Source organism: uncultured Ruegeria sp., from assembly GCF_947504215.1.
GTDB lineage: Bacteria > Pseudomonadota > Alphaproteobacteria > Rhodobacterales > Rhodobacteraceae > Ruegeria.
Map to the genome: position 1 here is coordinate 111,884 of NZ_CANNGO010000004.1, position 55,639 is coordinate 167,522.

A 55,639-nucleotide genomic window follows, 5' to 3' on the forward strand; every position below is an offset into this window, starting at 1 on the left:
CCGGAAGCTTGAGCAGGGCATCGTCTTCCAAGTCTACACCCGCAGAGCGCAGCATCTCGGCGATGCTGTCAAAAGCGGCGGCCTGATCGTCAGAGAATGTTAGTTTTGGCAAGGACATGGCGCGACCCTACAGGGCCGCGCCGACCATCACCAGATGTGGATTGGTGTTTTCCCGCGCTTAGGCTGACAAGGCAAAACGGTGTTGTTTGGCAGGGCCAAAAGCTGTCTTAAACCATAGGCGTGATAGATCACGTGGAATGCCTGCCCGCTCGGCCACACGCCTGCAATCCTCAGCGGAATATGGCCACAGCCCAACCGAGATTTGTTCACGCCCTGACCCTTGGGTACCAAGGACCTGCGGCGAGGATCCAATGAGGCGATAGATACGAATCATACGCGCATCAAAAACCCCGGCTATATGCGTCAGACCGAACCCTTCCATCATTTCGCCGCCACTGAGCATGATGGCCCCGGCGGTATGCGGGCTGGCTGTGCGGGACAGGCAAAACCGTGTAACTTCCCAGATCAGTGAGCTGCGGATCGGGCTGCCGCCAGTCAGATGACCAAAGATTTCGTTTACCATAACCGGCCCGGTTGTTGGCAACACCCGCATTGAGCCACCATGACTGCCATCCGGTTCTTCCCAGATGACATATAGCGGATTGAGATCATCGTATTGATCCCGCTCTTCTCCTTTTTCATTAACGTTAACGTCCCAGCCCAATCGAGTTTTGAACTGATCTGCGCGATCCTGAAACATCCCCTCTGCCAGAGCCGGAAACTTGTGCAACTCATCGGCATATAGATAACGCAACATGACTTTTTCCCCTCGTCGTCCTTTGCAGGAACGAAGGGGGTACAGACACGTGGTTAACTTACGGTTTCAGGGTCGGGCTTCCTTTAAACGACTATTAATCCTCGGCTGAGTGCAGTTGCGATGGCGTGGGTGGTGTTCTGGGCGCCAAGCTTGGAACGAGCACTTTCGATATAAACCCGCAAGGTATGCTCGGAAATCGAAAGAGAATGCGCCACTTGTGCGCGGCTGTAACCCAGCGCCAGCAAGGTAATCGCATCAATCTCTCGGGGGGATAGTCCGCGTGGTGAATCCGGTTGCCTGTCCATTTCGAACTCTAGCGCCTTACGATTCATGTAGTGCGCAATAAGGATCAATTCGCGCCCATATAGCGAGATAAACTCTTGCCACGTGTCGTCGTCACAGCTGTGATTAACGGTAAAAAGGGCAAACTGTCCGTTGGGACCGCGGATCGGGATGGAATATCCTTGATTGCCAACACCATGGCCTTTCGCGTCCTGAAGGAAGGCCTTTGCAACTTTTCCGGACCAATCAAGGGACTTCCAATCGACGGGATGAAACCTTTGGAAACACCCCAGGATAACCGGATCGATTCTGTGATAGTTTTTGTCCCGGTACCGCTCTTCCCAGGCATCCGAGTATGTGGTGCACCCGTATTGGTCGCCAGCGCCATCCACCCAGTGATAGGTCAGATGTTCGACCTTGAGTATTTCTCGCAGCCCGAATGCAATACTGCTGAGCTCGTCAAGCGTGCTGGTGCTCTCCAAATCCTGCAGGATCTGACCCAAATCGAGTTCTGTTGCCATCCGCGGGCGCCCGTGCCTCATTCTTCATGGACGCGATCTCGGCCGCTGCGACTAGCTTGGTGTCGTCAAGCTGCTCGGCAAGCACGGTCAACCCGTTCGCGACCGCGAAAGCGTTGAGGTCCGACAATACGTCCAATATCCACTCATTTTGCGCCATCAGGGTCTCTCTGAAACAGTTAACGAAGGGTTAACACAACCATAACATGTAAGATGTTTTCCGGCATAGTCACCGGTTTCTACTCCCCAAAAATAGCGAGGGATAAATTTGTAACCCGTTGAAAGTTGGAAGCACGGGTCAGAACGCAAAACGCCCGCGAATCCAAAACGTGATTCGCGGGCGTTTGTGTCTAAAATCAGAGCGATCTAGCCCCGTGCGTCCAGTACCTCTTCAAGCGTACGCAAACCGGTGCGCGGGGCCTGAACCAGAACTGACATATTGCCCGGCTTGTGCTCGTTCCGAAGCATTTTCATATGTGCTTCGGGCAGGTCATTCCACGTGAACACTTCGGACATACAAGGGTCCAGACGACGCTCTACCATCAATTTGTTGGCGGATGCAGCTTGCTTGAGATGCGCAAAGTGCGACCCCTGCAGGCGCTTTTGGTGCATCCACATATAGCGCACATCGAAGGTCAGGTTGTATCCGGTGGTACCGGCGCAGATCACAACCATGCCGCCCTTCTTCACCACAAAGGTAGAGACCGGGAAGGTGCTTTCACCCGGGTGCTCGAAGACCATGTCGACATTGTTACCCTTGCCGGTGATATCCCAGATCGCCTTGCCGAACTTGCGGGCTTCCTTGAACCACTCGGCGTATTCCGGGGTGTTCACTGTGGGCAGCTGACCCCAGCAGTTGAAGTCCTTGCGGTTCAGCACGCCCTTGGCGCCCAGCCCCATGACAAAGTCACGCTTGCTTTCGTCCGAGATCACACCGATCGCATTTGCACCGGCTGTGTTGATCAGCTGGATCGCATAAGAGCCAAGGCCGCCAGAGGCACCCCAGACCAGAACATTCTGACCCGGCTTCAGATCATGAGGCTCGTGGCCGAACAGCATCCGGTAAGCCGTCGCCAGAGTCAGCGTGTAACAAGCGCTTTCCTCCCAAGTCAGGTGCTTAGGCCGTGGCATAAGTTGCTGCGCCTGCACGTTGGTGAACTGGGCGAAAGATCCATCCGGGGTCTCATAGCCCCAGATGCGCTGACTTGGAGAATACATCGGGTCGCCGCCGTTGCATTCTTCGTCATCGCCGTCGTCCTGGTTACAGTGGATAACCACCTCATCACCGACCTTCCAGCGGGTCACTTTTGAACCCACCGCCCAAACGATGCCCGACGCATCCGAACCTGCGATGTGATAAGGTGCTTTATGGCCGTCAAACGGGCTGATCGGTTGACCCAGAGACGCCCAGACACCGTTGTAGTTCACGCCCGCGGCCATCACCAGAACCAGCACCTCGTGGCTGTCCAGTTCCGGCACATCGACCACTTCCTGCACCATTGCTGTGTTCGGCTCGCCGTGGCGCTCTTTACGGATCGCCCATGCATACATCTTCTTGGGCACATATCCCATCGGAGGGATCTCACCCATTTCGTACAGGTCTTTTTCGGGTGCCTCGTACGACGCGATACCGCTTTCGGTGTCCAAAGCCATGCTGGCCTCCTTTTTATCAATATCTTTGCCGCGACGCAGAATCGCGTGCTTCCCCAGATGGAATATTGACCGGTGCGCAATAATGCAACCGCTTTTGCTGTATTTTTGTAATTTTATGACCCCGCACTTGCAGAAAAATTTTCTGCAAGTGCATTGCTCTCTGATTGCTTTTTCTTCTGCGCAGATGCGGCGTAGTAGTCCAAAAGATCGACTCGCTGACCTGAAAGCGAAAGCGTTTCCCCTTGCCTTCTTAGGATTTTCCGTTCGACCAATTGGTTCAACGCACTTTCTATGGCCTCTGAATCCTGTGTCGTCTGATCGCCATTTTGGTTCATCATTGCCTGGATACGGGATTGTACGCTGTCCTCAGGCATGGATCCGTTTTCGCGCAACACCAAACAGGCCGCAGCTGCGGGTACCAACGGAATGGCGCGACCGATGCGCTGCATCAGTTCGCGCGCCAGATCCGTCATCGCGTCATCACGGTGTTGGCTGCGAAACTCTTTCAGCGACAATGGCGCTCCATATCGTACCGAAGCGACCCCGAATCTTTTGTACCGGCCAATCAAACGCTGCCAGACCTGCTTAATGATCCAACGGGTGACAACTCCGATCCGGGCCCGGAACCGACGTTCCGATCCCAGTGCGGCGCGGGTCAGAATGGTATCCTCAAGCACACGGTCATAGTTCAATGCGACCGGAACAAAGACAACGTCCCGCCCGTCTGGCGAAGTTCCATCCAAAATATATTTTAGCAATCCAAGCTTGGGACGACCCAATGCCCCGGTCAGGCTTAACCCGCCTTCGGGGAACATCGCTTGCGTCACCCCAGCCTCGGTCGAGTGACGGACGTAACATGACAGCACTTGACGATAGAGCTCGCTGCCTGACTTTCGCCGGATGAAATACGCACCCATAGCTTGGATAAGTCGGCTTAGCGGCCAAACCCGCGCCCATTCTCCTACTGCATAGGACAAGGCCGAATGCCGTGCAGCAAGGTAAGTCACCAGCACATAGTCCATATTGCTACGGTGGTTCATCACAAAAACTACGGTGGCCTCGGGATCAATGCCGTCGATGGCGGCTTCATCCTGATAGCTGAGGCGAACGTCATAAAACGTATTGCTAATAAGACGAGCCAGACGAATGGCAAAACTGAAATAGGCAAAGGCCGAAAACGACGGAACAATTTCGCGCGCATAGCGGCGCGCCTGTTCAAAGGCTACGGCTTCGGGGATTCCTTCCTCGCGAGCATGTCGCTGCACAGCCTGCCCGACCTGCGGATCATAAATCAGCCGCTGAATCATGTCGTGCCGCCGTGCGAGTTTGAACGGCTGGATGGGCCGTTGCAGCCGCTTGTTCAGACGGGCAACGGCACGCTCTAAACGGCGGCGAAAAAACCATCGAACGGATGGGAACAAGAAATGCGAAGCCAGTGTGACCATGGCAAAAATCACGATCAGCAAAAAAAGCCAAAGCGGAAGTTCGACGGTTTGCGTCATCCGAACACAGTGCCACCAATCGGACCGGCTCACAATCTGAACAATTGCGATATGCCGCAACGCAGCGAATTGACATATCCCGAAAATTGCGCTTTAGAACCCAGTGACGAAATTTTATTGCCCACCGACACACGAGGCTCCTCATGACGCAGATGCAGAAAGATCGACCCTGGCTCATCCGGACCTATGCTGGTCATTCCACCGCCAAAGCATCTAACGCGCTGTATCGGGGAAATCTGGCCAAAGGTCAGACAGGGCTGTCGGTGGCTTTCGATTTGCCTACACAAACCGGCTATGACAGCGACCATACTTTGGCACGTGGCGAGGTGGGCAAAGTGGGCGTTCCGGTTTGTCATCTGGGCGACATGCGGGTTCTGTTCGAGCAAATTCCTCTGGAACAGATGAACACATCGATGACAATCAACGCGACTGCGCCCTGGCTGCTGGCGCTTTACATCGCGGTGGCCGAGGAACAGGGGGCTGATGTTTCCAAACTGCAAGGCACAGTGCAGAACGATCTGATCAAGGAATATCTAAGCCGAGGCACTTATGTCTGCCCGCCGAAACCCTCGCTGAAGATGATCGCGGATGTGGCAGAATACTGTTACGCTAATGTGCCGAAATGGAACCCAATGAATGTGTGTTCCTACCACTTGCAAGAAGCCGGTGCGACACCCGAACAGGAACTGTCCTATGCGCTAGCCACCGCCATCGCCGTGCTGGACGAGCTGCGCCCACGCGTGCCAACCGAGGATTTTCCTGCGGTTTGCGGCCGTATTTCGTTTTTTGTGAATGCCGGCATCCGGTTTGTTACCGAAATGTGCAAAATGCGCGCATTTGTCGATCTTTGGGATGAAATACTGCAACAAAGATATGCCGTTGAAGACCCTAAGTTCCGCCGATTCCGCTATGGCGTGCAGGTGAACTCACTGGGCCTGACCGAACAGCAGCCAGAAAACAATGTCTACCGCATTCTGATCGAGATGCTGGCAGTAACCCTATCCAAAAAGGCGCGCGCCCGGGCGGTTCAGCTTCCAGCTTGGAACGAAGCCTTGGGCCTGCCGCGCCCATGGGATCAGCAATGGTCGATGCGGATGCAGCAGATACTGGCCTACGAGACGGACCTTCTTGAATATGGCGATCTCTTCGACGGAAACCCGGCGGTGGATGCAAAAGTCGAAGAATTGAAAGACGGCGCACGGGCTGAACTGGCCAATCTGGATTCAATGGGCGGGGCCGTTGCCTCGATCGAATACATGAAATCGCGCTTGGTGGATTCAAACGCAGAACGTCTGAACCGGATCGAGCGGAACGAAACAGTGGTTGTCGGCGTGAACAAATGGACCGAAGGTGAACCGTCTCCGCTTCAGACCGAAGATGGTGGTATTATGGTCGTCGACCCTGCCGCCGAGCAAGAGCAGATCAATCGTCTGAATGAATGGCGCGCCGAACGCGACAGCGCGGTGGTTGCGGCTGCACTAGCCGCCCTGCGCGAGGCCGCGCAGACAGGCGCAAATGTGATGGAGCCATCCATCGCTGCGGCCAAGGCCGGTGTAACAACCGGTGAATGGGCCGAAGAAATGCGCAAGGTCTATGGCACTTATCGCGGCCCGACCGGGGTGTCTGGTTCGGTCTCGAACAAGACCGAAGGGCTTGAAGACTTGCGTGCCGCCGTTGATGCAGTCAGCGACAAACTGGGGCGTCGCCTCAAATTTTTGGTCGGCAAGCCAGGTCTCGATGGCCATTCGAATGGTGCCGAGCAGATCGCCTTCCGCGCGCGGGATTGCGGCATGGATATCAGCTACGATGGTATCCGCCTGACACCAGAAGAGATAGTGACCGCCGCTGCAGAAGACGACGCGCATGTCATCGGGTTATCGATTCTATCTGGCAGCCATCTGCCTTTGGTTGAAGACGTACTGGCTCGATTGCGCGAAGCCGGATTGACCCACATTCCGGTTGTAGTGGGTGGAATTATTCCCGACGAGGATGCAGAGAAGTTGAAATCAATGGGCGTGTCAAAGGTTTACACCCCTAAAAACTTCGAATTGAATGCGATTATGGGTGACATTGTTACTCTTGTTGATCCGCAAAACCTCGCGGCCGAATAACAGTCACTTTACCAGATAAATTCTCTGTCTATATCCCCTTACTATTAGGGATAGATTATGTCGTCCTTTGGATTTAGGGTGCGCGACTGCACCCACCACCAAAACACACTCACGGAGAAGAACAATGGGCATGAATCTTGAAAAGATGTCGCGAAAAGATCTTCTGGAATTGCGCGGCAGTGTCGAAAATGCACTTGTTAATGCAGAAAAGCGGGAACGCAAGGAAGCTTTGATGGCGGCCGAAAAAGCTGCAGCAGCATTTGGTTTCTCACTGTCCGAGTTGTCAAGTGATGCACCACGTGGCGCAAAAGGGACCAAAGCCAAGCCCAAGTACCGCAATCCCGCTGCCCCAGAACAGACCTGGACCGGGCGTGGCCGCAAGCCTCAGTGGATTCACGATGCATTGAAAGCAGGCGCCGATATCTCTGATTTGGAAATCTAGCTGGGGCTTGCCTAGGAATGACAATTCATATTGGAGCTGAAAAAGGCGAAATTGCAGAAACCGTTCTTTTGCCCGGCGATCCTTATCGGGCAAAGTGGGCAGCCGAGACGTTTCTGGAAGACGTCAAGCAGGTCAATAACGTGCGCGGAATGCTGGGTTTCACCGGCAACTGGAAAGGGAACGCTGTTACAATTCAGGGCAGCGGTATGGGTATGCCATCCCTTTCGATCTACGTGAACGAGTTGATCCGGGACTTTGATGCAAAAACCCTGATCCGTATTGGATCATGCGGCGGGATGCAGGAAAAAGTGAAAGTGCGGGATGTCATTCTGGCGATGACATCGACCACCCTCAGCACGCCATCCCGTGGCATCATGAAAGAGATGAACTTTGCCCCGTGCGCTGATTGGGGCCTACTACAGGCCGCTGTTGCCGCAGCTAAGGCAAAAGGCACCCCCACCCATGTCGGCGGGATCTATTCGTCTGATGTCTTTTATGACGAACGTCCTGACCTGAATGAACAAATGGTGCGTCACGGCATTCTTGGTGTCGAGATGGAGGCAGCCGAGCTATACATCCTGGCCGCGCGCCACCAGTGCCGGGCCCTGGCTGTGCTGACCGTATCGGATCATTTGTTGACCGGAGAGGCCCTACCATCGGCCGACCGCGAAAGCAGCTTTGGCGATATGGTCGAGATTGCATTGCAGGCGGCATTCCCGGAAGCTGGATAAACGCATCGGGCAGGGTTAGGGCCTGCCCGGTTTCTAGTCGTCGCTTGTCTTTCGCAAACAGCTGCTTGGGCTCTCAGACCCCTCTTGTTGCGCGCCACAAAAAGCGCAGATCCAGACGCCCTCGTTTCGGTGCTGACGCCACCGACAATCGCGGGTCAGCGAGGAAGATCGCGCGCGCCATAGGAAGTAAGCAAACACCCCAGCGGCTAAAAGAAGCAAGAGAATGGGCATGCTACTGATTTGCCCATCCTATTCGTCGTTGGCAAGCCCAACATGAATCGCATCAGGCGGCGTTGGCGTACTCGAACAAGCGTAACTCGGGTTGTTTGTCCGCCAGCATGGGCTCCGGTGTATAGTAAGCCCAGGCCTGTTCAAGCAGTTTCAAGGCCTCGCCAGCGTTGATTTTCGGTTTAGGATTTTCTGTATTCATCGGAGTGATCCTGACTCAATCTCATCACTCCTCCCTTCTTTGAAATTAGGACAGGGCCACTGGCCCTGCACCCCCCTATTTTCGCAAGCTGGGCATGCACTTGCTGCAAGTCAACAAATGCAACTGCGTATCAAACGGCGCGATCGACCATCATCTTTTTTATCTCAGCAATCGCTTTGGCCGGGTTCAGACCCTTCGGGCAGGTCTTGGCACAGTTCATAATGGTATGGCAGCGATACAGTTTGAACGGGTCTTCCAACTCATCCAGGCGCTCGCCCGTTGCCTCATCTCGGCTGTCGATGATCCAGCGATAGGCGTGTAGCAACGCGGCCGGGCCAAGATACCGATCACCGTTCCACCAATAGCTGGGGCAAGAGGTCGAGCAGCTGGCACACATTACGCATTCATACAGGCCATCAAGTTTCTTGCGATCTTCGATGGATTGCTTCCACTCTTTCGCCGGGCGGTTGGTCTTGGTCTCAAGCCACGGCATGATGCTGGCATGCTGAGCGTAGAAATGGGTCAGATCGGGGATCAGGTCTTTCACCACAGGCATATGCGGAAGGGGGTAAATCTTCACGTCGCCCTTGATCTCATCCATGCCATAGATACAAGCGAGAGTATTGATCCCGTCGATATTCATCGCACAGGACCCGCAGATGCCTTCGCGGCAAGACCGGCGAAAGGTCAGGGTCGGATCAATCTCGTTTTTGATCTTGATCAGCGCGTCCAGAACCATGGGACCACATGTGTCCATGTCAACGAAATACGTATCCACGCGCGGGTTCTGCCCATCATCCGGGTTCCAGCGGTAAATCTGAAACTTACGCACATTGCTGGCGCCCTCTGGCTTGGGCCAGGTCTTTCCGGTGGTGATCCGGGAATTCTTGGGCAGGGTCAGTTGAACCATGTCAATTCTCCATTCAGCACAAGGCCGCCATTCAGCCTGTCTGGGCGTGCGCGGACGCCCCTCGATTATAATGTCCCCAATGGACAGTGTTCACGTCAAAATCCCGAGCAAGCAGATCCGCAATGATCTGCGGCTCGTTCGTGTCTATGTCAAAGCGCAGGAATCGGGGGTTGCCATCGAAATGCACTTCAACCTCGGCATGGTGCACGTCATACATATGCGCCCAGCCTTGTTTTACCTCTTCTGCTGTAAGACCATTGGCCTTGCAGCATTTTTCAAGATACGCGCCACCGGAATGGAGCGCGCGCGAAGATACCCAGTCATCCCGGTTGCGCGTATTCAGTATAAAGTACGCGTCGGGGTAGGCCCTATGCAGGTCCCGAAAGAATCGCGCACCATCCAGCATGAATCGCACGTTCACAAAAGCGATGTCGGTAAACGCCCGGGCTTGGCCAAACCCGTCCAACGGCTTACGACCCATGGCGATATTCGTAACCATCCGATGAGCGATGTTGCTGCCATCGCCATCCACCCAATGCAAAGACTGGATCCCGCTGTTTTGAAACAGCTTGTGAAAGGACGTCGTGGCACAACGGTTCAATCCGATCAGGATGATTTTTGGATCGCTTTGCGCGGAATGCAGCACTTCAACAGTCATGGCCGACACCAGGCACAACAGGACTTGCGATGGCTTGTGGCCTTCGTGACGTCCTTAGGTATTTGGCGCGTGTACACCATTGCCTGATTTCCCCGCTCCTTAGAACGTGCGCGCTTTGGGCGCAATTTTGTTAAGGCTGATGCCCCCTGCATCTTCGGTGGTCAGAGGATCAACGATCACCGGACGATAGCTGAGATCGACCTTGTTGCCATCAACACGGGATACGGTGTGGACGCGCCAGTTTTTGTCATCACGCTCGGCGAAATCCTCATGCGCATGTGCACCGCGGGATTCCTTGCGGGCTTCGGCACCAACGATGGTGGCCAGCGCGCTTGGCATCAGGTTGGTCAGTTCCAACGACTCCATAAGGTCGCTGTTCCAGACCAAGGAGCGGTCAGTGACTTTAAGGTCATCCATCTTGGCAGCAATCTCGGTCATCTTCTCGACGCCTTCAGCCATGGTTTTGGCAGTCCGGAAAACAGCGGCATCTGCCTGCATTGTCTTTTGCATCTCAAGGCGCAGATCGGCGGTTGCAACGGAACCACTGGCGTTACGCACCTCGTCAAAGCGATCAAATGCCTTGTCCACAGAACTCTGGTTCAAAACCGGGTTTGCCGAGTCGGCATCCACGACTTTCCCCGCACGGATCGCCGCCGCACGACCAAACACAACAAGGTCAATCAGCGAGTTTGATCCGAGCCGGTTTGCCCCGTGTACAGATGCGCACCCAGCCTCGCCCACGGCCATCAGGCCCGGGACCACGGCGGTTGGATCGTCCGCAGTCGGATTCAGAACCTCACCCCAATAGTTGGTCGGGATACCGCCCATGTTATAGTGCACGGTCGGCAGAACCGGGATCGGCTCTTTGGTGACGTCGACACCAGCAAAGATCTTCGCGCTTTCTGAAATCCCCGGCAGGCGTTCGGCCAAAGCTTCGGCTGGCAGGTGGCTGAGGTTCAGGTGAATGTGATCGCCTTCCTTACCCACACCGCGCCCTTCGCGGATTTCCATCGTCATGGACCGCGAGACATAGTCGCGCGGCGCCAGGTCCTTGTACTGGGGCGCGTAGCGCTCCATGAACCGCTCACCTTCCGAGTTCGTCAGGTATCCACCTTCGCCGCGTGCACCTTCTGTGATCAGGCAGCCCGAGCCGTAGATGCCAGTTGGATGGAACTGCACAAACTCCATGTCTTGTAGGGCCAACCCGGCGCGCGCAACCATACCGCCGCCATCACCCGTGCAGGTATGGGCCGAGGTCGCACTGAAATAGGCCCGGCCGTAACCGCCCGTTGCCAGCACCACCATCTTGGCGTTGAACACATGCATGGTGCCGTCATCCAACTTCCAGCAGACAACACCCTGACATTGCCCATCCTCGGACATGATCAGATCGATGGCGAAGTATTCAATGTAGAACTCAGCGTTGTTCTTGAGGCTTTGACCATACAACGTATGCAGGATCGCATGGCCGGTTCTATCCGCGGCGGCACAGGTGCGTTGCACCGCAGGGCCTTCACCAAATTCGGTCGTGTGGCCACCAAATGGACGCTGGTAGATTTTGCCTTCTTCTGTCCGGCTGAAGGGCACGCCGTAATGCTCCAATTCGTAGACCGCCTTTGGGGCCTCACGCGCCAGATACTCCATCGCATCAGTGTCACCCAGCCAGTCCGAGCCCTTGACGGTATCGTACATGTGCCACTGCCAATGATCCGGACCCATGTTGGACAGCGACGCGGCAATGCCACCTTGAGCAGCAACTGTGTGCGAACGTGTCGGGAAAACTTTGGTCACACACGCGGTGCGCAATCCCTGTTCGGCCATGCCAAGCGTAGCTCGCAAACCGGCGCCGCCTGCGCCAACAACCACAACATCATAGTCGTGGGTTTCATATTCATATGCTTGTGTCATCGTTCTGGATCCTTAAGGCGCAGGTCAAAGGGCGAGCTTGATCAGCGCGAGAAGGCTCGCAGCGATCAACGTGTAGCAAAATGCCTGCGTGGCAACGATTGTCAGCTTTTCCGCGACACCGTGCACGTAGTCCTCAATCGCTTCCTGCGCTTCATGCATCAGTTGGATCAAACCAACGATCAGCGCCAAAGCCACGATAATTACCGGTATAGGCCGGCTGAAATAGGCCAATACCTCTTGATAAGATCCGCCAATGCCTTTGCCCAGCGCGATCAGGAACAACGGAACCAGCACAACCATAATCATTGAGCGTACCATCATGCGCCAATGCCCTTGGGTTCCCGAGCCTCCGGCCCCCATCCCCTGCGCGCGCTTACGGTCTGTCAGATATCGCATCAGTCCGTTCCTTACACCAAAAACACTGTGAGAATGGTCAGAACAGTGGCAAAGACGAACATGCCAATACCCATCTTTTCCGAAGTCTCTACATCCAGACAGTAGCCAAAGTCCCAGATGACGTGACGCAGACGACCCAGTGTATGATACCAAAGCGCCCAGGTTGCGCCCAACAGAAGCAGATCGCCAAACCAACTGCGCAGAAAATTGTCTATCGGCACAAAGGCGGTTTCAGACGTTGCCGCAGCCAAAAGCCACCAGACAACCAATGGTGACAAAACCAAAACCGCAATTCCGGACAGTCGAACCATGATCGAAGACATGGAGGTCAACTGAGGACGATAAATCATTATGTGCGGTGAAAGTGGGCGGTTGCCCCGATTTACATCGGCCATGATGGCTCCTTTTCGGTTGGCTACAGACGGTTTTACCGTTTTTTCCCACTGTGTCACGTGCTGCAGGTGCAAAAGTGCTTAAATTCGGCTCAAAAACGCAGTTTAGCAAGTTATGTGATCACACCAAATAAACTCGTGATCACAAAACCCATTCCACATCTTCAATGTTAGCGTTTTCAAGGGCCAAGCATTGTGATCACGAATCTTCGATGCTTCACTTCAACCCGGCCGTTTGCTCTACGACTTCGCGCAACAGCTTTTTTCGTATTCGTTCCGGGTAGTCTTCAAACCCAGATGCAGAAACCACAAAAGCCCCTTCTCCGACGATCACATTCTCAAAGAAATACGCCGTCAGGTCAGGCTCGCTTTCTTCGATGGCGATTGCATTGACTGTAACGCCCCGATTGCGCAACACGCTGTGCACCTTCGTGGGTTCGACACCCTCATTCGAAACCCCATCCCCCGAAAGGTCGATCAAGTGGCGCTTACACTCCGAGACCGATTCAAAGCTGTCCATTGTCTTTTCGAGCGCTTCGCCAATCGCAGTAGAAAAGTTGCGCCAAACCCTTGGATCCGAGGCAACTTGTGCGGCAAAGCCATCGAGTGCGTGAAAACTGTCGATCTGTGTCCAGGGAACCGTGATCTTTTGGCGCGACGCGCCCGTCCACTGTACGAGCATCAATTGCGCCTGCCCCCTGACCAGCGCTTCGGAGACAATGGGGTCACGCAACCCAGCGGCAAGACCGTCCATCTGAATGCGAAATTCTTTGCTGTCGACCGAGCCCGACACATCAACCGCCAGCGCCAATGCCAGATCACAGGCCCATGCAGGCGGGGCGAGAGACAGGCAGACAGCAAGTGTTCGTAGTGAGACCATAACCGCACGTTAGCACGTATCGTGAAATCTGCAGTCACATGAATGTAATCAAGCCGCAGGCATCTGGTGGCCAGACGTTAGATCGGCATCAATGCCCAATAATCCAGATCCAACAAAACGTCAGGAAGGTACTTTCCGTCCTCGTTGCGCAACGCGAAAGGCGGCCCACCCTTGGTCGCCACCAATCGCAGGCGAACTGCGCCAACGCCCGGAACGCCTGTCTCGGCCTTGTCCAGCACTTCAGACCAGGCCTTGATCGTATCACCTGCAAAACATGGGTTGGCGTGGGCACCGCCATTCAGACCCACGATCATCTGGGCATTTGCCAGCCCGTTGAAAGACAACGTGCGCGCCATCGAGATCACATGGCCACCGTAGATCAGACGCCCGTCGGGGCGGAAGGTCAGATCGAAGTGTACCTTGGCCGTATTTTGCCAAAGGCGGGTGGCCAGCATGTGCTCGGCCTCTTCTATTGTCACCCCATCCACGTGATCAATGGTTTCGCCGATCTCGTAGTCGCCCCACCTGTGCGCCTCACCGGACTGAACAAAACTGTAGTTAGAAAAGTCCAAACCCTGCGGGATCATCAGATCTTCAGCGGCGAGCGCTTTCTTCAGCTCTGGAACAACCGTCTCAGGTGCAGGTGCATTCAGGTTCGATTTGCGCACCATAACCCAGCGGACGTATTCGATAACAACGTCGTCGCGCTGGTTTAATCCGCGCGTGCGCACCCAAACAACGCCGGTTTTACCATTCGAGTTCTGCTTGACGCCGATCACTTCGGATTCTGATCGCAGCGTATCACCGGGATAAACAGGTTGCAGCCAGCGGCCTTCGGCATATCCCAGATTTGCCACCGCATTCAGTGAAACATCAGGCACCGTCTTGCCAAACACCACGTGAAATGCGGCCAGGTCATCAATCGGGCTTTCAGGCAAGCCGCAGTTCCGGGCAAATTCATCCGACGAATAAAGCGCGTGCCGCGCAGGATAAAGCGCGTGGTACAGCGCCCGCTCTCCGGCCGTCACGGTGCGCGGTACAGCATGGCGCAAAACTTGCCCTACGGAGTAATCTTCAAAGAAACGGCCCGGATTGGTCTTTGCCATTATTGCTGCCCCAGTTTCATGTCAGAGGAATAGTCAGCCTGAACATCCTTGGTTACGGCCTGCGCGCAACGCATCACGTTGTTGGCGCTGTCAAACGCGTAAGAGGGAGAGCCGTAAAGCTCCCACCCCTTGCCCAGCGCCTCCGAGACCTTGTGGCAGAAGGCTGATGTGTCTTCCTCGGTCAGGAGGCGATAGAGTTTGGCCAAGATGTCAAATCCTTACGACGGGAAAGGGGAAGGGCCGACCAGCCCGTGGATATAGCCGATCAGTCCGAGCAGCACGATCGAGGCCACAAAGAACATCGCGTCCTTGCCATAAGTACCGGGCTCACCGGGTGTCCAATCAGGTTCAGAGCGGTTGATCACAATCACTTCGGCAACCGCCCAAGCCAACAGACCGCCAAACAGAACGATCGAAGCCAAATCACCGTTCACCAGCAGGTGAGCAAAGGCCCAGAGCTTGAAACCGCCCAACATGGGGTGGCGCATATTGTTCAGCAGACGGCCTTTGGCGCCAGCCGGGCTCATCATATAGATCGCAATCAACACCAATAGATTGTTGATATGGATCATAAACACCGGCGGTGCCCAGACATAGATAAAGTCCGTCATGCGATAGCCGAAGACCATCAGCAAGATCGACACGACCAGCGCCAGAGCAACCATACCCTTCCCGGCATCGCCCATCGCGGCCCGTTGTTGGGGCATCAATCGTTTGAAGAAATGCGCGGCCCACCAAAGCGCCACGCCCAGAATCAGTAGAACAAAGCCCATTGCTGGCTTACCCCGCTTGCAATGATGAAATCGCCTCTGCTTTTGCCAGAGTTTCACGTGCAGTTGCAACGTGCAGGTTCTCTACGATTTTACCGTCGACCACGGCGACGCCTTGTCCTTGGCTTTCGACCTCTTCAAACGCCGCGATCTGCCGACGCGCCAGGTCGATCTCGTCATCGGACGGAGCGAAAGCAGCATTCGTCACATCAACCTGTGCCGGGTGAATCAGTGTCTTGCCGTCAAAACCCATATCGCGGCCTTGCGCACATTCGGCGGCAAGCCCTTCCATATCCTTGAACGCGTTGTACACACCATCGACAATGATCAGACCTTCGGCCTTGGCGGCCAGAACACACAGGCCCAGTGAGGTCATCAGTGGCAAACGATCGGGGCGAAAACGCGTCTGAAGCTCTTTGGCCAGATCGTTGGTGCCCATGACGAACCCGGTGATACAGGGGTGGGCAGCGATCTCTGCCGCGTTCAGCATACCGCGCGGCGTTTCCATCATCGCCCAGATCGGCAGATCGCCGGTGATCGCAGCCAACGCATCAACGTCTGCGGCAGAGTTTACTTTGGGCAGCAGGACCACATCTGCATCCATGTCACGCACTGCTTCGGCATCTGCACGACCCCATCCGGTGTCCAGCCCGTTGATGCGAACAATCTTGACCCGCGCGCCATATCCATCAGCGGCCAATGCGGCCTTAAGCGTTGCGCGCGCGTTGGACTTTTCATCGGCCGCTACAGCATCTTCCAGATCAAAAATGATCGCATCAACCGGCAGGTTGCGCGCCTTATCCAGGGCGCGCTCTTTCGAGCCAGGTATGTAAAGCACCGAACGGTACGGGCGTTGACGCGGATCCATCGACCCCTCCCCAAGAAATAATGTTGCGCGGAATGGGGCATTTTTTTCAGGAAAGTTCAAGACCAAAATTGCCGCATTGCAGCATTACCCGCCAAAGCGACGCAACGTGCGTTGCCTTTACCCAATCTCCGAACCCTCGCGGCAGGCTTGCTGGCATAGGTGGCAGAAGGGGCCTTAGATGAAAACGAAACTGATCAAAATGACCATGGGGCTGGGGATCATGGCGCTGGCAGCTCAGCAGTTGCAGGCTCAGCCGCGCAACTGCGCACCCCGGGAAGACGTGATCAAGCGGCTTGAAGAAATTTACGGAGAAACCCGCAAAGGGATCGGCATTGCCAGACGCGGCGCGGTGATGGAGGTGTTCGCCTCGGATGAGACCGGTAGCTGGACAATCACAGTTACTCTGCCGGGCGGTGCCACTTGCCTTGTAGCATCGGGCCAGTCCTACGAAACCCTCGCTGATGCGTTACCGGCGCAAGGCAAGGACGCCTGAGTTCAGGTCACGGCATCCCAGATCAGCTTGGTGCCTGTCATTGTCAGCAAAACATAAGCGATGCCAAAGAACACGCGTTCGGACATCATGAAATGCGCCCGAACGCCCAGCCATGCGCCGAGTACTGCGAATGGCGCGAGCAGAAGATTTGCCCAGGCCGTTTGCAGCGTGAACAGACCCAGATACGCGTAAGGCACAAACTTGGCGACATTGATGACCCAGAACACCAGAACGGTCGACGCCTGGTATTCGGTTTTCGACAGGCGCTGTGACAGCAAATAGACTGCGGCGGGTGGTCCACCCGCATGGCTGACGAAGCTTGTGAACCCAGCGACCAAACCGGCAAACAGCCCGGCCGAAGATGGCAAGCGTTTTGCGGATACACGTACCCAGCCTCGGGATTGACTGATGTGCCACATCACGAAGCCAACCGAAATCGCTCCTATCAGCAGGCGCAGGACATCGTCGTCAGTTGCGCGGAACAGGCCCGCGCCCAGCGCCACACCTGGTACTGCGCCCAATATCAGCAAACGGGAATCCGGCCAATTCCAGCGCTTCCAATACGGCCCCAACGTTGCAACATCGATGATCATCAGGATCGGAAGCATCAAGGCGAGCGCCTGCCCCGGCTCCAGAATAAGGGCCAGAATCGACGAGGACGCAAACGCCACGCCCGAGCCGAACCCACCCTTCGAAATACCCGCAAAGATCACGGCTGGGATCGCCACGGCAAAAAACATCAAGTTCATCTCGAACATGTGGCAGCCCCAAAACGGTATATTTCGTAAGCCGTTTAGCGCAATCGGTGGGGCAGGTGCAAACGGTATGCGGTGGCATGCCACGTTGCAGAACCCTTGCGCAATGTTGATTTAGCGACTAGCACAACCGCGATTTCAAAACCGACCGGAGATATTCCAAATGGCCAGACCCAAGATCGCGCTGATCGGCGCAGGTCAGATCGGCGGCACGCTCGCCCACCTCGCAGCAATGAAGGAACTTGGTGACGTTGTCCTGTTTGACATCGCCGAGGGTACTCCGGAAGGTAAAGCTCTGGACATCGCCGAATCCGGCCCGTCCGAAGGGTTCGACGCCTCTCTGAAAGGCACCCAGTCTTACGAAGATATCGCAGGCGCGGATGTTTGCATCGTGACTGCCGGTGTCCCGCGCAAACCGGGCATGAGCCGCGACGACCTGCTGGGCATCAACCTGAAGGTCATGAAATCGGTTGGCGAAGGCATCGCGGCCCACGCCCCTGACGCGTTTGTCATCTGCATCACCAACCCACTGGATGCGATGGTCTGGGCCCTGCGCGAGTTTTCCGGCATGCCACATAATAAGGTCTGTGGCATGGCAGGCGTTCTGGATTCGGGCCGCTTCGCGCATTTCCTGTCGGAGGAATTCAATGTCTCCATGCGCGACGTCACCGCGTTTGTTCTGGGTGGTCATGGCGATACCATGGTGCCGTCAGTGCGCTATTCGACGGTTGCCGGCATTCCATTGCCCGATCTGGTCGAGATGGGCTGGACGACACAAGAAAAACTGGACGCCATCGTTCAGCGCACCCGTGACGGTGGCGCTGAAATCGTTGGTCTGCTGAAAACTGGCTCGGCGTTTTATGCTCCGGCCACGTCAGCCATCGAAATGGCCGAAGCCTATCTGAAAGACCAGAAACGCGTTCTGCCTTGCGCGGCCTATTGCGACGGGGAACTGGGCGTCGAAGGCATGTATGTGGGCGTACCCACTGTGATCGGCGCGGGTGGCATCGAACGCATCGTCAACATCACCCTGAACGAAGAAGAGCAGGCCGGTTTCGACAATTCGGTCAACGCCGTAAAAGGCCTGATCGAGGCGTGCAAGGGCATCGACAACTCGTTGGGTTAATCCACCAAGCGTCAGACCATTTGAACCGGCCCGACGTTGGGCCGGTTTTTTTGTTTTCATTCGTTCCGATGTGACCACAAAGCTAAGTCGGGAATGTTGGCGCAAACGTCGCAAATACCTTTTTTGAATATGATTTTTCTGCCAACAGCCAATTGTTCGAATCACACATGCCACCTGGTGTGGTTTGTGATCACACCCCAAAATCCCGTGATCACAAATACCGAAAATCTTCGTGAAAAACCCCTTCACTGTCAAAAAACCCTTTAAACTTATCCCTTAGGCACCCCTATAACGGAATAAATCGCAGTCAGACGGGACAGTTTCGATGAACATTCACGAATATCAGGCCAAAGCCCTCCTCCGCAGCTATGGCGCACCGGTGTCGGACGGCCGCGCCGTGTTGCGCGCCGAAGAAGCCAAAACCGCAGCTGGAGAGCTGGACGGACCACTTTGGGTGGTTAAGGCGCAGATCCACGCAGGTGGCCGCGGCAAGGGGTCGTTCAAAGAGGCTGACGCTGGCGAAAAAGGCGGTGTCCGCTTGACCAAGTCGGTCGAAGAGGCCTCGGAGGAGGCCAAGAAAATGCTGGGCCGCACGCTGGTCACCCATCAGACCGGCCCGGCGGGCAAGCAGGTCAACCGCATCTATATCGAGGCCGGGTCCGGCATCGAGACCGAGATGTATCTGGCCCTGCTGGTGGATCGCCAAACCAGCCGCATCTCATTCGTCTGCTCGACCGAAGGCGGCATGGATATCGAAGAAGTGGCCGCTGCAACGCCCGAGAAAATCCTGTCCTTCTCGGTTGACCCTGCAACCGGCTATCAGCCCTACCACGGCCGCCGCATCGCCTTTTCGCTGGGTCTGAAGGGCGCGCAGGTCAAGCAATGCGTCAAACTGATGAGCCAGCTCTACGCCGCCTTCGTCGAGAAGGACATGGAGATGCTGGAAATCAACCCTCTGATCGTCTCGGACAGCGGTGATCTCAAAGTGCTCGACGCCAAAGTCAGTTTTGACGGCAACGCGATGTACCGCCACCCGGATATTTCAGAACTGCGCGACACCACCGAAGAAGATTCCAAGGAACTGGAAGCCAGCAAATACGACCTGAACTACATCGCGCTGGATGGTGAGATCGGCTGCATGGTCAACGGCGCCGGTTTGGCGATGGCGACGATGGACATCATCAAGCTGTATGGTGCCGAACCTGCCAACTTCCTCGACGTGGGCGGCGGTGCGACCAAAGAGAAAGTGACCGAAGCATTCAAGATCATCACCTCGGACCCGCAGGTCAAAGGCATTCTGGTCAACATCTTCGGCGGCATCATGCGCTGCGACGTCATCGCCGAGGGCGTTGTGGCTGCAGTGAAAGAAGTCGGCCTGCAGGTTCCGCTGGTCGTACGTCTGGAAGGCACGAATGTCGAGAAGGGCAAAGAGATCATCAATACCTCTGGCCTGGACGTGATCGCGGCGGACAACCTGAAAGATGGAGCCGAGAAGATCGTTAAAGCGGTTAAGGGGTAAGTTCGGTGCGCCCGGTAATCCTCTCGCTAGTTACGGCTTGTGCTTTTTGCGCTTGTGCTGCTCAAGGCCAAACCGTTTCTAAAAGTCCTGACGCCGGACCAGGTCAGCGTCTGCTTTCTCCATATGATGCTGGCGTCATATTTGCAGATACCTGTCTGATCCGCGGGCCTAACTTCGAAGATGCAGAGGAGGGTGTCCGGGTTCACAACGTGACGCAAAACTCAGAAACCGGAACGTACTATCACAACGCGGCCAACCTCTCAGTAAAGGTGGCGAACGGTCAATGTTCGTTGGTATTCGCCACCGACAAACAAGTCGATGACACCGTGTTTCAGTTGGCACAAGGAACAGTGTCGATGGTTTATCCAGTTCCAGCTGGAGTAGATGTGACATCGCGTGTCGAAGCCGATGGCCTGAGATACTTCCGCATTGCAATCAAAGCACCGGTAGCAGCGCCATAGAACAAACTGAATACATGATAGGTGATCTCGCTCATCTCAAAAAATCAAAGGAGAACGCCGGGTGGCAAACCTCATCAACGAAAATACCAAAGTGATCTGTCAGGGCTTTACCGGCTCGCAAAACAGATCGCATTGGATGCGGACTGTCTGATCTGTTTGGAAAACTAACCTCATGACCATCCCCATTTTCCTCATAGGCCTTGAACGCGCCACTGGACGGGCGCGCTTGATGGAGCAGGAACTGCAGAAAGCAGGTCTGTCGGCGACGCGGGTCAACGCCGTTGATTGTGATGCGGCGACACGCCAGGATTTTCTGCGCGACTGTCGGGAAGAAGGGCCATGGGGCTACTTCCACACCAAAGATATGGCCTGCACGCTGAGCCATGCCAAAGCGTGGGAAGCCCTGATTGCTTCGGGCGCGGAACAGGCGTTGATCCTTGAGGATGATGTCTTTCTGACGCCAGAACTGGCCGATTGGCTGAATAATCCGTCCTGGTGGCCCCCGGATGCGGATATCGTCCGGTTCGAACGCTGGCGCAGCACAAAGCTCTACGTTGCGCTTGGGCGTAAAGGGTCGTCGCATTTGGGGCGGGACCTGCGTCAGATACGGTCGCGCTATCCCGGTGGGGCCGCCTATGCCTTAACCCGCAAGGCCGCGCAGCACTTTCTTGCGCAAAAGCCTTTTGACATCACGCTTGATGGCCTGTTGTTCAACCCGTCCGCATCAGCAGCGGCACGTCAGGTCAATATCTATCAGGTCATCCCGGCCATGGTCGAACAGGGCAATGAAGCCCCGGGAGAGGTTCAGATGGGCGCGCCGCGCCAACGCCCCACCGGATGGCCGCTGTTCCGACAGAAGGTCCGGCGCGGGATCGCCGAGATCGACGGAGGGGTCCGGACCATCGCCAATCTGGCACTGGGCCGCGCCACTCTCGAAAAAATAGACTACGCGCCGCAGGTTCTGCCGGACGCGCAACCCAATCAAACCAGCACCGCCTAAGGAAAGGGACATCATGGCAGTCCTCATCGACGAAAATACCAAAGTGATCTGTCAGGGCTTTACCGGCTCGCAGGGCACATTCCACTCTGAACAGGCCATCGCCTATGGCACCAAGATGGTCGGCGGTGTGACCCCCGGCAAAGGCGGGATGACCCATCTTGACCTGCCCGTGTTCAACTCGGTCCACGAGGCCAAGCATGTGACCGAGGCCAATGCCTCGGTGATCTATGTGCCGCCGCCGTTTGCGGCTGACTCGATCCTCGAAGCGATCGATGCCGAGATGGAGGTGATCGTCTGCATCACCGAAGGTATCCCGGTTCTGGACATGATGAAGGTGAAGCGCGCGCTGGAAGGCTCAAGCTCGCGCCTGATCGGCCCGAACTGCCCCGGTGTGATCACGCCCGACGCCTGCAAGATCGGCATCATGCCCGGCCACATCCACAAGCGCGGCTCGGTTGGTGTTGTGTCGCGCTCGGGTACCCTGACCTATGAGGCGGTCAAGCAGACCACCGATGTGGGTCTTGGCCAGTCCACCTGCGTGGGCATCGGCGGCGACCCGATCAAGGGCACCGAGCATATCGACGTGCTGGAATGGTTTCTGGCCGATGACGAAACAGAGTCGATCATCATGATCGGTGAGATCGGTGGCTCAGCCGAGGAAGAAGCCGCACAGTTCCTGGCGGATGAGGCCAAAAAGGGCCGCAAAAAGCCGACGGCTGGGTTCATCGCAGGCCGCACAGCCCCTCCGGGCCGCCGCATGGGCCACGCGGGCGCGATTGTCGCCGGCGGCAAAGGCGGAGCCGAGGACAAGATCGAAGCCATGCGCTCGGCCGGTATCGTTGTGGCAGAAAGCCCGGCGCAGCTGGGTGAGGCCGTGCTGGAAGCGATTGGGTAACCCCGCACATATCGTGTGTAGGCCGGGCTTCAGCCCGGCTTGCATGTACGAGCAGATGAGACAGTTAGAGGGTCTTACATTGGCATGAACTTGAAACGGTTGTCAGCTATGTTGTTCGCTTTGCCGATGACGCTCGTTGCGCCGTCCACCGCAAGTGCAGTCGATTTCTGGAAGACAATCGGCTTGTGCTCTGCAGGGTTTCAAGCGGAATCCTTGGAGGTTAACTTTCAAGAATTTGGCTGGCAGGCGCAAAAACCGGACGAGGAGCGCGCACTCCAACATTCTGCCATGTTCAATCTGCAATATAGTTTGGCCTGGGGCAAAAATAGCGACTACGACATCGTCCGAGAGTTGTCGTCCCGCAATTTTCTTGCCAAGCCCGCCGCCCCGTACGATTGGGACTTTTACTTTAGCGATCCTAAAGGCGATGCGGTGCTGACCGTTCGGTTGCTTGACACAGAGCAGTTGTGCTTTTTGACGTCAAGCCGCCCCCCCCTCAATGTTGTGAACGCGCGCCAAGCTGAAAAAGTACGGGATTTTCAGATCGGCAGATTTAGGAAAGATGATACGCAGATAACTCTTTATAATGCCCGAGCAATAGCGAACATGGCGTACGAACGGTTTGAAAAGGCGACTGTCGATCTCCGTTACGTTTTTGTGGCTTCTGTGTCCAATTCTGGAAACGCACAACAATGACTAGCAAGTTAAACCGGTTTCATAGCTTCACTTTGCCCGTCGCTCCGCAAAAACGGATGCACATGAGGTCACCCCATGACCTTCTCTGACGCCATCCGCACCTGTTTCTCCAAGTTCTTCACGTTCTCGGGGAGAGCCTCACGGCCTGAATACTGGTTCTTTTTCCTGTTCATCGTGATCTGGAGCCTCATTGCCGGAATCGTCGATGCGCAGTTCTTCACCCAAGTTGCCGTGACCGAAACCGAAACATCCAAGTCCGTCGCCGCATCGTCTTCACAACCTGTCCAAAGCATCGTCAGCCTGATCGTCTTCTTCCCGCATCTCGCTGTCGCGTGGCGGCGGATGCATGATACCGGGCGCAGTGGCCTCTACGCTTTGCTGCCAATCCTGCTGATCCTCAGCGCCTTTGTGACCCTGTTCTTCGGCATCGGCATCGCCTCCAGTTTCCAGCATGGCGGCAATCTGGACATCCTGTTCACCCGCGCCACTCTGCTGATCGTCATTCCGACACTGATCATCTTGATTGTGTCGCCCCTCCTGGTTCTGTGGTGGCTGGCCCGCCCCAGCCAGCGAGGCACCAACCAATACGGTCCCAACCCATATGAGGTAGCCCAATGACCGAACAACTGCCCAACTCTGCCTTTCATGCCTCAAGCTTTATGCAAGGGCACAATGCCGAATATCTGGAGCAACTTTATGCCCAATATGCGAAAGACCCGGGCGCGGTGGATGCCGCGTGGGCCGATTTCTTTCGCCAGATGGGTGATGCCAAACCGGATGTTGAAAGAGAAGCCGAAGGACCATCCTGGGCGCGGACCGACTGGCCGCCAATGCCTACTGATGACCTCACCAGCGCTCTGACTGGCGAGTGGGTCGAGATCGACGCGAAGGCCGCCGGGGACAAGATCAAAGACAAGGCGGTGTCAAAGGGTGTTGAGGTTAGTGAAGACCAGATCAAACGCGCGGTTCTGGACAGCCTGCGCGCGCTGATGCTGATCCGGGCCTACCGCATCCGGGGCCATCTGGCCGCTGATCTGGATCCGCTGGGCATGCGGGCCGCCAGCACACATCCCGAGCTTGACCCAAAGACCTATGGGTTTGCCGAAGCCGATATGGACCGGCCGATCTTTATCGACAACGTTCTGGGTCTGCAGATGGCCTCGATGCGGCAGATTGTTGAGATCGTGAAACGCACCTATTGCGGCACCTTTGCGCTGCAATACATGCATATCTCGAACCCGGAAGAGGCCGCCTGGCTGAAAGAACGGATCGAGGGCTATGGCAAGGAAATCGCGTTCACCAAGGAAGGCCGTAAGGCGATCCTGAACAAGATGGTCGAGGCGGAAGGGTTCGAGAAGTTCCTGCATGTGAAATACATGGGCACCAAACGGTTTGGTCTGGACGGCGGCGAGGCGCTGATCCCGGCGATGGAACAGATCATCAAGCGCGGCGGTGCGCTTGGGGTTCGGGACATCGTGATCGGCATGCCCCACCGGGGCCGTCTGAACATTCTGGCCAATGTGATGCGCAAACCCTATCGCGCGATCTTCAACGAGTTCCAGGGCGGTAGCTTCAAGCCCGAAGACGTTGATGGCTCGGGCGATGTAAAATACCATCTGGGGGCATCATCGGATCGCGAATTCGATGGCAACTCGGTTCACCTGTCACTGACGGCAAACCCCAGCCACCTGGAAGCTGTAAACCCCGTTGTGCTGGGCAAGGTGCGGGCCAAGCAGGATCAGTTGAACGACACCGACCGAACTGCTGTGATGGGCATTTTGCTGCATGGCGACGCGGCCTTTGCCGGACAGGGTGTTGTGGCCGAAGGGTTCGGTTTATCTGGTCTGAAGGGCCATAAGACAGGTGGCACCATGCATATCGTGGTGAACAACCAGATCGGCTTTACCACTGCACCGCATTTCAGCCGCTCAAGCCCCTACCCGACGGATATTGCCCTGATGGTCGAAGCGCCGATCTTCCACGTCAATGGCGACGACCCCGAGGCGGTGGTCCATGCGGCCAAGGTAGCAACGGAATTCCGGCAAAAGTTCCACAAGGACGTTGTCCTCGACATCTTCTGCTATCGCCGGTTCGGGCATAACGAGGGTGATGAGCCCATGTTCACCAACCCGATCATGTACAAGAAGATCAAAACCCATAAGACCACGTTGTCGATTTATACGGAACGGCTGGTCAAGGACGGGCTGATCCCAGAGGGTGAGATCGAGGATATGAAAGCCGCGTTCCAGGCGCATCTGAACGATGAGTTTGAGGCCGGAAAAGATTACAAGCCCAACAAAGCCGACTGGCTGGACGGGCGCTGGTCTCATCTAGACAAAAACAAAGATGAATATGTGCGTGGTGACACGGCGATTTCACCCGACACTCTGGCCGAAATCGGAAACGCACTGACCCACGCACCGCAAGATGTCGCGCTGCACAAAACGGTCGGTCGCTTGCTGGATCACAAAAAACAGATGTTCGAATCCGGCAAAGGATTTGACTGGGCGACTGGTGAAGCGCTGGCCTTTGGTTCGCTTTTGACCGAGGGGTATCCTGTTCGACTGTCCGGGCAAGACGCGACACGCGGCACGTTCAGCCAGCGCCACTCCGGGTTCATCCATCAGGAAACCGAGGAACGGTACTATCCGCTGAACAACATCCGCGCTGGGCAATCGCAATACGACGTGATCGACTCGATGCTCAGCGAATACGCGGTGCTGGGATTTGAGTACGGCTTTTCACTGGCCGAACCAAACTCTTTGGTCCTTTGGGAGGCGCAGTTTGGTGACTTTGCCAACGGTGCGCAGATTATGTTCGATCAGTTCATCAGCTCTGGCGAAAGCAAATGGTTGCGCATGTCCGGATTGGTGTGCCTGCTGCCTCACGGGTTCGAAGGTCAGGGCCCGGAACACAGCTCGGCGCGACTGGAACGTTTCCTGCAGATGTGTGGACAGGACAACTGGATCGTGGCGAATTGTACAACGCCTGCGAACTACTTCCACATCCTGCGCCGGCAGTTGCACCGGACCTTCCGCAAGCCACTGATCCTTGTGACACCAAAATCGTTGCTGCGCCACAAACTGGCCGTCAGCACGGCCGAAGAGTTCACCACCGGGTCGAGTTTTCACCGAGTGCTGTGGGACGATGCGCAGCACGGAAATTCCGATACCAAACTGGTGAAAGACAACAAGATCAAGCGAGTCGTGATGTGTTCCGGCAAGGTTTACTATGACCTGTTGGAAGAACGCGATTCCCGTGGCATCGACGATGTCTACCTGATGCGGATCGAACAATACTATCCATTCCCGGCGCATTCCCTGATCAATGAGCTTGAACGGTTTAAGGGTGCCGAAATCATCTGGTGTCAGGAAGAACCCAAGAACCAGGGGGCCTGGACCTTTATTGAACCCAACATCGAATGGGTGCTGACCCGTATCGGCGCCGAGAACAAGCGACCGCGTTATGTCGGTCGTGCAACATCGGCCTCGCCCGCAACGGGTCTGGCCAGCCAACACAAAGCCCAACAAGAAGCGCTGGTGAACGAAGCGCTGAGCATTGAAGGAAAATAAGCGATGTCGATTGAAGTTCGTGTTCCCACGCTTGGCGAGTCGGTAACCGAAGCCACGGTTGCGACATGGTTCAAGAAACCCGGTGACACTGTCGCCGTGGACGAAATGCTATGTGAGTTGGAGACTGACAAGGTCACGGTCGAAGTGCCGTCCCCCAGTGCGGGTGTGATGGGTGAAATTGTGGCTGCCGAAGGTGAGACAGTTGGCGTTGATGCGTTGCTGGCAACGATTGCAGCGGGTGACGGTGCCGCAGCCGCACCAGCCGCTACAGCTCCTGCCCCAGCAGCGGCTGCACCTGCCGCCCAGGCAGCAGCCAGCGTCGACGTCATGGTCCCAACTTTGGGTGAATCTGTCACCGAAGCCACAGTGTCGACCTGGTTCAAACAAGTGGGCGATGCCGTTGCGCAAGATGAAATGCTGTGCGAACTGGAAACCGATAAAGTCTCGGTCGAAGTTCCGGCCCCGGCCGCGGGCGTACTGGCAGAAATCGTCGCGCCAGAAGGTGCAACAGTCGATGCTACAGCCAAACTGGCGGTGATCTCGGGCGATGCGGCCGGAGTGTCTGCCGCCCCGGCCGCGGTTGCGGCACCCGCCGCCGGCGGCGCCTCGGGTGGTGGTAAGGACGTGGCCAATGCACCATCGGCTGAAAAAGCCATGGCCGAGGCTGGTTTATCCGCCGATCAAGTCCCAGGCACCGGTCGCGACGGTCGTGTCATGAAAGAGGATGTCGCTAAAGCTGTAGCAACGGCTTCGGCCCCAGCACCGGCGGCGGCTGCGCCCGCACCCGCGGCCCAAGCTCCGCGCGCACCCGTGGCCGCCGAGGACGCCTCACGCGAAGAACGTGTGCGTATGACCCGGCTTCGCCAGACCATCGCGAAACGCCTGAAGGATGCGCAGAACACCGCAGCGATCCTGACCACCTTTAATGAGGTGGACATGACCGAGGTGATGGCCCTGCGCAACGAATACAAAGAGCTGTTTCTGAAGAAACATGGCGTGAAACTGGGCTTCATGTCCTTCTTCACCAAGGCCTGCTGTCACGCGCTGAAAGAAGTGCCCGAGGTCAATGCCGAGATTGATGGCACCGATATAGTCTACAAGAACTTCGTGCATATGGGCGTTGCCGCCGGGACCCCGCAAGGTTTGGTTGTGCCGGTTATTCGCGATGCGGATGCGATGTCTTTTGCTGCCATCGAGAAAGCCATCGCCGAAAAGGGCAAGCGCGCCCGGGATGGCAAGCTGTCCATGGCCGAGATGCAGGGCGGTACCTTCACCATCTCGAACGGTGGTGTCTATGGCTCGCTGATGTCCTCGCCGATCCTGAACCCGCCACAGTCGGGCATTCTGGGCATGCACAAGATTCAGGACCGCCCGATGGCCATCAATGGCGAGATCAAGATCCGTCCGATGATGTATCTGGCCTTGTCTTATGACCACCGGATCGTGGACGGCAAAGGCGCTGTGACCTTCCTGGTTCGTGTGAAAGAGGCGCTGGAAGATCCACGTCGTCTGCTTATGGACCTGTAAAAATGGCGACCCATGTTCTCTGGCAGGCCGACGTCGCGGATTTCAGCGTTTGGCTAAAAGTATTCCGCGAGGACAAGCCGATGCGCGAAGCTGCAGGTATTAATGATCTTCACATCTGGCAGGATCCCGAACAGCGCGACCATGCGGTTGCGCTGTTCGAGATCGCAGATCTGGAAAAGGCCCGAGACTTCTTCGAATCTGAGGAACTGGCAATGCATCACGAACGAGGCGGTGTGGCACATATCCAGATCAAGGTGCTAACGCCGGCCTAACACCCCATTTCTTGCGCCCCCGGTTTGCGGTAGGCGCAAGTTCGTTGTTGGAACATCCCACCCGCGCCTAACAACCAAGGAACTCTACTGGATGACCACCGAACTGACCGTCCTGTCCCTGGCCGCCCTGCTTTGGATCGCTCAATTCGTCGCCTACCTGATTGCGGGTCACGGCAGGGTCGATGTGTTGCATGCGATTGGACCACGTGACACACCCTTTGAAAAACCAGCAGTTATGGGGCGTTTGCACAGGGCGCTGAGCAATCACACCGAAGGGCTAGTTGTTTTTGCTATCGCGGCGTTGGTCGTCACAACCTCGGGGCAATCCAATGGGTTCACCGGGATGTGTAGCTGGATCTACCTTATCGCGCGCATCCTTTATGTCCCCGCCTACGCCTTTGGCTGGACACCCTGGCGCACTGTCATCTGGATGATAGGACTGGTCGCAACGACCGCATTGCTGTTGGCCGCTCTGTTTTGATTCCTCGGCCAGTATAGATTATTCAAAAAGGGAGCGGACCGCGCGACACATGCGCAACCAACCCCGCCTAATACAAGGACGTGACAAATGGCAAACTATGACGTCATCGTAATCGGAGCAGGGCCCGGCGGCTATGTCTGCGCCATCCGCTGTGCCCAGCTGGGGCTGAAAACAGCGGTGGTCGAGGGGCGCGAAACACTGGGCGGCACCTGCCTGAACGTCGGCTGCATCCCGTCCAAGGCGTTGCTACATGCCAGCCATCAGTTGCACGAGGCCGAACATAACTTTGCCAAGATGGGTCTGAAGGGCAAAAGCCCCTCGGTCGATTGGAAGCAGATGCTGGCCTACAAGGACGAGGTCATCGACGGGAACACCAAGGGCATCGAGTTTCTGTTCAAGAAGAACAAGATTGACTGGCTCAAAGGCTGGGGATCAATCCCCGCCGCTGGTCAGGTCAAGGTTGGTGATGATATTCACGAGGCCAAGAACATCATCATCGCGTCGGGGTCCGAGCCATCATCCTTGCCGGGCGTAACCGTCGACGAGAAAGTTGTTGTCACCTCAACCGGTGCGTTGGCGCTGAACAAAATCCCGAAGAAAATGGTCGTTATCGGTGCCGGCGTAATCGGATTGGAACTGGGCTCGGTCTATCAGCGGCTTGGGGCCGAAGTTACCGTTATCGAATTCCTTGACGTGATCACGCCGGGCATGGATCCCGAGGTGCAGAAGACCTTCGCGCGCATTCTAAAGAAGCAGGGCCTGAAATTTGTGATGGGCGCCGCGGTGCAAAAGACCGAAGCCACCAAGACTAAGGCCAAGGTCACTTACAAGAAGCGCAAAGATGACAGCGAACATGTGATCGACGCCGACACTGTTTTGGTTGCCACTGGCCGTAAGCCGTTTTCGGACGGTCTGGGTCTGGACGCTCTGGGTGTTGAGATGACACCACACGGGCAGATCAAGGTTGGCGCAGATTGGCAGACCAATGTGCCGGGCATCTACGCGATTGGTGACGTGATCGAAGGCCCGATGCTGGCCCACAAGGCCGAGGACGAGGGCATGGCCGCAGCCGAGCAAGTTGCGGGCAAGCACGGGCATGTGAATTATGGCGTCATTCCGGGTGTGACCTACACCTGGCCCGAGGTTGCCAACGTCGGTGAGACCGAAGAAACACTTAAGGAACAAGGCCGCGCCTATAAGGTTGGCAAGTTCATGTTTATGGGCAACGGGCGCGCCAAGGCGAACTTTGCGGCAGATGGGTTTGTAAAGATCCTGGCTGACAAGGAAACAGATCGCATTCTGGGCGCGCATATCATCGGCCCGGCCGCTGGCGACCTGATCCATGAGGTCTGTGTGGCCATGGAGTTCGGCGCCTCTGCCGAAGATCTCGCTTTGACGTGTCACGCGCACCCGACCTATTCCGAGGCCGTGCGCGAAGCGGCGCTCGCCTGCGGCGACGGGCCAATCCACAGCTGATAGAAATCCCCGGCGACTACGTCGCCGGGGTTAACCACGCTTCAAGATAGATTTCCAACTTGTCTTCGAAACTCTGCGCCTCGTGTAGTGCACAGAACTTCAGTGACATGGCTTGAATCGCAAAGGCCTGAACGCCTTCTGCAAGCAAATCGGCTGAGACGTCTTTACGTACGTCCGCATATGTCAGCCAATTTTCAACCACGCGAAAGTAACGCTCAAAACAATGTGCAATTGGTCCGATTTCGGCGACCGCCGCAGCGCCCGAATAGCGTATCAGCAGATCAAACACATAGCGTTCAGACGTCATAAAACTGTGAATGGGTTTCAGGACGCGGATAAGCTCGGGCACCGTTTTTGGCGGCAGATTAGCTTCTACCTGATCAAAGATTGAACTCAATCGCTCACCTATCAGAATTTCCATCAGGGCATCTTTGTCGCGGAAATGCGCAAAGAACGTACCCTTGGCGACACCTGCTGCTTTTACAACCTCTTCTACTCGCAAGGCCTCATAGCCCTCGCGGTGAATCACCTCTTCTGACGCCGCAAGCAATCGGGCGCGTGTTCTGAGTGTGCGTTTTTGAACTGCCTTTTGCATAGGGCGTTTTCGCACGATTTTTGACCATGGTCAAATTTTTATTGACCGGGGTCATTTTTTAAACTAGGAAACTGACCGTGGTCATTTTTAGGAGAACTCCCATGCACCCCAAGAAGATCTTCATCCTCGATGGACATCCCGCTGAAAGCAGCCTGTCCCGCACCTTTGCCCAGACTTACGAAGCCGCAGCCCGTGAGAAAGGGCACGAGGTTCGCTTGGTCCATCTCAGTGATCTACAGTTCGATTTTGACTTTGGACAAGGCAACTATGAGGATTTCAAACCGCTTGAGCCGGTATTGGATCAGATCCTACAGGACATCGAATGGAGCGACCATCTGGTGCTGACCACACCGATGTGGTGGGGTGGCCTGCCAGCAAAGCTCAAAGGACTGATTGATCGGATGTTCATCCCGGGTCGGACATTCGACACAAGAAATACTACCAAAATCGGCTTCCCTGCCCCAATGCTAACTGGTCGCACGGCACGTGTCATTCTAACGTCAGACACACCAGGCTGGTTCATGCGCCTGATCTATCGGCAAGCCTTGATCCGTCAGGTGCGTGATCAGATTCTGGGCTTTGTCGGTTTCAAGCCAACGCGCTTCACCTACTTCGCGGGCGCCAGTTGTCCCAAACCGGGCAGCGTTGAGCGCTGGATAGCAAAGGTATCCAGGATCGGGGCCGCCGCGGTTTGACCCCTTGATACAGCGGCCTACCACATCGTTTTGGCGGCGCGCACTCCCCATTCCTGATCATACTGCGCGCCGCCTTCTTCACCGGCTGTCATCTCGGCCAAGATTTCGCCCACGGTCGGAAGTGCAGTCGCTTCGTGACCAGCGGTCCAGGTTCCAGCCCGCATCAATGCGCGCGCGCATTGCGTGTAGATTTCAGCGATTTCGACAACAATCACCGTCGCAGGTCGCTTACCATTTTTCTCGAAACGGACGCGCAGGTTGTCATCCGCAGTCAGCCCCGCCGTTCCGTTCAGCCGAACCACGTTGTTTGACCCCGGAACCAAAAACAACAGCGAAACACGCGGGTCACGCACGATGTTGCGCAGCGAATCCAACCGATTATTGCCCCGCCAATCCGGCATTGCCAGCGTGCCCGGGTCCAGTTCCAGAACAACCGGATTATCATCGCCGCGCGGGCTGCCATCGACACCTTCCGGCCCCACTGTACTGAGGATGCACAGGCGCGATGACATGATCCATTTACGATAAAGTGGCGTCAGTCGACGCGCGACTTTGCGCATTGCTGGCGCGCCGGGCGTCCCATACAACGCCTCCAGCGTTTCAATGTCGTCAATGAGCTTCATCCGGATCAAACCCCACTTCCCGCATCAGTTCGTTAGAGCGTGTTTCAATCACGTCTTCCAACCGCACCAGAAACTCATCCCGTTGCACACCGGATTCAATTGGCTCCAGAAAATCGACAATCGCCAGACCCGGTTTGCGCATGATCCCGGTTCGCGGCCAGAAAACGCCGGCATTTGTCGCGACTGGAACGCAGGGGAATCCAAGACCTTCGTACAAAACGGCAGTTCCGACCTTATACGGTTTATACGAGCCCGGTGCGACCCGCGTGCCCTGAGGGTAAATCACCAACTGCCCCGGTTCGGCAAACTCCTTGGCGACGTCCTTGACCATTTTGGCAACCGCTACACCCTTCTTTCCGCGATTGACCGGGATGCAGCCCAAACGGCGTGCGTACATTCCGATAATTGGCGTCCATAATAGCTCTCGCTTCATGATGAACTTGCCATGCGGGATCGCGGCGAAGATCATGATGATATCCAAAAAAGACTGATGTTTGGCGCCGATGACAACCTCTCCGGACGGAGGAGATCCGCGTACCTCGCAACGAATCCCAACCATCCAACGGGCCAACCACATCGTGCTGCGGGCATAAGTCCTGCAGGCCTGCGAAGCCCCTTTCTTGGAAAACAAAGCATAAGGCGCAAACACAAGGCCCAAGACCAGCATCCAGGCGTAGATGATGATCATAAAGATCAGCGAACGGACCCATTGAATGGCCTCGGACATCAGGAAAGCTCCTTCAATTTACGACGGGCTGCGGTCCACGTGGCAAAAAAGGCGACCGTCGCGCCAAGGACAGGGATGAGAATGGGCAAGGCCCAGCCGCCACCTTGAAAGCCCACACCGGTCAGAAATCCACCCGTATTTGACGCCTCCGGCAGCAAAAGGACCCCAGTCATTCCAAGCAGGGTTCCGACAGCTGAACCAAAAAAAGCGCGGTAGGTAAAACGGCGGACAAAAGCCCCGGCAATGAACCGATCGCGCGCACCCACTTGGCGCAGTACCTCGATGATTTGCGCATTGGCGGCAAGCGACGCGTTAGCGGCCAATGTGATCATGGCTGCGGTGGCACCACCGATCAGCAAGATCGACACCCACCCAAGCCGCCGCAAAGACATCGCCGCATCCACCAAAGGTTCACGCCACCTTGTGTGATCGTCCAGTACGGCGCCGGGAACTTCGGCCCCCAATCGCAAGCGCAACCCGGCGGCATCCAGCCCTGGATCACCTTCGACGATCTCAATCAGCTGCGGGATAGGCAGAGTGTCCAGCGGCAAGTCGGGCCCAAACCACGGAGACAGCAGAGCCGCCTGTTCTTCGGCGGTCAGCGCGCGAGCAGACGCAACACCAGGGGTTTGGCTCAGAACGGTCAGTGCGGCTTCGGTCTGGGCAGCAAACTGTTCCACCGGGGCGTTTATGCGCAGGGTTGCTGCGCCCGCCAGTTCAGACGCCCAGCGGTCAGCGATCCTGCCCGAGGCGAGCGACAAAGCCAAAGCGAACACGGCCAGAAAAGCCATCGCTCCAGACACAAAAAAGGTCAGATGCGCGGTGTAGCCCGTCGGCGGCACAACCCGATCGGCGCGTGCATCGCGGCGCAGCAGGTTGCGGAGATCACCACTGCTCATAGATCCGCTCCTGCCAGCTGCAACCGCCGCTGAGAAATCCGCAAAACGCGGGCCTGTACTTGACTTTTGGCAGCGCGGATCAGGCTCAGATCATGTGTCGCGATCAATACGGTTTTTCCCATCCGGTTCAGCTCGATCAGCAGGCGTAGCAAACGTTGCGACATCTCCCAGTCCACATTTCCCGTTGGTTCATCCGCAAGCACCACGTCGGGCGACAGGATGAGGGCGCGCGCCAAAGCTGCGCGCTGGCGTTCACCTCCGGACAATTCCGGCGGCCTGGCTTCCAACCGAGGGCCAAGGCCCACCCAGCTCAGAAGCTCCGTTAGGTTGTCCTGCTCCGCGGATTCAGCACGCCCCGAGACCATCAGCGGCAAAGCGACATTCTCGCCCAAGGTCATGTGATCCAGAAACTGGCAATCCTGATGTACGACGCCAATCCGGCGGCGCAGCAGGGCCATCTGATCCCGATCTAGCAGCGAGATATCCTGATCAAAAGCGCTTAGCCGTCCCGATGTTGGTAGCAGCGCCCCATAACAAAGTTTGAGCAGCGTCGTTTTCCCCGCACCCGAAGGGCCGGTCAGAAAATGGAAGGACCCCGGCTGCAACTGCACCGATACGTCGCTCAGCAATTCGCCGCCACCGTAGGTGTAGCTGACATTCTCCAGCTCGATCACACGTGCCCCCATTTGTTTTGCCGCTCTTCTTGCCCGAGCGCGGTTTTGGTTTCAATGCCTTCACCGGGTCCAATTGGTGACACTTGGTCCGTGAAACCGAAAACGCCCTTTGCTGTTAGCTCTTAACGGAATATCATTCCTGAAAAAACTATTAACGGCCCGTTTGTACGGCCGGGGAGGCAGTATGCGTCTTACATGTCCGAATTGCAGTGCCCAATACGAGGTCCCGGACGAGGTCATCCCCGAGGAAGGCCGCGATGTGCAATGCTCAAATTGCGACCAAACCTGGTTTCAGGCCAAACATCCGACCGACGAGATATCTGAACCTGTTCAGGTAGAAGATGACGCTGTCGAGGCGAAGGGCTCGGAAGACGAGATGCCGGAAGCAGTAGTCGAAGAAACGACGGCAAAGCCACACGTTGAGCCTGAGCCTGAGCCTGAGCCTGAGCCTGAGAAAGTATCTGAAAAACCTAGCGGGAATGTGGACCCCTCGGTTGCCAATATTTTGCAGGAGGAGGCCGCCCGCGAGGCGGAATTGCGTGCCCAGGAGGGCGGTGGTCTGGAAACCCAACCCGATCTGGCGTTGGATACCCCACCTGAGCCAAAAGTCGAGCCAAAACGACCTTCTGCCTCAGTCACTGCCGAGGATTCAGGTCAGAAAGAAGCGCTGCCGGATGTTGATGCAATTAACTCCACAATGCGCGCTGAAATGACCGAGGCCGAGGTACCCGTCCGTAAATCTGGCGGGTTTGTCCGTGGTTTCGCCCTGATGTTGATCATTGGTGTTGTTCTGTACTTGATCTACGGCAACGCCCAGCAAATCAGCGAAGCCGTACCGCAAGCCGATCCGGTCCTGAACTCTTATGTCTCGCTGGTGGAGCAGGCCCGAATCTGGCTTGAAACACAAGCCGGCTCAGGCGCGTCGCAAAACTGATGCGCCAAGCCGTTCCCTAAAACCGCTCAAGCAGACGTTTTAGGTATTCCAACTCGATTTTGGGGCGATCAGTATCGCCAGTACGTCGGCGAATTTCGTCCAGCAACTCTCTGGCACGGCGATAGACATCCTCTCCCTGCAGCATGTCTTCTTCGGTCGAAATGGACCCGGCAGCACCAGGGTTGCGCCCCAGCGGATCGCGGTTGGTGGCCTGCATATCGCCTTCTTCGGTGCCCTGCCCCGGTTGGTTCTGCTGGTTCTGGGCCATCGCCTCACCCAATGACCGCATGCCTTCCCGCAAGGCTTCCATCGCCTCGGACTGACGATCAATAGCTTCGGCCAGATCATCGCCGCGCAGCGCTTCTTCCGCGTCATCCATAGCACGGCCCGCACGACCTAGCGCTTCGCGCGCGGCCTCCCCCTCGGGTGTGCCTGCACCCGGTAGTCCTTGTTCCTGTCGACCCAGCTCGTCCCGGAGGGCCTGTTGCCGGTCTGCCAGCGTTCCTTGACCCTGCTGGCCTTCACCCGACTGATCAGACCCTTGTCCCTGACCGCCTTGACCCTCGTGGCTTTGACCCCGGCCCTGCCCACCCGAGCTGCCTTCGTTGCCCTGGCTTTCACCGGCCTGTGCGCCCGGATTGAACTGTTCCTGCAGATCGCGGAAGGCCTGGTCGCTTAGGCCCTGTTGTTCGCGCAACGTCTCGGCAAGCCCTTCCATGGCTTGCTGGCCCTCGGACTGGCCGCCTTGACCCTGCCCCTGAGTGACGCGCATGTTTTCCATCATCTGTTGGAATTCATCCAGCGCTTGCTGCGCCTCGGCCATGCGGCCCTGTTCCATCAGTTCCTGAATGCGGTCCATCATGCGCTGTAGGTCATCCTGTGACATTTGCATGGATTCGCCGTTCTGGCCCTGTTGCTGTTCGCCATTCTCGCCGTCTTGCTGCGCCAGACGCTGCAATTGCTGCAAGTAGTCTTGCGTCGCCTCTCGCAATTCCTGCATCAGCTCGGCGATTTCTTCATCGGAGGCCCCATTCTTCATCGCCTCGGACAACCGTTCCTGCGCCTGACGCATCCGTTCGAGCGCATCGGCCAGCGTGCCGTCTTCGATCAAGGCCGCAAGGTCCCACAAGGCCTGCGCAATTTCCTCCTGCTGCTCTGGCTTCAACCCGTATTCATCAAAGGTCTCCAACCGCCGCAAAACTACCCGCAGGCGCAAATAGGCAGTGTCCGAGCGGAACAAATCCTCAGGATGATTGGACACCGCGCGCAACACTTGCGCGACCCGTGTGGCATTGGCGCGAGCCCACAGCAGGTCTCGCCGTTGTTCGATCACCGCTGCCGCGAGCGGGTCAAAGAACCGACGCGCGGGCAACGCCGTCGCATAGGGTTCCGATTTGGATTGTTGGTCCGCGGCATCCTGCGCCATCAATGTGATTGTCACCGGCAGATGTGCCCACGGATGTTGCGAAAAATCTTCAATCAAGTCTTCGGTGAAATCGGTTCGATCCCCGGTAATCGGCATGGGCAACTCAACTTCAATCGCCTCACGCGGTTCAGGGTCCGCGATCAGACCATAACGGCGATCGACCGCAGCCAGATCCAGCTCGATCCGGGCCAGCCCAGATACGATGCCGTAGTCATCAAGGGCCGCGTACGGAAGTTTCATCTGACCGCCAGCCTCAGATTCAGCGGCAGACGCCACCGCGATCTGTGGCGGCGCATCACTTATGATGCCCAGTGTCCACTCTCGACCCGCCGGGCCTTCAATTCGAATCTGGCCTGAGTGTTCGACCACGAATTCCTGTTCCGGTTCGGTTGCCGCCTGTGTTCCGGCCACAGATGCAGTCTCAGTCAGGCTGTGCGCACCGACCTCTCCGTAAAATCGCAATGTAACGCGACTGCCCTGCGGTATAGAGAGTTCTGTTCCAGACTGATCCGCCAGATAGAGCGTCGGCAACCCGGTATAACGTGGCGGCTCCACCCAGCCTTCCCACGTTGCGCCTTGCCCGGCAACGGCAGCCCCAGGTGCCATTTCAGCGACCGATCCGATGCGCCAGAATGATCCGAATAGAACCGCAACAACCAATGCCAGCAACGCGGCATATCGCAGGGCGTAAGGGTCGCGTGACGCGAGCCGCAGATCCGGTTTCACCGCCTCCGCCTGGGCAACACGCTGCGCCATCCGGTGTTTATGGGCCCGCCAAAGAGTCACAGAATCCGCGTCCTGTGCACCAATGGCCTGATCATCCATCAGAGCCTGAATTGGTCGGCCTGGCAAAGTTTCGTCAAGTCTCGACAGGGCCTCGACACGCGACGGGATATGGAAACGCCTTGCCCCCCAAGCGACAGCAAGAACCAGTGCAAGCAAAGACACCGCACCAGCGCCCCAAACGAATTCGACCCTGACGAAATCCTGTAAGCCCAGCATCAGCGCTGCAAGCAGAAGCATCAAAATCGAAAACACTGGCCAGAAGGCACGCAAAACCTGCTCAGCCAACATACCGACATGGGTCAGCCAAAGGGACATGCGTGGTAGTGGCAGGTTTGATCTATCGCTCAAGGCGGGCCTCCTAGTCGGGCCCGCGCGGTTATCGCGTCAGAGCCACGTAGGTATGGTATCGCGGTTTATCATTTCGTCAAAGCTTGGGCGTTCACGAATAACTGCAAATTGATCCCCATGCACCAGCACTTCTGGAATCAGCGGGCGCGTATTGTACTCGCTAGACATCACCGCACCATACGCCCCTGCGCTGCGGAAAGCGATAAGATCACCTGCAGACAGCGGCGGCATGTTGCGTTTTTTGGCAAAAGTATCACCAGATTCGCAGACCGGCCCGACGATATCATAGGGCCGCTGTTCGACACCGGGCGCGGGTTCGGTCACCGCAACAATGTCGTGATAGGCTTCGTACATCGCGGGGCGGATGAGGTCGTTCATCGCCCCATCGAGGATCAGGAAATCGCGGTCTTCACCGGATTTCACGTAGATGACCTTCGACACCATCAGACCTGCATTTCCTGCGATCAGGCGACCGGGCTCGATTTCGATCTCGCAACCCAAATCGCCAAGCGTTTTCTTGATCATAGCGCCATACTCGACCGGTAAAGGCGGCGCGTCGTTTGAACGTGTGTAGGGAATACCCAAGCCGCCCCCTAGATCGAGCCGGCGGATATTGTGCCCTTCAGAGCGCAATTGCTCGGTCAATTCTGCGACTTTGTTGTAGGCCAGTTCGAACGGCTCCAGCTCGGTCAGTTGCGAGCCGATATGAACGTCGATCCCTATGACCTCCAAACCCGGCAAGCTGGCTGCCAGCGCATAGACCTCCAAGGCACGGGAGATCGGAATGCCGAACTTGTTCTCGGACTTGCCAGTGGCAATCTTGGCGTGGGTCTTGGCGTCTACGTCCGGGTTCACCCGCACGGTTATCGGCGCGATCATGCCCAGTTCTTGCGCAACGGCGTTGATCACTTCCATCTCGGGCTCGGATTCCACGTTGAACTGGCGGATGCCGCCAGTGAGCGCGTTGCGAATCTCATCCTCAGTTTTGCCAACACCCGAGAACACGATCTTGTCGCCCGGCACGCCTGCCGCCTTAGCGCGCAGGTATTCCCCACCCGAAACCACATCCATTCCCGCGCCCGCTTGCGCCAGCGTTTTCAAGATCGCCTGATTGCTGGCCGCTTTCATCGCATAGCAGACAAGGTGATCGGTGCCGTCCAGCGCGTCATCGAACAGTTTGAAATGCCGCAGCAACGTTGCTGTCGAGTAGACATAGAACGGGGTTCCGACCGCGGCAGCGATTTCGGAGATCGGGACATCCTCGGCGAAAAGCGCGCCGTCGCGGTAGAGAAAGTGATCCATATCTGCGCGCTTAGACCAAAACGGGGGGCCGGTTCAATGGATTCGGGCGCTTATGGGCCCGACACGGCCATTTAGAATTCGGTCGAGACCCCGGCACGTGCATAGCCGGATACGGAAATGCCGGACGGTTTTGGCTCTGGCTTAGGATCAGAGCGCGATGCAGATGTCGGTTCGCACGCCGCCAAAACGGCAAGCGTCAAGATTAGGCCGATGGTTCGCATATGCCGTTCTCCTTAGAGTCTGTACTGACGGTGTTGGATTTCGGATCAGACACCCAGATAAAGGCCAAAGCCGCCCTTGCGAAGGCCTACGCCTCCGCCAACATGTGTCCCGCTGGACCCAACGCCAACGCCCAGGCTGGCCGTCGGCTGAACAGGTTCGCCATCGGCACCACAGGCCGCCAAGGCAAAACCGGTCAAGATCAACAGAATGACCCGAAACATACGCATCATACCAACGCCTTCCATCGTTTGATCTGAGCCCGCACCTGATCAGGCGCAGTCCCCCCATAAGACTGACGCGAGTTTACCGAGTTTTCAACGGTGAGGACAGAATAGACGTCATCGGTGATATCAGCGTGCACCGATTTCATATCCTCAAGCGTCAGGTCGGGCAGGTCGCAACCCTTGGTTTCGGCCATAGCAACCAGCGATCCGGTCACATGATGCGCATCGCGGAACGGCAGGCCCAGCACACGGACCAACCAGTCGGCCAGATCGGTCGCAGTTGAGAACCCCGACCCTGCCGCTGCGGCAAGGCTTTCGCGGTTGGCGGTCATGTCCTTGACCATGCCTTCCATTGCCGCCAGCGCCAGCATCCAGTTGTCGGCTGCATCAAAGACCTGTTCCTTGTCTTCCTGCATGTCCTTGGAATAGGCCAGCGGTAAACCCTTCATCACCATCATCAACGCCGTATTGGCACCGTAAATCCGGCCCACCTTGGCGCGAATCAGCTCGGCCGCATCCGGGTTTTTCTTCTGCGGCATGATTGACGAACCCGTTGAAAACCGGTCGGACAGCGTGACAAAACGGAACTGGGCCGAGGACCAGATCACAAGCTCTTCGGCAAAGCGAGACAGGTGAACGGCGCAGATTGAGGCTGTGGACAGGAATTCCAGAGCGAAATCGCGGTCGCTTACGGCATCCAACGAGTTGGCAGCGGGGCGATCGAAGCCCAGGGCCTCGGCCGTCATCTGGCGGTCGATGGGGAAGGACGTTCCGGCCAAGGCCGCAGCCCCTAAAGGCGACTCATTCATTCGGGCGCGGGCATCCCGGACGCGAGACAGGTCGCGGCCGAACATCTCGACATAGGCCATCATGTGGTGTCCCCATGTCACCGGCTGTGCTGTTTGCAGATGTGTAAAGCCCGGCATAACCCAATCAGCGCCGGCCTCAGCCTGCGCCAAAAGCGCGCGGATCAGGGCCAGCAGGCCGGTCTCCGCCGCGTCCAGTTGGTCACGAACCCAGAGTTTGAAATCGGTCGCCACCTGGTCGTTTCGGCTGCGACCTGTGTGCAGACGGCCTGCGGGCTCGCCAATGATCTCTTTCAAGCGCGCCTCGACATTCATATGAATGTCTTCCAGAGCGGTCGAGAACTGAAAGTCTCCGTTCTGGATTTCTGACAAAACGGTGAGCAGCCCTTCCCGAATGGCTTCAGCGTCACTATCACTTATGACGCCTGTCGCAGCCAACATGGCGGCATGGGCGCGCGAGCCTGCGATGTCCTGGGCTGCCATCCGTCGATCGAACCCGATCGAGGCATTGATTGCCTCCATGATCGCGTCTGGACCGGCGGCAAAGCGGCCGCCCCACATCTGGTTCGAAGATTGATCGGTCATGTAAGAAAACCCGGAGTTGATATGCGCCTATTTCGTCTGATCCCCCTTTATATGGCCCTTGCGCTAGGTGCAAACGCGGCTTTGGCAACCGATGCCGAGACATTGGCGCCGCTGCGCGATGGCAGCCTGAAGCGCCTGATCCTTCACAAAGAGCCGAAGCCCGTCGAAGCGGTTGAGTTTGAACTGGAAGACGACGGCGGCACAGCGTCACTGGCCGACTACAAAGGCAAGTATGTGCTGTTGAACTTCTGGGCCACCTGGTGTGCCCCCTGCCGTAAAGAGATGCCTCAGATCGCTGAATTGCAGGACGAATTTGGGGGCGAAAAATTCGAGGTTCTGACCTTGGCGACTGGCCGTAACTCTCCGGCTGGCATCAAGAAATTCTTTGATGAAAACGGCATTGATAATCTACCTCGGCACCAAGACCCGAAACAAGCGGTTGCGCGCGAGATGGGCGTTATTGGTTTGCCGATCACTGTGATTATTGATCCTGAAGGCAATGAAATCGCTCGTCTGATTGGTGATGCCGAATGGAATTCTGACAGCGCAAAGGCAATCATTTCCACCCTGGTCGAGGCAAATAGCTAAATTCTTGCGAAATCACGCCAATCTCTGCGACGCCTTCAGAGGGAGAATGACAGGCTAAAGCCGTGTCTACGACCATTTCGAACTCGGTCGAAAACACCTTAGTCAAAATATGCTAGACTGGACCCGGCCCAAAACGGGCCGGTTTTTTGTTTGTATGTAACCCGAAAAAGGAGACCGTGATGAAACCTGTGGTTCTGCTGATCGGGCGTTTGCCAAACGTGATCGGTGACGTGGCACTGCAACTGGATCACCTGCCGATCCAATGGCTGGGTGCGCACGATCAAGCCGAGGTTCGGCATCAACTGGACACCGAACCCCGGATTACTTGCGCTATCATGGGGGCAGGCTTGGATGATGTCGTCCGCGGCGAGATGATTGGCATTATCGCCTCGCGCCGGCCAGATATCTGCATCCACCTTAAGGATCGTGCGTCAGGCCCTGAGGGCCTTGTCCCATTTGTGCTCCGAGTGGTTCAGCACGAAATTTTGGAAAGACTGGAACGAGGCTGACGCCACGCCACCTTTGACAGCCCCCTGCCCGCTTTGCACTCTGTCGCCGGGGAGGACGGCATGCCGCTTGAAATTCTATTGATTTTAGTGATCGGTGGGATTGCCGGTATCACTCTCCTATTGCACCTGACCGGACGATCGAGCCAGCGCGTTTTGACGCAAGGGACCGCCCGGATGGATTGGCGGCGCCATTTTCCGGACGATGTGGTGATTGATGTCACGGTCTCGCATGATGGCCATGCCGCCTTAGTTCGAACTGAGACCGGCACCGGCTTGTTGTGGTCCCTCGGCGCAGATACTGTAGGCCGGCATCTGTTGGATTTTGACTGGATCGAGCATCCGAACGGGTTCGAATTTCAGTTTCGCGACTTTAGCTCGCCCGGTGTCGTTGTTCACCTCGACGAACTTGAGCGCCGTCACTGGCAGCACCTGATGGAGCCTTCATGACCGATCACGTAAGTTTTCCCGACGCCGTTCAATGGGCCGTCCCTTTTTTTATCGCCGCGATCTTGGCCGAGTTCCTGTGGATCACCATAAAGGGCCGTGGTGGGAGGTACGAGACCCGCGATGCGGTGACCTCTCTGATCATGGGCGCGGGTAACATTGCTTCAGGATTTGTTCTTGGTTTCATTGCCTATGCGTTCTTTATGTGGCTGTGGCAAATCACACCGCTGAACCTTGGCACCTCGATTCCGATCATCATCCTGTGCTTTGTGCTGGATGATCTGCGATACTACTGGGTGCATCGGTTCGGCCACCGTATCCGCTGGGTCTGGGCCAGCCATGTGAACCACCACAGCTCGCAGCACTATAACCTGACCACGGCGCTGCGTCAGACCTGGACCTATACCTTTACGTTCATGATGGTTGTACGGGCACCGCTGATCCTGCTGGGATTCCACCCGGCTTTGGTCTTGTTCTGCGGCGGTCTGAACCTGATCTACCAGTTCTGGATTCACACCGAAGCCATCGGCAAAATGCCTCGCTGGTTTGAATCTGTGATGAACACTCCCAGTCATCATCGTGCGCACCACGGCCGCAATGCGCGCTATCTCGATTGCAACTATGCCGGCGTCTTCATCATCTGGGACAAGATGTTTGGCACTTTCGTGCCCGAGCAGGAAGATGACCGCGTCGATTATGGGCTGGTTCACAACATAGGCACGTTCAACCCGTTGCGCGTCGCCTTTCACGAATGGGTGGGCATGTGGCGCGACGCGACTCAGCCGGGTCTGACCTTAAGCCAAAGACTTGCCTATTGCTTTGCCCCGCCAGGTTACAGCCACGATGGCAGCCGGGACAGCTCGGAGCAGATCAAGAAAAAGCATCTCGACAGACACCCGAGTGATCGCGGAACGCCCGGATTCGAGCAATTTGACAAAAATCCGCCCAATACCCGGGCAAAACGCGCCTGACGACTTCGCGAGCAAGGTCAGTAAGCCTTGTAATCCGGCCCTGATGCACCATATCGGTCGTCATGTGTGGAGTATGAGTGTCCGGAGGCCAGAATGACCCGCGTAACAACCGTATCAACTGTTATCGGGCTGTTGGGTCTGGTTCTGGCGATGTTCGCAGCAATCGGCACCGCTGTGACAGCTTTGATCGCATTGGGCTTTGCAATGATGGTTCTGGGTGCGGTGGGGGCTATCTTCGGCGCCGCAGCGACACTGGTACAAGCCGGACAATCCGCACGCTGACCCCTCATATTTTCTGAGATCCCTTAACTGCAGATTCACCTGTTTGCCCTGAGACTGTGACCGAACCCATGTTCGGCATCACACAGGGAACCGTTGCTCATGCGGGACAAGAAGCTTGCAGATCTTCCCGAAGGGTCGGAAAACCCGTTGAACGCTGCAGTCTCGACCCGGGACCGCTCGGTCGTTCAGATGGCAACAGACGCAGTAAAACACAAGCAATGCAAACTGGCGTTTCAACCTGTCATGCAAGCGCACGCCCCACATGGCGTTGCCTTTTATGAAGGTTTCATTCGCGTCCTCGACGAAACCGGTCGTGTCATTCCGGCCCGGGATTTCATGCCTCAGGTCGAAAACACACCGATCGGTCGGGAACTGGATTGCGTCGCGCTGGAAATGGGTTTGCGTACACTCGTTCGAAACCCTTCCATCCGATTGTCCATAAACATGTCGGCCCGGTCGATTGGTTACGCCCGCTGGTCCGGCGTGCTGGACAGGTTTCTAAAAAGGGACGCAAGCGTGGGTGAGCGTTTGATCCTTGAGATCTCGGAAAGCTCTGCGATGCAAGTCCCCGAGCTTGTCGTAGATTTCATGGATCGCCTGCAGGAACGCGGCATTGCCTTTGCGTTAGATGATTTTGGGGCCAGCAACTTCAGTTTTCGCCATTTTCGCGAGTTTCTGTTTGATGCCGCCAAAGTAGACGGGCAATTCATTCGGGGGATCAGCGAGAACCCCGACAATCAGGCACTGGTGCGTGCTTTGATAGCGGTGGCGCGGGAATTCGAAATTCTGGTAACGGCCGAATCGGTCGAAACCCAGCAAGATGCAGCGTTCCTTATCGCAAACGGCGTGGATTGCCTGCAGGGCTTCTTGTTTGGCGCACCATCGATCACACCGCCCTGGAAACAGGAACCACACTCGAAAACAGGGACTTAACCGAACGCCGCTATCGCAATAATTCGCCCCCTCCGCCGCTGAGACAAGCTGTCCGTTGCTGCGTGTGCAGCATTGCGCTATGGCAGAGAGTGCTGGAGCGGGGGATCACGAGGCGCTCTGATACCGGGAGAGAGCTTCTCTGCCACCTGCGCCGTCAGATTTCCCGAAAGACCATGACGGTAAAGGACTGACTTATGACCAACGTAGTAATCGCATCCGCCGCACGCACAGGTGTCGGCAGTTTTAGCGGTTCGTTTGCGAACACCCCTGCACATGATCTGGGCGCTACCGTCCTGGAGGCAGTCGTCGAACGCGCCGGGATCGACAAGGGCGAAGTAAGCGAAACCATTATGGGTCAGGTGCTGACCGCCGCTCAGGGCCAAAACCCCGCACGTCAGGCGCATATCAATGCCGGGCTTCCCCAGGAAAGCGCCGCATGGGGCATCAACCAAGTCTGTGGCTCGGGCCTGCGCGCTGTCGCGCTGGGCGCACAGCATATCCAATTGGGCGATGCCGATATCGTGGCCGCCGGTGGACAAGAGAACATGACACTGTCGCCCCATGCCGCCGCGCTGCGCGCCGGTCACAAGATGGGTGATATGAAGTACATTGATACGATGATCCGTGACGGTCTCTGGGATGCCTTCAATGGCTATCACATGGGTCAGACCGCCGAGAATGTCGCCGAGAAATGGCAGATCAACCGCGACACACAGGACGAATTTGCTGTTGCGTCTCAGAACAAAGCCGAAGCCGCGCAGAAGGCTGGCAAATTCGCCGACGAAATCGTGCCGTTCATCATCAAGACCCGCAAAGGCGACATTGTGATGGACAAGGATGAATACATCCGCCACGGCGCAACCATGGAGGCCATGGCAAAGCTGCGCCCAGCCTTCGCCAAGGAAGGTTCGGTAACAGCCGCCAACGCATCCGGTCTGAATGACGGCGCCGCGGCAACCCTGCTTATGTCGGCCGAGAACGCCGAAAAGCGCGGGATTGAGCCTTTGGCCCGCATCGCATCCTACGCCACTGTTGGTTTGGACCCGTCGATCATGGGCGTTGGCCCAATCTACGCGTCACGCAAGGCGTTGGAAAAAGCAGGCTGGTCCGTAGAAGATCTGGATCTCGTCGAAGCCAATGAAGCCTTCGCAGCGCAGGCCTGCGCCGTGAACAAGGACATGGGTTGGGATCCGTCAATCGTGAACGTCAACGGCGGCGCCATCGCCATCGGACACCCAATCGGTGCATCCGGTTGCCGTGTCCTGAACACGCTGCTGTTCGAAATGAAACGCCGCGATGCGAAAAAGGGTCTGGCGACCCTGTGCATCGGTGGGGGAATGGGCGTCGCCCTATGCGTGGAGCGTGACTGATTGCGCTGACAAGAACACAGAAAAGGGCGCCCTGTCGGCGCCCTTTTTTGTTACAATTCAATTCTATCACTTATGTGCGACAATACTGACGAGCAGAAAGCAAGCTATCTTGACGAAACAATATTGCGTACAACTCTCTCTCAGAGTAACAGCATTACCAAGGCGACTAAATTTGGAGGATTCCTAAATGGCACGTACAGCACTCGTCACCGGCGGCTCTCGCGGCATCGGCGCAGCAATTTCTAAGGCGCTCAAGGCCGAGGGATGCAATGTTGCAGCCACCTACGCGGGTAATGACGAAGCCGCGGCGAAGTTTACAGAAGAAACCGGCATCGCCACATACAAATGGAATGTCGCTGACTATGATGAATCGAAGGCAGGTATCGAAAAAGTCGAGGCCGAAGTTGGCCCGATTGATATCGTTGTCGCAAACGCTGGCATCACCCGCGATGCCCCGTTCCACAAAATGACGCCCGAGCAGTGGCATCAAGTGATCGACACCAATCTGACCGGCGTCTTTAATACAGTGCACCCGATCTGGCCCGGCATGCGTGAGCGGAAATTCGGTCGTGTGATCGTCATCAGCTCGATCAACGGGCAAAAGGGCCAGTTTGCTCAGGCGAACTATGCGGCGACCAAAGCGGGCGATCTGGGTATCGTCAAGTCGCTGGCGCAGGAAGGAGCGCGCGCCGGTATCACTGCCAACGCAATCTGCCCGGGCTATATCGCTACTGAAATGGTCATGGCCGTACCAGAGAAAGTACGCGAAGCCATCATTGGCCAAATCCCAGCGGGACGTTTGGGTGAGCCAGAAGAAATCGCGCGCTGCGTCGCGTTCCTGGCATCTGATGATTCGCAATTCATCAATGGCTCGACCATTTCTGCCAACGGCGCACAGTTCTTCGCATGAATCCTAGACGTGCAATGAATTGGGCCGGTCCTTTTGGACCGGCCCTTCTTGTATCCCGTAAGAACGCGCGCGCTGCGTTCAGCGGGAACCAAACAACCAGTTCAAAGCCCTGGCGATCGCTTTGGACCGTTCAAGATGAGCGCGCTGAAAGGCGCGGGCCGCTGCGGGGCTGGTGGTGACCTCGATCATAGCAAAGTTCCTTTCAGATCAGTTTCATTTGACTTACTCTGAATATGCGCCTCTAAATCAGGCGCGACAAACGAGCTTTTTCGAACATTCAGTTAAGAAATACTTGACTATAAATGAGCGACTACCTTCCTCCTCTGACTGCATTGCGCGCCTTTGACGCCGCAGCGCGTCACATGTCATTTGCAAAAGCAGCAGCTGAACTGCACGTCACGCCGGCCGCCCTTTCGTTCCAGATAAAGTCTCTTGAGGAACACTTAGGCCGCCCCCTGTTCCGCCGCCTCAATCGCGCTGTTGAACTGACCGAAGCAGGTCAAGCGCTGGCCCCAGGTGCCGCCGAAGGGTTTGCGATGCTGCAGGCGGCATGGCGTACGGTAAGGCGGCAAGAGGATGGCAGCAGCCTGACGGTGACAGCGGGCCCGGCATTGACAGCCAAATGGCTTGCCCCGCGCCTATATGAATTTGCGCGTGCGCATCCGGAAATCGATCTGAAGTTTTCGGCAACATTGCGCAATATGGATCTGGAACGGGACGATGTGGATGTCGCCATTCGATTTGGCTATGGGCAGGATGACGGCCTTTATTCGGTGCCAGTCAGAAAGGAATGGCTAACACCCGTTATGACGCCCGAGCTGGCCGATCAATTCGCAACACCAGAAAGCCTAATGAACGCACCCCTGATTCATGATGAATCGATCAGCTTCCTGAAACCTCCCTGCGATTGGCCCGCGTGGTTCCGGGCAGCCGAAGTGGAATTTGTCCCAACTCATGGCGCCCATTTCTCGAATGCGGATCATGCGATCGATGCGGCTGTTGCAGGGGTCGGCGTCGCTTTGGGCCGACGCGCTATGATATTGAAAGATCTTTCCGAAGGGCGGTTAGTCGCACCATTTAAACTCGCAATTGAAACAAAAGGTCGGTTCCGTTTTTTGTGCCTGCCCGGCGCGGAACAGCGGCCTCAGATTGCGGCATTTCGGGACTGGTTCTTATCCGAAATTGAAAAGACCGCCCATATATCCGATGAGTTCAGAATCATCCCGATAGAGAAGGTGCCCGGGCCGTGACTAAAATGCGCGCAACATTTATCGGCTTTGGTGCTGTTTTGCTTTGGGCATTGTTAGCTTTGTTCACAGTTGGGTCGGCACCTACGCCGCCGTTGTTGCTGAACACAATCTGCTTTTCAATTGGCGGAACGCTTGGCCTGATATGGGCCTGGTTCTCGGGTGGTTTCAGCCAGTTAAGGCAGGTGCGCTGGACAACCTACCTGTTCGGGGCTTTAGGACTGTTTGGCTATCACGCCCTGTATTTTTCTGCGCTGCGCATGGCCCCGGCGGCCGAAGCCGGACTGATCGCATATCTCTGGCCGTTGCTGATTGTTTTGTTTTCGGGCCTGTTGCCTGGCGAGCATCTTCGACTTGGCCATCTAATCGGTGCAGGCCTCGGCTTTGTCGGAGCTGCGGTCATCGTTACAGGGGGTGGAAGCACTGGCTTTCAGGCCCAACACCTTCCCGGCTATGCTTTGGCATTGATGTGCGCTCTGACATGGTCTGGCTATTCAGTTCTGTCCCGTCGTCTGGGTGATACACCCACAAGTTCTGTTGCCGTTTTTTGTGTCGCAGCGGCAATAGCATCTGCAGTGCTGCATCTGGCAGTGGAGGATACCGTTTGGCCCACCAACACAATCAGTTGGATTTCTGTGCTTGCGCTGGGTCTGGGCCCTGTTGGACTGGCGTTTTATGTCTGGGATATCGGGGTCAAGCAAGGCGACATCCAAATACTTGGAACCGCCTCATATGCGGCACCACTTTTGTCTACGCTGGTATTGGTGGTGGCCGGGATCGCCGCCCCGTCCTGGGGATTGGCGATCGCGGCGTTGTTGATCACTGGTGGTGCCGTGATTGCGGCACACGCCAGCCTGCGACCCTAAGCGGAAAGGCGTTCGATCTCTTCTTTCAGTTTTAGCTTTTGTTTCTTGAGCTGGGCGACATGGAGATCATCGATACCTGGCGAGCGTTGGGCTTGTTCTACTTCGAGACCGAGAGTTTCGTGCTTCTTCTTCAGTTCCGTCAGATGTGCGCTCACGCTCATGGCGATCCTCCTTCTTCACGTGTCTGAGTGATACGTAAGAAGTTGATCACATCATATCCAGCCTGTCACGCCGCAGACGCACAGAATCTGTAATAAATCCGACAAAATCGGCTGGTCATTGCTTATTGAACCGAAAACCCGGAAAGCGCTGCGCCCGCGCGCAGTATCGCTGAAACTTCGGGCGTGTAGCTGTCGCCATCTCTTGTATGACGGTCACCCGCATGCAGAATCAACGGAGCATGCAGCCGGAATGCTGCGCCACCACCTTTGCGGGCGCGCACGATAACCAGCTCGGCGTCGCGGCCGAAGCGCGCGCAAAGCGGCAAAACCTCGACGGACCCCAACCTGTTTGCGCAGGCTGACAGAATATCCGGCAGCCGTTCCGCTTTTTGAACCATATGCAAATAGCCCTTTGGAGCGAGTCGTTTGGCGGCGACGGCAACCCAATCTGCCAGCGGTGTCTTTTCACCCAGTGCAATACTCCTGCCTGTGTCTGACGCTGGGCTATGTGCGTCCGGGCGATAGTAAGGGGGGTTTGCAATCACGTGGTCAAACATCCGGCTACGCAAGCTCACCGGCAATAGGTTCAAATCAGCCTCGGCAACGTCCAGCTGAACCCGGTTCTGATCGGCATTTCGACGGGCCAGATCGGCATAGGGTGACTGCACTTCAACGCCTGCCAACTGCAATTTTGGGATACGCGCAGCAAGACACAGAATGGCAGCTCCGGCCCCGCATCCAAGCTCTAATACAGATTGTCCGGGTTGAGCAGGCACTGATGCTGCCAACAGAACAGGATCAACACCGGCGCGGTACCCTGACAAAGGCTGCAATAGCTGTACCTGCCCGCCCAGAAAGGCGTTGCACGTCAGATCGCTGTCTTTAAACCGGGTCATCGCCCCAAAGGGATCTCATTGTCGCGCATGACACGTTCAGCCCGCGTTAAATCATCCGTCCGCACCATCAGGCGGCGCGGGAAGATTCCGATGCCTCCTTCGAGGATGCTCATATTTACGTCCATCTGAAAGCAGTCTATATCCTCGCCTTCAAGAAGAGCGGATGCAAAAGCCAGGATTGTCGGATCGGTGCTGCGCAATAGTTCTTTCATGGGGATGGATGTAAGGGCAAGGCGAGGCAGAAGTCGAGCCTTGTATCAGGAGTGTGATGAACGTCAGCACGATCTCGAAACCGCATGAGCGGCTCGCCGAAATTCTGAGCGGTGATATGGAGGCGGTAAACACGCTGATCCGGACCCGCATGGCGTCAGAGCATGCACCAAGGATTCCCGAAGTAACGGCGCATCTGGTCGAAGCCGGAGGTAAGCGCCTGCGCCCGATGCTCACCCTCGCCGCGGCCCGGCTGTTTGGCTATTCGGGCGAGCATCACGTGCGTCTTGCCGCAACTGTTGAGTTCATTCACACCGCGACCCTGCTGCATGACGATGTGGTGGACGAAAGCGCCCAACGGCGCGGGCGACCCACGGCAAACTTGCTGTGGGACAACAAGTCCAGCGTGTTGGTGGGCGATTACCTGTTTTCCCGCAGCTTCCAGTTGATGGTTGAAACTGGTTCCCTGCGTGTTCTGGACATCCTCGCCAATGCGTCTGCCACCATTGCCGAGGGCGAGGTGCTGCAAATGACCGCAGCCACCGACCTGAGCACGGATGAGAGTGTGTATCTGCAAGTTGTGCGCGGCAAGACAGCAGCGTTGTTTTCAGCCGCAACCGAAGTGGGCGGCGTGATCGCGGGTGCATCGGAGCAGCAGGTTCAAGCGTTGTTCAACTATGGCGATGCGTTGGGTATTGCCTTTCAGATTGCTGATGATCTGCTGGACTATCAGGGCGACAGCAAGGCGACTGGGAAAAACGTCGGCGACGATTTTCGCGAACGTAAACTGACCCTGCCGGTGATCAAAGCCGTGGCTCAGGCCACGCCCGACGAACGCGCCTTCTGGGATCGCACAATCGCGAAAGGTCGCCAGCAGGATGGTGATTTGGATCATGCAATGGCTTTGATGAACCAATACCGCACCTTGGAAGCAACCCGATCAGATGCCCTGGGTTGGACGGCCAAGGCCAAATCCGCGTTGGACGCCTTGCCTGATCACAAGATTCGGACCCTTCTGCGCGAGCTGGCCGACTACGTCGTCTCGCGCCTCAATTGAGCTGCGTCGCGCGGCACCACCACTCGGGATGCGCCGCGCCGACCTCGTAAGCTGCGAAATGGGCAGCTTTCATCGATGGATAAAGGGCGAAACACGTCGACCCTGATCCCGACATACGCGCCAGCAACACATCTCTGGTTGCGCCCAATTCTTCCAAAACTCGCCCTATCTTGGGGGCCAGTTCCACCGCAGAACTTTGCAGATCGTTCCGCTGCGCGCCCAGCCACTCGGCACAAGCATCAGATGCTTCGAAATCCGGTATTTCGTCAGGCATGGCCGAGTTCCGGCGCGTTTTCATCGCGCTGAATACCGCGCCCGTGGGTACTTCGACGCCAGGATTGACCAGCACTGAATAGAACCGAGGCAGGGTTAACGGAGTGACACGGTCGCCAATCCCTTCCATCCGAGCGGCCACTGCCTTCACGCAGACAGGAACATCCGCCCCAATAGACAAGGGTAGGTGTTGCGGCACTTCGCCCCCCTGGTCTGCAACCATCCGCAAAACTGCAGCCGCATCTGAGGACCCACCGCCGATGCCGCCGCCATGAGGCAGCACCTTGTTCAAATGAACACGCCCGGTCCAACCAACCGTCTCAGCCGCCTTCCAAACCAGATTGCGACTGTCGGTGGGAACGCCTTTGGCATGTTCGCCAGTCACCGCCAGTGACAGGTTTGGACCCGGAACAAATTCTAGTTCGTCGCCAACGTCCGCAAAAACAACCAAAGAATCCAAAAGGTGATAGCCATCGTCTCGCTGGCCGGTCACATGCAGGGTTAGGTTAACTTTTGCAGGCGCGAAGGCCTTAGTTGCCATTTGCAACCTTCAGAGGTTCTGCGCCTTCTTCAGCCAGCACCACATCCAGCCCAACTTCCAGTTTACGGCGGATACGGTCAGGGTCAGCCTCAGCATCCGTGTCCTCGGGATCGACGAAGGAGAGCGCGCGTTTCCACTGAAACTCGGCCTCGCGACCCCGACCGACAGCCCAGTACACATCGCCCAGATGATCGTTGACCACTGGATCAACCGGCATCAACTCAACTGCACGCTCCATGTGTTCAACGGCTTCGTCATAGCGACCAAGGCGGAACAGAACCCATCCGAGGCTGTCAACAATGTACCCGCTCTCGGGGCGTGCGGCGACGGCGCGCTCAATCATGTCTAGCGCCTCATCCAACTTTTCTTGCCGTTCTACCAGGGAATAGCCCAGATAATTCAGTACTTGCGGCTGATCCGGATTCAGCTCCAACGCGCGACGGAAATCGGTCTCGGCCTGATCCCAGTTCTTAAGGCGCTCATGCGATATGCCCCGGGCATAGTGCAAAAACCAGTTGCCTGCTGACGCGCTGTCAGTCAGCTCAATAGCGCGGTCGTAGGAGGTAACTGCGGCCGCATAGTTTTCCTGCCGCCGTTCCAAGTCCGCCAGTGCAACGTGAACACTCGGTAGGTCTGGTTGTTGCGTGGCCAGATTCTGAAGGACTTCAACCGCTGCATCCATCTTTCCAGAACGACCCAGAACCTCGGCCCGACCCAGCTCTGCGGCGTGGTAGTCGTTACTCTCCGTTGGCACAGTTCGATAGGCTTCAACCGCCAGGTCATATTGGCTCAGCTCATCCAACAGCTCGGCACTCAACAAGATTGCGTCGACATGGTTCGGACGCAAGAAGTTTGCTGTCCGTGCATACAACAATACGTAGTCAGGTGACGCTTCAGAATTAAGCGCGGCGCCAACCGAGAAGAAGATCTCGGCCACGCCATCCTGAGCGGATCGGACATGAGTGAACGGCAATGTCTCTCCAGCGCCCAACCGCGCCAGATAATTCTCGATCGACGGGTCACTGCCTGCGGCAAATACGTTGTTCAGGAACTCGATCGCATCTTCATCGCGATCCAGCTGAGACAACACTTCGGCACGAGCCAACGCAGCGCGGCGCGAAAATTGTGCGACGACGCCATCATTGGCTCCGAACACCGCCTCAGATCCTTCAAAATCACCGATTGAGGCCAGCGCCATTGCCTTGTGGTAAAGGGCGAACTCCTTCAGGCCTTCTTGCGTCGAGACAGTATCAAACTGTTCCATCGCCTTGGTCATCTCACCCTGACCCAAAGAGGCCCAGGCCGTCATCAACCCATCAACCAAAGGGCCAACCCCTTGTGTCTCCGGGTCTCGGGCTAGCAGGTCATCCAATTGTCCATCTGCGACCAAATTGGCCGCAATCACCATACGCGCGGCCTGGCTTGGCAGCTTCGCACCTTCGATAGTCTCGGCAATCGGCAAGGCACGCTCTATCTCGCCCAGCGCAAGACGGGCAACGACAACGCTTTCCAACAAAAGTTCATTCTGCGGATCGAATTTCAGCGCCTGAGCATAGTATTGTTCGGCAGCCGAATAATCATTCTCGTAAATCGCCTGACGACCCGCCAGATAAGATCCGGAACCCGTATCTGCATAGACCGGCATTGCGACTGTTGAAGAGAACAGCACGGCCAACACCGCGCGACGAACCAGGGAAACCACCAAAATCCTGCCTTGTTGTCATTAGACTGACAGTCAAGCTAGGGCTTTGGTCAGGAAGAGGCAATGGCAGAGCCTTCACGACCCTGCCAGTGCCCGTTTTTTCGCTTACATATTCGGGTAGTTTGGCCCATCCCCACCTTGCGGCGTGGTCCATGTGATATTCTGGCTGGGATCCTTGATGTCACAGGTTTTGCAATGCACGCAATTCTGGAAGTTGATCACGAATCGCGGCCCGTCTTCGTCCTGGACCATTTCATAGACCCCCGCCGGGCAATACCGCTGCGCCGGTTCGTCGAATTTGGGCATGTTGACCTTGACCGGAATTTCCGGGTCCGACAGGTGCAGATGGCAGGGCTGGCTTTCCTCATGGTTCGTCATCGCAAAGGACACGTTGGTCAGGCGATCAAAAGACAGTGTGCCATCCGGTTTCGGGTAATCAATCGGCTGGTGCTTGCTGGCTTCTTCCGTGACCTCCGCATCGTTTTTACCGTGCCCCATGGTGCCAAATAGCGAGAAGCCCAGCGTGTTTGTCCACATGTCCAGACCGCCCAGTGCCAGAGACGGGAACAAGCCCCATTTCGACCACATCGGCTTGACGTTGCGCACCTTCTTCAGGTCTTTGCCGATGGCGCCACCGCGCACATCGGTTTCATAGGCGGTCAGCTCATCGCCCGAACGCTCGGCCCTGATGGCATCGAATGCCGCCTCGGCCGCAGCCTTGCCTGACAGCATCGCATTATGGTTACCCTTGATGCGCGGCACATTGACCATGCCCGCAGAACAGCCCAGCAATGCCACGCCAGGTGCCACCAGTTTCGGCATCGACTGCCAGCCACCTTCGGTGATCGCTCGCGCGCCGTAAGCCACGCGCTTGCCGCCTTTCAGCAGCTCAGCCACCATCGGGTGGTGCTTAAAGCGCTGGAATTCCATGTACGGATAAAGGTGCGGGTTCTTGTAGTTCAGGTGGACCACAAACCCGACATAGACCTGATTGTTTTCAAGATGGTAAATGAACGATCCACCACCTGCGTTGCCGCCCAGAGGCCAGCCCATGGTATGCGTGACCGAGCCTTCCTTGTGTTTGGCCGGGTCAATCTCCCAGATCTCTTTCATGCCGACGCCGTATTTCTGCACTTCTTTGCCGGCAGACAGGTCATATTTGGCAATCACTTCCTTAGACAAAGAT

The 55,639-nt window shown here is 56.6% G+C and carries 62 protein-coding genes (2 of these 62 cut by a window edge); 29 read left to right on the top strand and 33 right to left on the bottom strand.

The genetic code is table 11. The features are described from left to right. The 5 genes from Q1B21_RS09490 to Q1B21_RS09510 all read right to left on the bottom strand — a co-directional run. Positions 1–118, bottom strand: the 5' portion of a protein-coding gene (locus tag Q1B21_RS09490) for an ATP-dependent RecD-like DNA helicase (protein ID WP_299888797.1). The gene continues 1,415 nt to the left of window position 1, outside the view; only the first 118 of its 1,533 coding nucleotides appear in the window; its start codon is at positions 116–118; its stop codon lies beyond the left edge, outside the window. A gap of 60 nt (positions 119–178) precedes the next feature. Further along, on the bottom strand, positions 179–817 hold the full coding sequence (locus Q1B21_RS09495) for an acyl-homoserine-lactone synthase (RefSeq protein ID WP_299888800.1): 639 nt from the start codon (positions 815–817) through the stop codon (positions 179–181). Positions 818–900: 83 nt separating this feature from the next. After that, the gene (locus Q1B21_RS09500; RefSeq protein WP_299888802.1) at positions 901–1,620 is read right to left on the bottom strand and encodes a LuxR family transcriptional regulator; all 720 of its coding nucleotides are present in this window, start codon (positions 1,618–1,620) and stop codon (positions 901–903) included. Positions 1,621–1,983: 363 nt separating this feature from the next. Beyond that, a complete protein-coding gene (ccrA, locus tag Q1B21_RS09505) occupies positions 1,984–3,270 on the bottom strand; it encodes a crotonyl-CoA carboxylase/reductase (RefSeq protein WP_120632423.1) in 1,287 nt (428 codons plus the stop codon). A 113-nt stretch (positions 3,271–3,383) separates the two neighbouring features. Continuing rightward, entirely contained in the window at positions 3,384–4,772 is a 1,389-nt protein-coding gene (locus Q1B21_RS09510) for a 1-acyl-sn-glycerol-3-phosphate acyltransferase (RefSeq protein ID WP_299888806.1), read from the bottom strand. Positions 4,773–4,915: 143 nt separating this feature from the next. Here Q1B21_RS09510 and Q1B21_RS09515 point away from each other — a divergent pair, with 143 nt between their 5' ends. From Q1B21_RS09515 to deoD, 3 genes are all read left to right on the top strand, one after another. Beyond that, positions 4,916–6,883: a protein meaA gene (locus tag Q1B21_RS09515; RefSeq protein WP_299888809.1), complete on the top strand. Its 1,968-nt coding sequence runs from the start codon at positions 4,916–4,918 to the stop codon at positions 6,881–6,883. Positions 6,884–7,007: 124 nt separating this feature from the next. Then, positions 7,008–7,325 carry an H-NS histone family protein gene (locus Q1B21_RS09520; protein WP_298935303.1) on the top strand — a complete coding sequence of 106 codons (318 nt, stop codon included), beginning with the start codon at positions 7,008–7,010 and terminating at the stop codon, positions 7,323–7,325. 17 nt (positions 7,326–7,342) lie between these two features. Next, positions 7,343–8,056, top strand: coding sequence for a purine-nucleoside phosphorylase (gene deoD / locus Q1B21_RS09525; RefSeq protein WP_299888813.1), 714 nt, complete (start codon positions 7,343–7,345; stop codon positions 8,054–8,056). Positions 8,057–8,339: 283 nt separating this feature from the next. Here deoD and Q1B21_RS09530 read toward each other — a convergent pair whose 3' ends face one another. From Q1B21_RS09530 to Q1B21_RS09580, 11 genes are all read right to left on the bottom strand, one after another. Further along, the gene (locus Q1B21_RS09530; RefSeq protein WP_299888816.1) at positions 8,340–8,486 is read right to left on the bottom strand and encodes a hypothetical protein; all 147 of its coding nucleotides are present in this window, start codon (positions 8,484–8,486) and stop codon (positions 8,340–8,342) included. Positions 8,487–8,616: 130 nt separating this feature from the next. Then, positions 8,617–9,396 (bottom strand): succinate dehydrogenase iron-sulfur subunit, encoded by a 780-nt coding sequence (locus Q1B21_RS09535; RefSeq protein ID WP_298935306.1) that lies wholly within the window; start codon positions 9,394–9,396, stop codon positions 8,617–8,619. 31 nt (positions 9,397–9,427) lie between these two features. After that, complete coding sequence (locus Q1B21_RS09540; protein ID WP_298935307.1) at positions 9,428–10,054, bottom strand: sulfotransferase; 627 nt, start codon at positions 10,052–10,054, stop codon at positions 9,428–9,430. A gap of 99 nt (positions 10,055–10,153) precedes the next feature. Continuing rightward, entirely contained in the window at positions 10,154–11,962 is a 1,809-nt protein-coding gene (gene sdhA, locus Q1B21_RS09545) for a succinate dehydrogenase flavoprotein subunit (RefSeq protein WP_298935308.1), read from the bottom strand. Between the two features lie 24 nt (positions 11,963–11,986). Further along, on the bottom strand, positions 11,987–12,358 hold the full coding sequence (locus Q1B21_RS09550; RefSeq protein WP_298935309.1) for a succinate dehydrogenase, hydrophobic membrane anchor protein: 372 nt from the start codon (positions 12,356–12,358) through the stop codon (positions 11,987–11,989). Positions 12,359–12,369: 11 nt separating this feature from the next. Then, positions 12,370–12,753: a succinate dehydrogenase, cytochrome b556 subunit gene (sdhC, locus tag Q1B21_RS09555; RefSeq protein WP_299888822.1), complete on the bottom strand. Its 384-nt coding sequence runs from the start codon at positions 12,751–12,753 to the stop codon at positions 12,370–12,372. 214 nt (positions 12,754–12,967) lie between these two features. After that, positions 12,968–13,630: a DUF1194 domain-containing protein gene (locus tag Q1B21_RS09560; RefSeq protein WP_299888825.1), complete on the bottom strand. Its 663-nt coding sequence runs from the start codon at positions 13,628–13,630 to the stop codon at positions 12,968–12,970. 77 nt (positions 13,631–13,707) lie between these two features. After that, entirely contained in the window at positions 13,708–14,736 is a 1,029-nt protein-coding gene (locus Q1B21_RS09565) for a MaoC family dehydratase (RefSeq protein ID WP_299888830.1), read from the bottom strand. After that, positions 14,736–14,942 carry a DUF1737 domain-containing protein gene (locus Q1B21_RS09570; RefSeq protein ID WP_299888832.1) on the bottom strand — a complete coding sequence of 69 codons (207 nt, stop codon included), beginning with the start codon at positions 14,940–14,942 and terminating at the stop codon, positions 14,736–14,738. Before Q1B21_RS09570 ends, Q1B21_RS09565 begins: the two co-directional genes overlap by 1 nt. Before the next feature lie 12 nt (positions 14,943–14,954). Next, a complete protein-coding gene (locus Q1B21_RS09575; protein WP_299888835.1) occupies positions 14,955–15,509 on the bottom strand; it encodes an NnrU family protein in 555 nt (184 codons plus the stop codon). Between the two features lie 7 nt (positions 15,510–15,516). Continuing rightward, positions 15,517–16,374, bottom strand: coding sequence for a CoA ester lyase (locus Q1B21_RS09580; RefSeq protein ID WP_299888838.1), 858 nt, complete (start codon positions 16,372–16,374; stop codon positions 15,517–15,519). Positions 16,375–16,552: 178 nt separating this feature from the next. Between Q1B21_RS09580 and Q1B21_RS09585 the strand changes: the two genes are divergently transcribed. Then, positions 16,553–16,867, top strand: coding sequence for a hypothetical protein (locus Q1B21_RS09585; RefSeq protein ID WP_298935316.1), 315 nt, complete (start codon positions 16,553–16,555; stop codon positions 16,865–16,867). A 2-nt stretch (positions 16,868–16,869) separates the two neighbouring features. Here the strand turns inward: Q1B21_RS09585 and Q1B21_RS09590 are convergent, their stop codons facing one another. Beyond that, complete coding sequence (locus Q1B21_RS09590) at positions 16,870–17,625, bottom strand: sulfite exporter TauE/SafE family protein (RefSeq protein WP_299888842.1); 756 nt, start codon at positions 17,623–17,625, stop codon at positions 16,870–16,872. 160 nt (positions 17,626–17,785) lie between these two features. Here Q1B21_RS09590 and mdh point away from each other — a divergent pair, with 160 nt between their 5' ends. The 12 genes from mdh (at position 17,786) to lpdA (ending at position 30,647) form a co-directional block, all read left to right on the top strand. After that, positions 17,786–18,748 (top strand): malate dehydrogenase, encoded by a 963-nt coding sequence (gene mdh / locus Q1B21_RS09595; RefSeq protein ID WP_299888845.1) that lies wholly within the window; start codon positions 17,786–17,788, stop codon positions 18,746–18,748. 325 nt (positions 18,749–19,073) lie between these two features. After that, on the top strand, positions 19,074–20,267 hold the full coding sequence (gene sucC, locus Q1B21_RS09600) for an ADP-forming succinate--CoA ligase subunit beta (RefSeq protein WP_299888848.1): 1,194 nt from the start codon (positions 19,074–19,076) through the stop codon (positions 20,265–20,267). 209 nt (positions 20,268–20,476) lie between these two features. Next, positions 20,477–20,728 (top strand): hypothetical protein, encoded by a 252-nt coding sequence (locus Q1B21_RS09605; RefSeq protein ID WP_299888851.1) that lies wholly within the window; start codon positions 20,477–20,479, stop codon positions 20,726–20,728. A 172-nt stretch (positions 20,729–20,900) separates the two neighbouring features. After that, on the top strand, positions 20,901–21,728 hold the full coding sequence (locus tag Q1B21_RS09610) for a glycosyltransferase family 25 protein (RefSeq protein WP_299888854.1): 828 nt from the start codon (positions 20,901–20,903) through the stop codon (positions 21,726–21,728). A gap of 13 nt (positions 21,729–21,741) precedes the next feature. After that, complete coding sequence (sucD, locus tag Q1B21_RS09615) at positions 21,742–22,623, top strand: succinate--CoA ligase subunit alpha (protein ID WP_170350627.1); 882 nt, start codon at positions 21,742–21,744, stop codon at positions 22,621–22,623. A gap of 84 nt (positions 22,624–22,707) precedes the next feature. Next, a complete protein-coding gene (locus Q1B21_RS09620; protein ID WP_299888858.1) occupies positions 22,708–23,319 on the top strand; it encodes a hypothetical protein in 612 nt (203 codons plus the stop codon). 75 nt (positions 23,320–23,394) lie between these two features. Next, on the top strand, positions 23,395–23,937 hold the full coding sequence (locus Q1B21_RS09625) for a DUF805 domain-containing protein (RefSeq protein ID WP_299888861.1): 543 nt from the start codon (positions 23,395–23,397) through the stop codon (positions 23,935–23,937). Beyond that, positions 23,934–26,891: a 2-oxoglutarate dehydrogenase E1 component gene (locus tag Q1B21_RS09630; RefSeq protein WP_299888864.1), complete on the top strand. Its 2,958-nt coding sequence runs from the start codon at positions 23,934–23,936 to the stop codon at positions 26,889–26,891. The genes Q1B21_RS09625 and Q1B21_RS09630 overlap by 4 nt, the downstream gene beginning before the upstream one ends. Positions 26,892–26,894: 3 nt before the next feature. Then, the gene (odhB, locus tag Q1B21_RS09635) at positions 26,895–28,418 is read left to right on the top strand and encodes a 2-oxoglutarate dehydrogenase complex dihydrolipoyllysine-residue succinyltransferase (protein WP_299888866.1); all 1,524 of its coding nucleotides are present in this window, start codon (positions 26,895–26,897) and stop codon (positions 28,416–28,418) included. Positions 28,419–28,420: 2 nt separating this feature from the next. Further along, positions 28,421–28,690 (top strand): hypothetical protein, encoded by a 270-nt coding sequence (locus tag Q1B21_RS09640; protein WP_299888868.1) that lies wholly within the window; start codon positions 28,421–28,423, stop codon positions 28,688–28,690. A gap of 91 nt (positions 28,691–28,781) precedes the next feature. After that, entirely contained in the window at positions 28,782–29,171 is a 390-nt protein-coding gene (locus Q1B21_RS09645; protein ID WP_299888869.1) for an MAPEG family protein, read from the top strand. Positions 29,172–29,258: 87 nt separating this feature from the next. Next, positions 29,259–30,647 carry a dihydrolipoyl dehydrogenase gene (gene lpdA, locus Q1B21_RS09650; RefSeq protein ID WP_299888871.1) on the top strand — a complete coding sequence of 463 codons (1,389 nt, stop codon included), beginning with the start codon at positions 29,259–29,261 and terminating at the stop codon, positions 30,645–30,647. A gap of 16 nt (positions 30,648–30,663) precedes the next feature. Here the strand turns inward: lpdA and Q1B21_RS09655 are convergent, their stop codons facing one another. After that, on the bottom strand, positions 30,664–31,242 hold the full coding sequence (locus tag Q1B21_RS09655; protein WP_299888873.1) for a TetR/AcrR family transcriptional regulator: 579 nt from the start codon (positions 31,240–31,242) through the stop codon (positions 30,664–30,666). Between the two features lie 101 nt (positions 31,243–31,343). On the opposite strand from Q1B21_RS09655, the gene Q1B21_RS09660 reads away from it, so the two are divergent. Continuing rightward, positions 31,344–31,937, top strand: coding sequence for an NAD(P)H-dependent oxidoreductase (locus tag Q1B21_RS09660; protein WP_299888875.1), 594 nt, complete (start codon positions 31,344–31,346; stop codon positions 31,935–31,937). A gap of 17 nt (positions 31,938–31,954) precedes the next feature. Here Q1B21_RS09660 and Q1B21_RS09665 read toward each other — a convergent pair whose 3' ends face one another. From Q1B21_RS09665 to Q1B21_RS09680, 4 genes are read right to left on the bottom strand one after another with little or no spacing between them, the layout of a single operon-like run. Continuing rightward, positions 31,955–32,560 carry a pyridoxamine 5'-phosphate oxidase family protein gene (locus tag Q1B21_RS09665; protein ID WP_299888877.1) on the bottom strand — a complete coding sequence of 202 codons (606 nt, stop codon included), beginning with the start codon at positions 32,558–32,560 and terminating at the stop codon, positions 31,955–31,957. Then, the gene (locus tag Q1B21_RS09670) at positions 32,547–33,287 is read right to left on the bottom strand and encodes a 1-acyl-sn-glycerol-3-phosphate acyltransferase (RefSeq protein ID WP_299888879.1); all 741 of its coding nucleotides are present in this window, start codon (positions 33,285–33,287) and stop codon (positions 32,547–32,549) included. The genes Q1B21_RS09665 and Q1B21_RS09670 overlap by 14 nt, the downstream gene beginning before the upstream one ends. Beyond that, positions 33,287–34,186, bottom strand: a complete 900-nt coding sequence (locus tag Q1B21_RS09675; RefSeq protein ID WP_299888881.1) for an FtsX-like permease family protein — start codon at positions 34,184–34,186, stop codon at positions 33,287–33,289. Before Q1B21_RS09675 ends, Q1B21_RS09670 begins: the two co-directional genes overlap by 1 nt. After that, positions 34,183–34,860 carry a cell division ATP-binding protein FtsE gene (locus tag Q1B21_RS09680; RefSeq protein ID WP_120632513.1) on the bottom strand — a complete coding sequence of 226 codons (678 nt, stop codon included), beginning with the start codon at positions 34,858–34,860 and terminating at the stop codon, positions 34,183–34,185. Before Q1B21_RS09680 ends, Q1B21_RS09675 begins: the two co-directional genes overlap by 4 nt. Before the next feature lie 184 nt (positions 34,861–35,044). On the opposite strand from Q1B21_RS09680, the gene Q1B21_RS09685 reads away from it, so the two are divergent. Then, a complete protein-coding gene (locus Q1B21_RS09685; protein ID WP_299888883.1) occupies positions 35,045–35,794 on the top strand; it encodes a zinc-ribbon domain-containing protein in 750 nt (249 codons plus the stop codon). A gap of 16 nt (positions 35,795–35,810) precedes the next feature. Here Q1B21_RS09685 and Q1B21_RS09690 read toward each other — a convergent pair whose 3' ends face one another. The 5 genes from Q1B21_RS09690 to argH all read right to left on the bottom strand — a co-directional run bounded on the left by Q1B21_RS09690 (position 35,811) and on the right by argH (position 41,493). Beyond that, positions 35,811–38,321, bottom strand: coding sequence for a TIGR02302 family protein (locus Q1B21_RS09690; RefSeq protein WP_299889185.1), 2,511 nt, complete (start codon positions 38,319–38,321; stop codon positions 35,811–35,813). A gap of 69 nt (positions 38,322–38,390) precedes the next feature. Next, positions 38,391–39,656 carry a diaminopimelate decarboxylase gene (gene lysA, locus Q1B21_RS09695; RefSeq protein WP_299888885.1) on the bottom strand — a complete coding sequence of 422 codons (1,266 nt, stop codon included), beginning with the start codon at positions 39,654–39,656 and terminating at the stop codon, positions 38,391–38,393. A 71-nt stretch (positions 39,657–39,727) separates the two neighbouring features. Then, positions 39,728–39,877, bottom strand: coding sequence for a hypothetical protein (locus Q1B21_RS09700; RefSeq protein WP_299888887.1), 150 nt, complete (start codon positions 39,875–39,877; stop codon positions 39,728–39,730). 45 nt (positions 39,878–39,922) lie between these two features. Beyond that, positions 39,923–40,105, bottom strand: a complete 183-nt coding sequence (locus tag Q1B21_RS09705) for an argininosuccinate lyase (RefSeq protein WP_298935422.1) — start codon at positions 40,103–40,105, stop codon at positions 39,923–39,925. Continuing rightward, positions 40,105–41,493, bottom strand: coding sequence for an argininosuccinate lyase (gene argH, locus Q1B21_RS09710; protein ID WP_299888889.1), 1,389 nt, complete (start codon positions 41,491–41,493; stop codon positions 40,105–40,107). Before argH ends, Q1B21_RS09705 begins: the two co-directional genes overlap by 1 nt. 21 nt (positions 41,494–41,514) lie before the next feature. Here argH and Q1B21_RS09715 point away from each other — a divergent pair, with 21 nt between their 5' ends. The 10 genes from Q1B21_RS09715 to Q1B21_RS09760 all read left to right on the top strand — a co-directional run bounded on the left by Q1B21_RS09715 (position 41,515) and on the right by Q1B21_RS09760 (position 49,613). Next, positions 41,515–42,081 carry a TlpA disulfide reductase family protein gene (locus tag Q1B21_RS09715; RefSeq protein WP_299888891.1) on the top strand — a complete coding sequence of 189 codons (567 nt, stop codon included), beginning with the start codon at positions 41,515–41,517 and terminating at the stop codon, positions 42,079–42,081. Positions 42,082–42,260: 179 nt separating this feature from the next. Next, a complete protein-coding gene (locus Q1B21_RS09720) occupies positions 42,261–42,590 on the top strand; it encodes a hypothetical protein (protein ID WP_298935346.1) in 330 nt (109 codons plus the stop codon). 60 nt (positions 42,591–42,650) lie between these two features. Further along, a complete protein-coding gene (locus tag Q1B21_RS09725; protein ID WP_299888894.1) occupies positions 42,651–43,037 on the top strand; it encodes a hypothetical protein in 387 nt (128 codons plus the stop codon). Beyond that, positions 43,034–44,005 carry a sterol desaturase family protein gene (locus Q1B21_RS09730; RefSeq protein WP_299888896.1) on the top strand — a complete coding sequence of 324 codons (972 nt, stop codon included), beginning with the start codon at positions 43,034–43,036 and terminating at the stop codon, positions 44,003–44,005. Before Q1B21_RS09725 ends, Q1B21_RS09730 begins: the two co-directional genes overlap by 4 nt. Positions 44,006–44,098: 93 nt before the next feature. Next, entirely contained in the window at positions 44,099–44,287 is a 189-nt protein-coding gene (locus tag Q1B21_RS09735; protein WP_299080670.1) for a hypothetical protein, read from the top strand. A 99-nt stretch (positions 44,288–44,386) separates the two neighbouring features. Then, positions 44,387–45,220, top strand: a complete 834-nt coding sequence (locus tag Q1B21_RS09740; RefSeq protein ID WP_299888898.1) for an EAL domain-containing protein — start codon at positions 44,387–44,389, stop codon at positions 45,218–45,220. 194 nt (positions 45,221–45,414) lie between these two features. Then, positions 45,415–46,590, top strand: a complete 1,176-nt coding sequence (locus tag Q1B21_RS09745) for an acetyl-CoA C-acetyltransferase (RefSeq protein ID WP_298935351.1) — start codon at positions 45,415–45,417, stop codon at positions 46,588–46,590. Positions 46,591–46,777: 187 nt separating this feature from the next. Beyond that, positions 46,778–47,500 carry an acetoacetyl-CoA reductase gene (phbB, locus tag Q1B21_RS09750; RefSeq protein WP_299080663.1) on the top strand — a complete coding sequence of 241 codons (723 nt, stop codon included), beginning with the start codon at positions 46,778–46,780 and terminating at the stop codon, positions 47,498–47,500. Positions 47,501–47,802: 302 nt separating this feature from the next. Beyond that, complete coding sequence (locus Q1B21_RS09755) at positions 47,803–48,750, top strand: transcriptional regulator GcvA (protein WP_299888901.1); 948 nt, start codon at positions 47,803–47,805, stop codon at positions 48,748–48,750. Next, positions 48,747–49,613 carry an EamA family transporter gene (locus tag Q1B21_RS09760; protein ID WP_299888903.1) on the top strand — a complete coding sequence of 289 codons (867 nt, stop codon included), beginning with the start codon at positions 48,747–48,749 and terminating at the stop codon, positions 49,611–49,613. Before Q1B21_RS09755 ends, Q1B21_RS09760 begins: the two co-directional genes overlap by 4 nt. On the opposite strand, the gene Q1B21_RS09765 is transcribed toward Q1B21_RS09760, so the two are convergent. The 3 genes from Q1B21_RS09765 to Q1B21_RS09775 form a co-directional block, all read right to left on the bottom strand. Beyond that, on the bottom strand, positions 49,610–49,774 hold the full coding sequence (locus Q1B21_RS09765; RefSeq protein WP_298935355.1) for a DUF465 domain-containing protein: 165 nt from the start codon (positions 49,772–49,774) through the stop codon (positions 49,610–49,612). The genes Q1B21_RS09760 and Q1B21_RS09765 overlap by 4 nt on opposite strands. Before the next feature lie 122 nt (positions 49,775–49,896). After that, positions 49,897–50,670, bottom strand: coding sequence for a methyltransferase (locus Q1B21_RS09770; protein ID WP_299888906.1), 774 nt, complete (start codon positions 50,668–50,670; stop codon positions 49,897–49,899). After that, positions 50,667–50,882, bottom strand: a complete 216-nt coding sequence (locus tag Q1B21_RS09775; RefSeq protein ID WP_120632374.1) for a DUF2007 domain-containing protein — start codon at positions 50,880–50,882, stop codon at positions 50,667–50,669. The genes Q1B21_RS09770 and Q1B21_RS09775 overlap by 4 nt, the downstream gene beginning before the upstream one ends. 56 nt (positions 50,883–50,938) lie before the next feature. Between Q1B21_RS09775 and Q1B21_RS09780 the strand changes: the two genes are divergently transcribed. Next, complete coding sequence (locus tag Q1B21_RS09780) at positions 50,939–51,937, top strand: polyprenyl synthetase family protein (protein WP_299888908.1); 999 nt, start codon at positions 50,939–50,941, stop codon at positions 51,935–51,937. Here the strand turns inward: Q1B21_RS09780 and Q1B21_RS09785 are convergent. The 3 genes from Q1B21_RS09785 to Q1B21_RS09795 form a co-directional block, all read right to left on the bottom strand. Further along, a complete protein-coding gene (locus tag Q1B21_RS09785) occupies positions 51,930–52,751 on the bottom strand; it encodes a 4-(cytidine 5'-diphospho)-2-C-methyl-D-erythritol kinase (protein ID WP_299888910.1) in 822 nt (273 codons plus the stop codon). The genes Q1B21_RS09780 and Q1B21_RS09785 overlap by 8 nt on opposite strands. Continuing rightward, on the bottom strand, positions 52,741–54,453 hold the full coding sequence (locus tag Q1B21_RS09790) for a tetratricopeptide repeat protein (RefSeq protein WP_299888912.1): 1,713 nt from the start codon (positions 54,451–54,453) through the stop codon (positions 52,741–52,743). The genes Q1B21_RS09785 and Q1B21_RS09790 overlap by 11 nt, the downstream gene beginning before the upstream one ends. 105 nt (positions 54,454–54,558) lie before the next feature. Next, on the bottom strand, positions 54,559–55,639 hold the 3' portion of the coding sequence (locus Q1B21_RS09795; RefSeq protein ID WP_299888914.1) for an electron transfer flavoprotein-ubiquinone oxidoreductase. Its footprint extends 566 nt past the window's final position; only the last 1,081 of its 1,647 coding nucleotides appear in the window; its start codon lies off the right edge, out of view — the gene reads right to left on this strand; the stop codon is at positions 54,559–54,561.

Coding starts and splice junctions, on each gene's coding strand:
- Q1B21_RS09495 (WP_299888800.1), bottom strand. CDS start 817: ATGTTGCGTTATCTATATGCCGATGAGTTGCACAAGTTTCCGGCTCTG.
- Q1B21_RS09500 (WP_299888802.1), bottom strand. CDS start 1,620: ATGGCAACAGAACTCGATTTGGGTCAGATCCTGCAGGATTTGGAGAGC.
- ccrA (WP_120632423.1), bottom strand. CDS start 3,270: ATGGCTTTGGACACCGAAAGCGGTATCGCGTCGTACGAGGCACCCGAA.
- Q1B21_RS09510 (WP_299888806.1), bottom strand. CDS start 4,772: ATGACGCAAACCGTCGAACTTCCGCTTTGGCTTTTTTTGCTGATCGTG.
- Q1B21_RS09515 (WP_299888809.1), top strand. CDS start 4,916: ATGACGCAGATGCAGAAAGATCGACCCTGGCTCATCCGGACCTATGCT.
- Q1B21_RS09520 (WP_298935303.1), top strand. CDS start 7,008: ATGGGCATGAATCTTGAAAAGATGTCGCGAAAAGATCTTCTGGAATTG.
- deoD (WP_299888813.1), top strand. CDS start 7,343: ATGACAATTCATATTGGAGCTGAAAAAGGCGAAATTGCAGAAACCGTT.
- Q1B21_RS09530 (WP_299888816.1), bottom strand. CDS start 8,486: ATGAATACAGAAAATCCTAAACCGAAAATCAACGCTGGCGAGGCCTTG.
- Q1B21_RS09535 (WP_298935306.1), bottom strand. CDS start 9,396: ATGGTTCAACTGACCCTGCCCAAGAATTCCCGGATCACCACCGGAAAG.
- Q1B21_RS09540 (WP_298935307.1), bottom strand. CDS start 10,054: ATGACTGTTGAAGTGCTGCATTCCGCGCAAAGCGATCCAAAAATCATC.
- sdhA (WP_298935308.1), bottom strand. CDS start 11,962: ATGACACAAGCATATGAATATGAAACCCACGACTATGATGTTGTGGTT.
- Q1B21_RS09550 (WP_298935309.1), bottom strand. CDS start 12,358: ATGCGATATCTGACAGACCGTAAGCGCGCGCAGGGGATGGGGGCCGGA.
- sdhC (WP_299888822.1), bottom strand. CDS start 12,753: ATGGCCGATGTAAATCGGGGCAACCGCCCACTTTCACCGCACATAATG.
- Q1B21_RS09560 (WP_299888825.1), bottom strand. CDS start 13,630: ATGGTCTCACTACGAACACTTGCTGTCTGCCTGTCTCTCGCCCCGCCT.
- Q1B21_RS09565 (WP_299888830.1), bottom strand. CDS start 14,736: ATGGCAAAGACCAATCCGGGCCGTTTCTTTGAAGATTACTCCGTAGGG.
- Q1B21_RS09575 (WP_299888835.1), bottom strand. CDS start 15,509: ATGGGCTTTGTTCTACTGATTCTGGGCGTGGCGCTTTGGTGGGCCGCG.
- Q1B21_RS09580 (WP_299888838.1), bottom strand. CDS start 16,374: ATGGATCCGCGTCAACGCCCGTACCGTTCGGTGCTTTACATACCTGGC.
- Q1B21_RS09585 (WP_298935316.1), top strand. CDS start 16,553: ATGAAAACGAAACTGATCAAAATGACCATGGGGCTGGGGATCATGGCG.
- Q1B21_RS09590 (WP_299888842.1), bottom strand. CDS start 17,625: ATGTTCGAGATGAACTTGATGTTTTTTGCCGTGGCGATCCCAGCCGTG.
- mdh (WP_299888845.1), top strand. CDS start 17,786: ATGGCCAGACCCAAGATCGCGCTGATCGGCGCAGGTCAGATCGGCGGC.
- sucC (WP_299888848.1), top strand. CDS start 19,074: ATGAACATTCACGAATATCAGGCCAAAGCCCTCCTCCGCAGCTATGGC.
- Q1B21_RS09610 (WP_299888854.1), top strand. CDS start 20,901: ATGACCATCCCCATTTTCCTCATAGGCCTTGAACGCGCCACTGGACGG.
- sucD (WP_170350627.1), top strand. CDS start 21,742: ATGGCAGTCCTCATCGACGAAAATACCAAAGTGATCTGTCAGGGCTTT.
- Q1B21_RS09620 (WP_299888858.1), top strand. CDS start 22,708: ATGAACTTGAAACGGTTGTCAGCTATGTTGTTCGCTTTGCCGATGACG.
- Q1B21_RS09625 (WP_299888861.1), top strand. CDS start 23,395: ATGACCTTCTCTGACGCCATCCGCACCTGTTTCTCCAAGTTCTTCACG.
- Q1B21_RS09630 (WP_299888864.1), top strand. CDS start 23,934: ATGACCGAACAACTGCCCAACTCTGCCTTTCATGCCTCAAGCTTTATG.
- odhB (WP_299888866.1), top strand. CDS start 26,895: ATGTCGATTGAAGTTCGTGTTCCCACGCTTGGCGAGTCGGTAACCGAA.
- Q1B21_RS09640 (WP_299888868.1), top strand. CDS start 28,421: ATGGCGACCCATGTTCTCTGGCAGGCCGACGTCGCGGATTTCAGCGTT.
- Q1B21_RS09645 (WP_299888869.1), top strand. CDS start 28,782: ATGACCACCGAACTGACCGTCCTGTCCCTGGCCGCCCTGCTTTGGATC.
- lpdA (WP_299888871.1), top strand. CDS start 29,259: ATGGCAAACTATGACGTCATCGTAATCGGAGCAGGGCCCGGCGGCTAT.
- Q1B21_RS09655 (WP_299888873.1), bottom strand. CDS start 31,242: ATGCAAAAGGCAGTTCAAAAACGCACACTCAGAACACGCGCCCGATTG.
- Q1B21_RS09660 (WP_299888875.1), top strand. CDS start 31,344: ATGCACCCCAAGAAGATCTTCATCCTCGATGGACATCCCGCTGAAAGC.
- Q1B21_RS09665 (WP_299888877.1), bottom strand. CDS start 32,560: ATGAAGCTCATTGACGACATTGAAACGCTGGAGGCGTTGTATGGGACG.
- Q1B21_RS09670 (WP_299888879.1), bottom strand. CDS start 33,287: ATGTCCGAGGCCATTCAATGGGTCCGTTCGCTGATCTTTATGATCATC.
- Q1B21_RS09675 (WP_299888881.1), bottom strand. CDS start 34,186: ATGAGCAGTGGTGATCTCCGCAACCTGCTGCGCCGCGATGCACGCGCC.
- Q1B21_RS09685 (WP_299888883.1), top strand. CDS start 35,045: ATGCGTCTTACATGTCCGAATTGCAGTGCCCAATACGAGGTCCCGGAC.
- Q1B21_RS09690 (WP_299889185.1), bottom strand. CDS start 38,321: ATGTCCCTTTGGCTGACCCATGTCGGTATGTTGGCTGAGCAGGTTTTG.
- lysA (WP_299888885.1), bottom strand. CDS start 39,656: ATGGATCACTTTCTCTACCGCGACGGCGCGCTTTTCGCCGAGGATGTC.
- Q1B21_RS09700 (WP_299888887.1), bottom strand. CDS start 39,877: ATGCGAACCATCGGCCTAATCTTGACGCTTGCCGTTTTGGCGGCGTGC.
- Q1B21_RS09705 (WP_298935422.1), bottom strand. CDS start 40,105: ATGCGTATGTTTCGGGTCATTCTGTTGATCTTGACCGGTTTTGCCTTG.
- argH (WP_299888889.1), bottom strand. CDS start 41,493: ATGACCGATCAATCTTCGAACCAGATGTGGGGCGGCCGCTTTGCCGCC.
- Q1B21_RS09715 (WP_299888891.1), top strand. CDS start 41,515: ATGCGCCTATTTCGTCTGATCCCCCTTTATATGGCCCTTGCGCTAGGT.
- Q1B21_RS09720 (WP_298935346.1), top strand. CDS start 42,261: ATGAAACCTGTGGTTCTGCTGATCGGGCGTTTGCCAAACGTGATCGGT.
- Q1B21_RS09725 (WP_299888894.1), top strand. CDS start 42,651: ATGCCGCTTGAAATTCTATTGATTTTAGTGATCGGTGGGATTGCCGGT.
- Q1B21_RS09730 (WP_299888896.1), top strand. CDS start 43,034: ATGACCGATCACGTAAGTTTTCCCGACGCCGTTCAATGGGCCGTCCCT.
- Q1B21_RS09735 (WP_299080670.1), top strand. CDS start 44,099: ATGACCCGCGTAACAACCGTATCAACTGTTATCGGGCTGTTGGGTCTG.
- Q1B21_RS09740 (WP_299888898.1), top strand. CDS start 44,387: ATGCGGGACAAGAAGCTTGCAGATCTTCCCGAAGGGTCGGAAAACCCG.
- Q1B21_RS09745 (WP_298935351.1), top strand. CDS start 45,415: ATGACCAACGTAGTAATCGCATCCGCCGCACGCACAGGTGTCGGCAGT.
- phbB (WP_299080663.1), top strand. CDS start 46,778: ATGGCACGTACAGCACTCGTCACCGGCGGCTCTCGCGGCATCGGCGCA.
- Q1B21_RS09755 (WP_299888901.1), top strand. CDS start 47,803: ATGAGCGACTACCTTCCTCCTCTGACTGCATTGCGCGCCTTTGACGCC.
- Q1B21_RS09765 (WP_298935355.1), bottom strand. CDS start 49,774: ATGAGCGTGAGCGCACATCTGACGGAACTGAAGAAGAAGCACGAAACT.
- Q1B21_RS09770 (WP_299888906.1), bottom strand. CDS start 50,670: ATGACCCGGTTTAAAGACAGCGATCTGACGTGCAACGCCTTTCTGGGC.
- Q1B21_RS09775 (WP_120632374.1), bottom strand. CDS start 50,882: ATGAAAGAACTATTGCGCAGCACCGATCCGACAATCCTGGCTTTTGCA.
- Q1B21_RS09780 (WP_299888908.1), top strand. CDS start 50,939: ATGAACGTCAGCACGATCTCGAAACCGCATGAGCGGCTCGCCGAAATT.
- Q1B21_RS09785 (WP_299888910.1), bottom strand. CDS start 52,751: ATGGCAACTAAGGCCTTCGCGCCTGCAAAAGTTAACCTAACCCTGCAT.